The 42403-nt window shown below is 38.1% G+C and carries 41 protein-coding genes, 2 tRNA genes, 1 rRNA gene, 2 pseudogenes and 2 riboswitches; of the genes and pseudogenes, 6 read left to right on the top strand and 40 right to left on the bottom strand.

Annotation, left to right across the window (positions count from 1 at the left end):
• Positions 1-355: 355 nt before the first annotated feature.
• The 26 genes and pseudogenes from ACFFIX_RS24940 to ACFFIX_RS24815 form a co-directional block, all read right to left on the bottom strand.
• Positions 356-1681 carry an NCS2 family permease gene (locus ACFFIX_RS24940; RefSeq protein WP_378938930.1) on the bottom strand — a complete coding sequence of 442 codons (1326 nt, stop codon included), beginning with the start codon at positions 1679-1681 and terminating at the stop codon, positions 356-358.
• A 155-nt stretch (positions 1682-1836) separates the two neighbouring features.
• A riboswitch (purine riboswitch) is annotated at positions 1837-1938 on the bottom strand.
• An 81-nt stretch (positions 1939-2019) separates the two neighbouring features.
• The gene (guaA, locus tag ACFFIX_RS24935; protein ID WP_378938928.1) at positions 2020-3567 is read right to left on the bottom strand and encodes a glutamine-hydrolyzing GMP synthase; all 1548 of its coding nucleotides are present in this window, start codon (positions 3565-3567) and stop codon (positions 2020-2022) included.
• Positions 3568-3690: 123 nt separating this feature from the next.
• Positions 3691-3792, bottom strand: a riboswitch (purine riboswitch).
• Positions 3793-3835: 43 nt separating this feature from the next.
• On the bottom strand, positions 3836-6025 hold the full coding sequence (locus tag ACFFIX_RS24930) for a DUF4129 domain-containing transglutaminase family protein (protein ID WP_378938926.1): 2190 nt from the start codon (positions 6023-6025) through the stop codon (positions 3836-3838).
• The gene (locus ACFFIX_RS24925; protein WP_378938924.1) at positions 6022-7242 is read right to left on the bottom strand and encodes a DUF58 domain-containing protein; all 1221 of its coding nucleotides are present in this window, start codon (positions 7240-7242) and stop codon (positions 6022-6024) included. Before ACFFIX_RS24925 ends, ACFFIX_RS24930 begins: the two co-directional genes overlap by 4 nt.
• Positions 7242-8204, bottom strand: coding sequence for an AAA family ATPase (locus tag ACFFIX_RS24920; RefSeq protein WP_378938921.1), 963 nt, complete (start codon positions 8202-8204; stop codon positions 7242-7244). Before ACFFIX_RS24920 ends, ACFFIX_RS24925 begins: the two co-directional genes overlap by 1 nt.
• Before the next feature lie 356 nt (positions 8205-8560).
• A complete protein-coding gene (locus tag ACFFIX_RS24915; RefSeq protein WP_378938919.1) occupies positions 8561-9181 on the bottom strand; it encodes a bifunctional 2-keto-4-hydroxyglutarate aldolase/2-keto-3-deoxy-6-phosphogluconate aldolase in 621 nt (206 codons plus the stop codon).
• Between the two features lie 18 nt (positions 9182-9199).
• Positions 9200-10156 carry a sugar kinase gene (locus ACFFIX_RS24910; protein ID WP_378938917.1) on the bottom strand — a complete coding sequence of 319 codons (957 nt, stop codon included), beginning with the start codon at positions 10154-10156 and terminating at the stop codon, positions 9200-9202.
• A gap of 62 nt (positions 10157-10218) precedes the next feature.
• A complete protein-coding gene (locus ACFFIX_RS24905; RefSeq protein WP_378938915.1) occupies positions 10219-11184 on the bottom strand; it encodes a sugar kinase in 966 nt (321 codons plus the stop codon).
• On the bottom strand, positions 11177-11872 hold the full coding sequence (gene rpiA, locus ACFFIX_RS24900) for a ribose-5-phosphate isomerase RpiA (RefSeq protein ID WP_378938913.1): 696 nt from the start codon (positions 11870-11872) through the stop codon (positions 11177-11179). The genes ACFFIX_RS24905 and rpiA overlap by 8 nt, the downstream gene beginning before the upstream one ends.
• 47 nt (positions 11873-11919) lie before the next feature.
• Positions 11920-12063 (bottom strand): annotated as a pseudogene (locus ACFFIX_RS24895) (NADP-dependent phosphogluconate dehydrogenase); the annotation flags it as partial.
• 101 nt (positions 12064-12164) lie between these two features.
• The gene (locus ACFFIX_RS24890) at positions 12165-12443 is read right to left on the bottom strand and encodes a cupin domain-containing protein (protein ID WP_378938911.1); all 279 of its coding nucleotides are present in this window, start codon (positions 12441-12443) and stop codon (positions 12165-12167) included.
• A gap of 30 nt (positions 12444-12473) precedes the next feature.
• Positions 12474-13766, bottom strand: coding sequence for a TRAP transporter large permease (locus ACFFIX_RS24885; protein WP_378938909.1), 1293 nt, complete (start codon positions 13764-13766; stop codon positions 12474-12476).
• Positions 13763-14224 (bottom strand): TRAP transporter small permease, encoded by a 462-nt coding sequence (locus ACFFIX_RS24880; RefSeq protein WP_378938907.1) that lies wholly within the window; start codon positions 14222-14224, stop codon positions 13763-13765. Before ACFFIX_RS24880 ends, ACFFIX_RS24885 begins: the two co-directional genes overlap by 4 nt.
• A gap of 86 nt (positions 14225-14310) precedes the next feature.
• The gene (locus tag ACFFIX_RS24875) at positions 14311-15342 is read right to left on the bottom strand and encodes a TRAP transporter substrate-binding protein (protein WP_378938905.1); all 1032 of its coding nucleotides are present in this window, start codon (positions 15340-15342) and stop codon (positions 14311-14313) included.
• A gap of 136 nt (positions 15343-15478) precedes the next feature.
• Positions 15479-16036 carry a 6-phospho-3-hexuloisomerase gene (gene hxlB, locus ACFFIX_RS24870; protein WP_378938903.1) on the bottom strand — a complete coding sequence of 186 codons (558 nt, stop codon included), beginning with the start codon at positions 16034-16036 and terminating at the stop codon, positions 15479-15481.
• Complete coding sequence (gene hxlA / locus ACFFIX_RS24865) at positions 16020-16658, bottom strand: 3-hexulose-6-phosphate synthase (RefSeq protein WP_378938901.1); 639 nt, start codon at positions 16656-16658, stop codon at positions 16020-16022. Before hxlA ends, hxlB begins: the two co-directional genes overlap by 17 nt.
• Before the next feature lie 37 nt (positions 16659-16695).
• Positions 16696-17730 (bottom strand): LacI family DNA-binding transcriptional regulator, encoded by a 1035-nt coding sequence (locus ACFFIX_RS24860; protein ID WP_378938899.1) that lies wholly within the window; start codon positions 17728-17730, stop codon positions 16696-16698.
• Between the two features lie 1071 nt (positions 17731-18801).
• Entirely contained in the window at positions 18802-19794 is a 993-nt protein-coding gene (mgrA, locus tag ACFFIX_RS24855) for an L-glyceraldehyde 3-phosphate reductase (RefSeq protein ID WP_378938897.1), read from the bottom strand.
• A 27-nt stretch (positions 19795-19821) separates the two neighbouring features.
• Complete coding sequence (locus tag ACFFIX_RS24850) at positions 19822-19971, bottom strand: hypothetical protein (protein WP_378938894.1); 150 nt, start codon at positions 19969-19971, stop codon at positions 19822-19824.
• A gap of 61 nt (positions 19972-20032) precedes the next feature.
• Positions 20033-22129: an SA1320 family protein gene (locus ACFFIX_RS24845; protein WP_378938892.1), complete on the bottom strand. Its 2097-nt coding sequence runs from the start codon at positions 22127-22129 to the stop codon at positions 20033-20035.
• Positions 22130-22142: 13 nt separating this feature from the next.
• The gene (locus ACFFIX_RS24840; RefSeq protein ID WP_378938890.1) at positions 22143-23081 is read right to left on the bottom strand and encodes a DUF1672 family protein; all 939 of its coding nucleotides are present in this window, start codon (positions 23079-23081) and stop codon (positions 22143-22145) included.
• Positions 23082-23326: 245 nt separating this feature from the next.
• Complete coding sequence (locus tag ACFFIX_RS24835) at positions 23327-23533, bottom strand: hypothetical protein (protein ID WP_378938888.1); 207 nt, start codon at positions 23531-23533, stop codon at positions 23327-23329.
• 315 nt (positions 23534-23848) lie between these two features.
• Entirely contained in the window at positions 23849-24199 is a 351-nt protein-coding gene (locus tag ACFFIX_RS24830) for a DUF6568 family protein (RefSeq protein WP_378938886.1), read from the bottom strand.
• Positions 24200-24284: 85 nt separating this feature from the next.
• Positions 24285-26609 (bottom strand): bifunctional glutamate--cysteine ligase GshA/glutathione synthetase GshB, encoded by a 2325-nt coding sequence (gene gshAB, locus ACFFIX_RS24825; protein WP_378938884.1) that lies wholly within the window; start codon positions 26607-26609, stop codon positions 24285-24287.
• Between the two features lie 135 nt (positions 26610-26744).
• Positions 26745-27578: an S-formylglutathione hydrolase gene (gene fghA, locus ACFFIX_RS24820; protein WP_378938882.1), complete on the bottom strand. Its 834-nt coding sequence runs from the start codon at positions 27576-27578 to the stop codon at positions 26745-26747.
• 4 nt (positions 27579-27582) lie between these two features.
• Positions 27583-28698: an S-(hydroxymethyl)glutathione dehydrogenase/class III alcohol dehydrogenase gene (locus ACFFIX_RS24815; RefSeq protein ID WP_378938880.1), complete on the bottom strand. Its 1116-nt coding sequence runs from the start codon at positions 28696-28698 to the stop codon at positions 27583-27585.
• 122 nt (positions 28699-28820) lie between these two features.
• Between ACFFIX_RS24815 and ACFFIX_RS24810 the strand changes: the two genes are divergently transcribed.
• The 3 genes from ACFFIX_RS24810 (at position 28821) to ACFFIX_RS24800 (ending at position 30218) form a co-directional block, all read left to right on the top strand.
• Positions 28821-29183, top strand: coding sequence for a winged helix-turn-helix transcriptional regulator (locus ACFFIX_RS24810; RefSeq protein WP_273848115.1), 363 nt, complete (start codon positions 28821-28823; stop codon positions 29181-29183).
• Between the two features lie 140 nt (positions 29184-29323).
• Positions 29324-29878: a tyrosine-type recombinase/integrase gene (locus tag ACFFIX_RS24805; protein ID WP_378938877.1), complete on the top strand. Its 555-nt coding sequence runs from the start codon at positions 29324-29326 to the stop codon at positions 29876-29878.
• A gap of 10 nt (positions 29879-29888) precedes the next feature.
• On the top strand, positions 29889-30218 hold the full coding sequence (locus tag ACFFIX_RS24800; RefSeq protein WP_378938932.1) for a tyrosine-type recombinase/integrase: 330 nt from the start codon (positions 29889-29891) through the stop codon (positions 30216-30218).
• A gap of 113 nt (positions 30219-30331) precedes the next feature.
• On the opposite strand, the gene groL is transcribed toward ACFFIX_RS24800, so the two are convergent.
• Both groL and groES read right to left on the bottom strand, forming a co-directional pair.
• Positions 30332-31966, bottom strand: a complete 1635-nt coding sequence (groL, locus tag ACFFIX_RS24795) for a chaperonin GroEL (RefSeq protein WP_378938875.1) — start codon at positions 31964-31966, stop codon at positions 30332-30334.
• Positions 31967-32050: 84 nt separating this feature from the next.
• Positions 32051-32338 carry a co-chaperone GroES gene (gene groES / locus ACFFIX_RS24790; RefSeq protein ID WP_378938873.1) on the bottom strand — a complete coding sequence of 96 codons (288 nt, stop codon included), beginning with the start codon at positions 32336-32338 and terminating at the stop codon, positions 32051-32053.
• A gap of 295 nt (positions 32339-32633) precedes the next feature.
• On the opposite strand from groES, the pseudogene ACFFIX_RS24785 reads away from it, so the two are divergent.
• Positions 32634-33354, top strand: a pseudogene (locus tag ACFFIX_RS24785) (CPBP family intramembrane glutamic endopeptidase).
• 2 nt (positions 33355-33356) lie between these two features.
• On the top strand, positions 33357-33560 hold the full coding sequence (locus ACFFIX_RS24780) for a YdiK family protein (protein WP_378938871.1): 204 nt from the start codon (positions 33357-33359) through the stop codon (positions 33558-33560).
• Positions 33561-33578: 18 nt separating this feature from the next.
• On the opposite strand, the gene tatC is transcribed toward ACFFIX_RS24780, so the two are convergent.
• The 4 genes from tatC to moaC all read right to left on the bottom strand — a co-directional run bounded on the left by tatC (position 33579) and on the right by moaC (position 35759).
• On the bottom strand, positions 33579-34334 hold the full coding sequence (gene tatC / locus ACFFIX_RS24775) for a twin-arginine translocase subunit TatC (protein WP_378938869.1): 756 nt from the start codon (positions 34332-34334) through the stop codon (positions 33579-33581).
• 17 nt (positions 34335-34351) lie between these two features.
• Positions 34352-34534, bottom strand: coding sequence for a sec-independent protein translocase protein TatAY (tatAY, locus tag ACFFIX_RS24770; protein WP_378938867.1), 183 nt, complete (start codon positions 34532-34534; stop codon positions 34352-34354).
• Between the two features lie 22 nt (positions 34535-34556).
• The gene (locus ACFFIX_RS24765) at positions 34557-35195 is read right to left on the bottom strand and encodes a redox-sensing transcriptional repressor Rex (RefSeq protein ID WP_378938865.1); all 639 of its coding nucleotides are present in this window, start codon (positions 35193-35195) and stop codon (positions 34557-34559) included.
• Between the two features lie 78 nt (positions 35196-35273).
• Positions 35274-35759 carry a cyclic pyranopterin monophosphate synthase MoaC gene (gene moaC, locus ACFFIX_RS24760; protein ID WP_378938863.1) on the bottom strand — a complete coding sequence of 162 codons (486 nt, stop codon included), beginning with the start codon at positions 35757-35759 and terminating at the stop codon, positions 35274-35276.
• Between the two features lie 136 nt (positions 35760-35895).
• Between moaC and ACFFIX_RS24755 the strand changes: the two genes are divergently transcribed.
• Complete coding sequence (locus ACFFIX_RS24755) at positions 35896-37818, top strand: ABC-F family ATP-binding cassette domain-containing protein (protein ID WP_378938861.1); 1923 nt, start codon at positions 35896-35898, stop codon at positions 37816-37818.
• Between the two features lie 240 nt (positions 37819-38058).
• On the opposite strand, the gene tsaD is transcribed toward ACFFIX_RS24755, so the two are convergent.
• The 8 genes from tsaD to rrf all read right to left on the bottom strand — a co-directional run.
• The gene (tsaD, locus tag ACFFIX_RS24750; protein ID WP_378938859.1) at positions 38059-39081 is read right to left on the bottom strand and encodes a tRNA (adenosine(37)-N6)-threonylcarbamoyltransferase complex transferase subunit TsaD; all 1023 of its coding nucleotides are present in this window, start codon (positions 39079-39081) and stop codon (positions 38059-38061) included.
• Positions 39078-39530, bottom strand: a complete 453-nt coding sequence (gene rimI / locus ACFFIX_RS24745; protein WP_378938858.1) for a ribosomal protein S18-alanine N-acetyltransferase — start codon at positions 39528-39530, stop codon at positions 39078-39080. Before rimI ends, tsaD begins: the two co-directional genes overlap by 4 nt.
• Positions 39531-39543: 13 nt before the next feature.
• A complete protein-coding gene (gene tsaB, locus ACFFIX_RS24740; RefSeq protein ID WP_378938856.1) occupies positions 39544-40233 on the bottom strand; it encodes a tRNA (adenosine(37)-N6)-threonylcarbamoyltransferase complex dimerization subunit type 1 TsaB in 690 nt (229 codons plus the stop codon).
• Positions 40214-40687 (bottom strand): tRNA (adenosine(37)-N6)-threonylcarbamoyltransferase complex ATPase subunit type 1 TsaE, encoded by a 474-nt coding sequence (gene tsaE, locus ACFFIX_RS24735; protein WP_378938854.1) that lies wholly within the window; start codon positions 40685-40687, stop codon positions 40214-40216. The genes tsaB and tsaE overlap by 20 nt, the downstream gene beginning before the upstream one ends.
• Positions 40688-40701: 14 nt before the next feature.
• The gene (thiL, locus tag ACFFIX_RS24730) at positions 40702-41688 is read right to left on the bottom strand and encodes a thiamine-phosphate kinase (protein WP_378938852.1); all 987 of its coding nucleotides are present in this window, start codon (positions 41686-41688) and stop codon (positions 40702-40704) included.
• Positions 41689-41900: 212 nt separating this feature from the next.
• A tRNA-Asp gene (locus tag ACFFIX_RS24725) sits at positions 41901-41976 on the bottom strand.
• A 53-nt stretch (positions 41977-42029) separates the two neighbouring features.
• A tRNA-Met gene (locus ACFFIX_RS24720) sits at positions 42030-42106 on the bottom strand.
• Between the two features lie 202 nt (positions 42107-42308).
• Positions 42309-42403 (bottom strand): 5S ribosomal RNA (rrf, locus tag ACFFIX_RS24715); the annotation flags it as partial.

Here is a 42403-nt window from a genome sequence, read left to right as displayed (position 1 = left end):
TATTAGGCACGCCGCCAGCGTTCGTCCTGAGCCAGGATCAAACTCTCCAATAAGATTGTTTGACTAGCTCTTTTTTGTACACGAATGTACGAAAAAACTTTGTTGCTTTGTTGATTAAATCAACGTTGGCACGCTTGGTTTTGTTCAGTTTTCAAAGATCATCTTCGCTCAGAGGCGACTTTACAAATATAACATCTTCGTGATGAAGTGTCAACAACTTTATAAAGTTTTATTTTCCTACTCGAGAACGTTTTGCCTTTCCTCGTGAGGGACAGTCATAACTATACCAAGTAATATACTTACCGTCAACATAAAAAAAGAAGGTAATGTTTGACATTACCTTCTCCTGAGACTATTAACCTGCTAAGAATATAAAGTACGCTAGGAATATAAAGAAGAGTCCATACATAATCGGATGAATTTCTTTCCTTCTACCTTTAAGTAACATTGTAATAGGATAAAAGATAAAGCCCACCGCTACTCCTGTTGCAATACTATAAGTTAATGGCATTGCAATGATTGTTAAGAAAGCCGGTACAGCAATCTCGAAACGATCCCAATCAATTTTTCCCAATGAAGAAACCATTAATATCCCTACTATAATAAGTGCAGGCGCTGTTACTGGTGCAGTGATAACTCCTAACAATGGGGAGAAAAACAATGCAAGTAAGAAAAACCCTGCTGTTACGACAGATGCAAATCCTGATCGCGCACCCGCTGCAACTCCTGCAGATGACTCAATATAAGAAGTTGTTGTTGACGTCCCAAAGATTGCTCCTACAATAGTAGCTGCTGAATCTGCAAACAATGCTTTTCCGGCACGGGGAAGTTTGTTTTCCTTCATTAGACCTGCTTGGTTTGCCACTGCAACTAAAGTTCCTGCGGTATCAAAGAAGTCAACGAACAAGAAAGTCATGATAACAACTAGCATTTGAATTGTGAATATCTGATCTAAATTGAAAAATGCTTGACCAAAGGTTGGAGCAACACTCGGAATAGAACCGACCACTTGCGTAGGAAGATCAATTAATCCAAAAATAACTCCTGCTACTGAAGTAATAAGCATTCCGAAGAAAATACCACCTTTAACTCCACGAACCATTAACATAATCGTTACGAAGATACCAAAGATAGCTAAAAGCGTTTGACCATCTCTTAAATTACCAAGGCCCACTAGAACTGCATCATTTTTCACAATGATGCCTGCATTTTGAAATCCAATGAACGTAATGAATAAACCAATACCTGCAGCAACAGCAAATTTTAACTCAGCTGGTATTGAGTTAATAATTGTTTCTCTTAACCCTGACAAAGTTAACAAGGCGAATATGATACCTGAAACTAAAACACCAGATAAAGCTGTTTGCCAAGGTACTCCCATTGTCAGGACAACAGTGAATGAGAAGAATGCGTTAAGTCCCATTCCTGGGGCAAGGGCTATCGGGTATTTCGCTATAATCCCCATAAATAATGAACCAACTGCTGCAGCAACGGCAGTCGCAGTGAACACAGCTCCTTGATCCATTCTCATTTCTGCAGGCAGGTCAGGTACCGCTCCTAATGAAAGAGTAAATGGATTTACGAACAAAATGTAAGCCATCGAAAGGAAAGTTGTTAATCCACCGATGAACTCACGAGAGTAGTTGGTGCCTAGCTTATCAAACTCAAAGTATTTTTTCATAAATGAAGCCTCCTCAGGTTATTTAACGTCAGTCATGTCAGGTATAAGGTAGTTAGAAAGATAAAGAATAATAAGTCCATAGAAAAACGCCCCAGGTTTTAGAACCGGAGCGCTCGACAGACAAAATATTAATAAATACACACGTATTTTCACATGTATAGCTACTAATACCTCGTAGTCAAGCCATTTACGGTAGCTCGGTAGAAACTTTTGGGCCATATCCCCAAAATTATACGACGTATTTAGACATATTCATTTCTTTCATTCTACACGCACAAAGACCTATTCGTCAATAAAAAACGAACATTATTAATAATAATGTTCGTTTCGTTCGTATTTTACTCCCACTCTATCGTTGCAGGCGGTTTACTTGTGATATCATACACGACTCTATTGATGTCTTTTACTTCATTGACGATTCTCGTTGATATGACTTCAAGAACATCCCATGGAATACGGGCCCAATCCGATGTCATACCATCTATTGAAGTAACCGCGCGGATGCCAATCGTATGATCGTATGTTCTAGCATCGCCCATTACACCTACACTGCGGATATCAGGTAAAACCGTAAAGTACTGCCAAATCTCTCGCTCAAGTCCAGCTTTCTTAATCTCATCTCGGAGAATAAAATCTGATTCACGGACGATTTCAAGTTTTTCTTCTGTAATTTCACCAAGTACTCTTATCCCTAATCCTGGACCTGGGAAAGGTTGTCTCCAAACGATTTCATCAGGAATTCCAAGCTCTGAACCTAATGCTCGCACTTCGTCTTTGAATAATGTATTTAATGGTTCAATTAGCTTAAATTGCATATCTTCAGGTAATCCACCCACATTGTGATGCGATTTAATTGTTTGTGCAGTTGCCGTACCACTTTCAATAATGTCGGTATAGAGAGTGCCTTGTGCTAAGAATTCAATCCCTTTAAGCTTAGTCGCTTCATCATCAAAAACATATATAAACTCATTACCAATGATTTTTCGTTTTTGTTCAGGATCTGAAACACCTTTTAATTTTGTAAGGAATCTTTCTTTGGCATCTACTTTAATAACATTCATATTAAATCCATCACTGAATGTTTTCATAACACTATCTGCTTCATCTTTACGTAATAAACCATGATCTACGAAAATACATGTTAACTGGTCACCAATTGCTTTGTGAATTAAAACCGCTACAACTGAGGAATCCACTCCACCACTTAAAGCGCAGAGTATTTTTTTATCTCCAACTAATTGTTGGATTTTTTCTATTTCAATTTGAATATAGTTTTCCATTGACCATTTTTCTGAACAACCACAGGTCGTGAAAACGAAATTCTTTAAGAGATCATTTCCGAATTCTGAATGACGGACTTCTGGGTGAAATTGTACGCCATAAAGTCGACGTTCTTCATTACTCATTGCAGAGTTTGGACATGACACACTTGTAGCATCTACTTTAAAACCATCTGGAACTTGAACAACAAGATCACCGTGACTCATCCAAACAACTTGTTGCTGCGGTAAATCTGCAAAAAGTGATGCATTATCAGTACTATTAATTGTCGCTTTTCCATACTCACGGTGGCTAGCTGGTTCAACTTTTCCACCTAAGAGATGTGTCATTAACTGCATTCCGTAGCAAATCCCTAAAACTGGAATGCCGAGGTCGAAGATTTGTTCATCACAACTGAACGCATTCTCACCGTAGACACTATTTGGTCCACCTGAAAGAATGATTCCTTTTGGATTAATCTTTTTAATTTCCTCTGCAGTCAAAGTGTGTGGATGTAATTCACTGTAAACGCCAAACTCGCGAATTCGACGGGTAATTAATTGATTGTACTGACTTCCGAAATCCAATACAATCACCATTTCTTGAACATCTGTCATCTTCGTCACCTCATTAGTTGATGGAATAAGAGCTGTATTACTTTAGTTTGTACTATAAAGATATAATAAACACAAAAAAAGCCAGATTCCTGTCCTCTTAATGAAAAAGAAGGCAGAATTCCAGCTTTATTAACACACTTATTCTGCCTTCATAGTCAGGTTATTTGTGGCAACCCGGTAGAGACTCTCGATCCGTATTATCGAGGATATATGAAGGTATCTAATATTAAGTTTATCACTACTAATTTTCTCATTCTAACAATCTCTTAATCTAAGGTCAAGATGATGTCCTTTTAATTAAATTTTCCCATAATTCAACCGAGTTAACCCATTCCTCTTTTGCGTTGTCGTTACGGTATAAGGCACGCTCATAATTTTTTGTTAAATACGTCATGTCACGAATATTGAAATACCGGTCTATATATAATGCATATTCTCTTAATGTTTGACCTTCTCTCCGCTTTAAACCAATTCGTTCAAACTGCTTAAGCAGCGCATCGTATGCTTTAAAGTAGGCATCTTCATCTTTTCGGTTTTTATAGCGATAGATGATTAGTTTAGGCAACCACTTCATTCGCGTTATATAGACTGCAAACGCAATAACCCCTACTATTAAAATGAATAAATAGACTCTAAAATCTCCCAAGCTAACGTTGAAAAGGGTAAATCCTTTACTTGCTGAATTTTGGTCCGTATCTTCTTCTTGCACAGGTCGTTCAGGTGTCGGAGTAGCGGCATCTTCCTCGTCTTCCTCTTCCTCTGCGCTTTCACTATCCTCGAAGTCGTATGTGAAATCATATGGATTTGAGAAGCTCTTTGTCGGTTCAAAAGGGACCCAGCCTATACCTTCAAAATAAACCTCAACCCATGAATGAGCATTATTATTTGTCACTTCGTACTCATTTACACCTGATTCAACAATTTCTTGAAATTCACCTTCTGTATACCCTTTTACCCACCTGGCAGGAATATCAATTGAGTGCAGTAGCACGATCATCGAGGTGGAAAAATTATCACAGTATCCTTTTAGCGTTTCAAACAAAAATTGATCAACATAATCTTCGTTTTCCCCTGGAATTGCTACATCTGTCGTTTCATAAGTGAACTCGATTGATCCTAAATGTCTTTCGATTGCTTTTGCTTTATCATATAGATTTTCTTCATCACTGGTAATCTCCGCCGCTAGTTCACCTACACGATCCGGAAGCGTATCAGGGAGTTGCGTATATCTTTCTAAAAAACCTTCGGGAAGCGTATCGTCTTTAATCGTGTTTTCTAGCTCGTTAATTTTATAGATAGGCATATCATAATTAACACTATAGCTTGAAGGAACCATTTCAATCGTTGTGTCATCTGCTTGACGACTGCTAATTAACTCAGTAACAGGATTCACAAACAGTTCAGAAGAGCTTCCCAAGTCTAACTCAGTCACTCCAAGTGGATACATAACATGATAATGCGGATACCCATTTGCAACTTCAATCTGTGAGCTTAGACTTTTTACTTCAATGTCTTCATCGAACCACGATACCTTATTTTCCGCTAATTTTACAGACTTAGCATTAGGATCTGAAACATCCCATCCTCTGCCCGTATAAACATCCTTGGTCTCAATGCGCCAATAATGGCGGTCAGCTGAAACGTGATTGAAAACCTCTGTATCGTCTGCTATGAACGGGCCACCTAGTTGCTGATCATTTGTTCCATATCCAATTTTTTTGACTCCTGCACCTTGACCCTCTTCCACTCGACCATAAGCCGTTAGATAGGGAACCGGATCTGGCCATTGCGGCGCTGCTTTTGGCGCCAATAATCCTAAAACAGTTGAAAGGGCGATAAAAGCGAACAACGGCAATATCCAACGCATTTTTGCAAACTTTTTCACATTTAGCTTTTCTACCGTTCTTAGACGTTCAAAATAGAGCAATCCTAGTAAAAAAAAGCCAACAATTACAGTTCGAACAACAGCAAATGTTGCATCATAGGTCGCAAACGTGTCAAGAACCGTGATATAAATCATCGTGATGATAAAGAAGAAGAGAATTCTTCTTTGAAAAAGGATCCAATAATGTATCAAATAAACGAGGAGCCAAAGTAAAATAAAAAATAGTAGTGTACGAAATGCCGATGTAATATCCATCCAGCGCGCCTCAGGTATCAGAGACAAATTATAGAATAGTTCATTCACTAATTCTCCAAACCAGCTAAAGCCAAAAAATACACCCTCAAAAAACAGGCCATGTAAAATGAACAGGATGATCATGATCTTGACAGGAAACGTGATAAACCATCGTGCTTTTAAAAATGTAAGAATAAAACTAACTCCTACGAAAAAAACAAAGATAAACGTATTGGCTGTATCGGTAAATTCCTGAAGAGGTCTTAGCCATTCCCAAAGTAAAAGAAAGGCAAAAAAGTAATAAATAAAGGCAGTTGATTTTTGATCGTATGAAGCTTTAATCCTCATGAACCGCTCACCTCATTAAATGCATTCGCATATTGACCCTCAAAAACAACTTTTATATAAACACGTTGTTTTCTTAAGCGATCAATCATTACTTTTTCTTCATTAGATACCTTACCATAGCGATCTTTCATTAGAAAAATGAGATTGGACTGCTGGTTACCCGAGCTTAGCTCAAGCCTTCTAACAAAATCAATCGGTAAATGTCCAGTTACAATCATCGTAGTCACTTGTCTTCCTTGCCAATTATGCTTTTCTTTATCAAGTACTTCTGAAAGTGATTTCTTGGTATCACAGGAAACTTTCGCAAGATGATAATAGATGCGTTGCAAATGCTGTTCATTTGAATGCAATGGAAAAACAGCTTTGTCCTCACCCACTGATACAAAACCAACTTGTGTACCTTTTTTTAGTACAGCTCGTACGAGTGAAGCGGTGAACGTGACAATTCCCTCGAATACGACTGTTTGCGCGCGGTCCATCACGATGACAACATCATGGCTTTGCATTTGCTCGAATTCCTTTGTCATGATTGAATCTCGTCTAGCTGTCGCTTTCCAATCAATCCAGGAGAAACGGTCACCGGGTTGATATTCCCTTATTCCTACCGCCATCGTTGTATCCTGAACGAACTTGGCTCTCGAAGAAGTGGATCCTTGTTCAAATTGTTTTTGATGTTGACGATATATTAGATCAACATATTTAGGGTAAACGAGAAAGTAATTTTCAACCTCATATATATGCTCTTTTTCAATGAGTCCAAAAAGGTCACCCGTCCTTACTCGAATTGATGAAAAACGGTGTTCACCTCGTGGTATATCGTTTAAAACATATTGAAAGGTAAACGTACGTTTAAACCAAGGAAACAATAATTTCTTCGGTTCTACTACCATTTCACTTTCCTTTAGCTTTTTAGGTACAACATCCTCGATGATTAGATAAAATAAGGGGAAAGGGATTGATCGTTGAATTGTGATGGTACCGACCAACTTTTCTCCAACCGAAAATTGTTCTTGGTTGATGGTTCTTTTCACAAGAAAGGAACGTATCGGATAAAAGGATAGAAGCAAAGAATAGCCTGCAAACGGACTGAAGCTATAAAATAAAAACCAGCTAACAAAGCCACCTTGAAACATTGCATAACTAAAGGTTACTGCCGTTAAAAATAAGAGGGTAAAAAGCTTCCATCCAAAGCGGAACTTCTTCAAATACTGTTTCATTAACGACTTATAGACCTTTGTACAGGGACTGGTGTTTTACTTATAATTTCTTTTACAATATCATCAGCTGTTTTCCCCTCAAATTTAGCCTCTGATCGTAAAATAATGCGATGTGGCAAAGTGAATGGAGCCAAGAACTGAATATCATCCGGAATGATATAGTCACGAGTGAATAAGAATGCATAGGCTTGAGCTGCTTTCATCAAAGCAATTGATCCTCGTGGGCTCGCACCTAAGTAAACGGAGGAATGTTTTCTCGTTTTCCCTACGATATCAACTATATAGTTTTTGATCGTCTCGTCCACATAGACGTTTTGAATTTCCTTTTGGAACTGAATAAGCTCTTCTTTTGTAATAACACTCTCCAATTGGTAAATTGGCTTTTCCTTTTCAGCTAGTGTGAGGACCTCAAACTCCTCACTTTTCGAAGGGTACCCCATTTTTAATTTAAATAAGAAGCGATCAAGCTGTGCTTCTGGTAAAGGATAGGTACCTTCATATTCAATTGGATTCTGTGTAGCCATTACAAAAAAAGGCTTAGCTAACGCTCTTGTGTTCCCATCTACGGTCACACTACCTTCTTCCATACCCTCTAATAAAGAAGATTGAGTTTTAGGAGAAGTACGATTAATTTCATCCGCTAACACGATATTTCCCATAATTGGCCCTGGACGATATTCAAATTCCAATGCTTTCGGATTATATATAGAAACTCCCGTTACATCTGAAGGTAATAAATCAGGAGTAAATTGAATTCGTTTAAAATCAGCACTAACTGACTTTGCCAACGCACGAACCATCATTGTCTTCCCTACGCCAGGTACATCTTCAAGTAATACATGACCATCAGCCAATAGAGCTACAAGACTTAGGATGGACACGTCTCGCTTTCCGACCATTACATTCTCTATATTCTCTATCACTCTACCAAGTGTTGGGTGCAACGTCTCTTTGTGAATCATTCTATTCCTCCTAGTACGAAGTATGGATTATCTATTAACTATTATAGTATTCTTACTAGATTGTGGAAACCCTTCTGCATTTGGGAATATGTTTTGGCTGGGAGTTTTTTTAATGTTTTTGTTAAACATTGCAAGTCTACCTATTTATCAATGAGGTGTTATCTGCTATTACGTCAATCATCGATTAAAACAAAGAACCAGCCCCGAAAATTTCGGGGCTGGTTTTCTGTTAATTAAAATAATGAATTCATTCATAAAATGATTTATATAATTGTTCGGGGAACTGTCCCCCAAACAAAAATCAACTCGCAATCTATATCCAAAAGGGAAGCTCGTCTAAAAAGAAGCTTTTCTTTTTACCATTCACTTTTCTGTATATATTTACGGCCAAGTTCGACTGCTGCCTCATAACCGCCTGTTGCATAAGCTTTATTTAAATCGCTACCGATACCAACTGCTACAGCCCCTGCTTTTAGCCAGTCCTGCAAGTTATCCAAATTGATCCCGCCCGTTGGCATGATGCGGACATTCGGAAGCGGTCCGTTGACCGACTTGATGAAAGACGGTTCAAAGCTATTGGCTGGGAACAACTTGATAATATCACTTCCGCCTTCTAACGCTTTTATCATTTCACTGATTGTCGTACATCCCGGTAAATACGGTAGGCTGTACCGATTACAAAGCCGTGCAATCTCTTCATTAAAATGAGGACTTACAATAAACTTTGCTCCTGCTAAAATAGCGTGACGTGCCGTTTCGGAATCAAGCACCGAGCCTGCGCCCAACAGCACGTCCTCATCTTTCAGCGATTCGAATACTTTTTGGACTTCGGGTGTCGTATACGTCAATTCAATGGCGCGGATTCCCGCTTCAATTGCCGCTTTTGACAATTCGACCGCTTCGACCGCACTGCGGCCTCGAATGACGGCCACCACTTTTGTCTCTGCCAATTTAAAAAGAATGCCCTGTTTTAACATTTTTCTCTCTCCTTTCGTTTACCGTTCAATAACTTTATCCTTGCGGAGCAGCGCCATGACTTCTTCTAAGTAAGGAAGACCTTCATTGTCCCCGGAAACGGTAGTCACAAGTGCCCCAACTGCATTGGCAAATTCCAGAGCTTCTTCAGGAGAGTATCCGTTTAATACCGAATAGACGTAACCGGCATCAAATCCATCACCCGCCCCCACGGTATCAATCGGTTTTACAGGAAAGGCTTCTTTTCGATACCATGTTTGTCCTTTAAACACTTTAGAGCCGTTCGCCCCGTCTTTCACCACCAGCTGCTCAATGGCATACTGGTTCGTACATTCTTCCAATGTTGGCTCTGAAGAGTCGCCCAGAATCAGTTCAATTTCATCCAAGCCAGTCAAAAGGATATCTACAGCCGGCAAAATTTCCAGATAGGCTACTCTTGCCTGTTCAACTGTCCATAACTTAAGACGAATATTCGGATCGAAGGAAACCGTAATATTTTTTTGCTTAGCTATCTCCAACACCCGTTTAGCAATGGCCAAGTTTTTCGAATCAATTGCCAAGAAGACACCCGTCAAATGGATCAGTTCAATACCGTTGAACATATTTTCCGTCATATCTTCAGGTTCCATCGTCAAAATCGGTGATTGGTACCTGTAATAAAAAGTCTTTCCCGAACCGTCTTCCCTGATTTCCTTGAAATTCAATGAGGTTGGATAGCCTTCCACAAACTTGACGTCTGTCATATCGACGCCTTCACCTCTCGCAAAGTTATAGATGACACGGCCGAATTCATCACTTCCCAAGCGGCTAGCCCACTTCGTATGCAAGCCCAAACGGGCACAGCCTATTGCAAAGTTCAGCTCTGCTCCGCCTACTTTTCGAGTGAAGCTGGGTACATAGCGCAACGGGCCAGTCTCTGCCGGATTGAACGTAATTAGAGCATCTCCCAATGTAAAGACATTAAAGGTGTTCAACAAAATTATTACCCTCTTTCAAGTGAATTAACTTTTCTTACCTGATTACTGGCACCAAGACAGTTCTACCTTTTTACATCTTGCACTTCAACAGCAGGCTTCATGAATTGCTCAACCGCTTTTAAATAAGGCAACCCTTCAAAGTCACCATGCGACATAACTACCATGGCCCCGATTGCATTTGCACGTTTGATTGCCTGGTGCAAGGGTTCCTGCTTCAAGATTCCACTGATTATCCCCGCAGCAAATCCATCCCCAGCACCTACTGGATCGACGACTTGCTGGACTGGAAATCCTTCGATATAAACCTTTTCCTCTTTCGTATGCAAATAAGCACCTTTGCTGCCGATCTTGATAATAATGGTTTTATCATATCCTGCCATCAATGACTCTGCAACGTCCTCTATCTCTGTTTTGCCCGTCATAAACCGGCCTTCGTCCAAGCCCGGCAAAATGACATCGGCATGCAAAGCTATTTCATTCAACACTTTTTTTGCGGTTTCCGCAGACCAAAGTTTCAACCGTAAATTCGGATCGAAAACAATCGTCATGCCGTTCTTTTTAGCTATTTCAATCGCCTTCATCACCGTCTTATAACAAGACTTGCTTAATGCCGGGGTAATTCCAGTGAGATGAAGAACTTTGGCCTGTGCCATATATGCTTCGTCCAAATCCTCAGGCTCCATCAAACTTGCAGCAGAACCTTTCCGGTAATAATAAACATTCATATCTTCCGGCGACAATTGCTCTTTAAAGAGAACTCCAGTCAGCGCCTGTTCTGTAAAAAGGCAGGATGAAGTGTCGACACCTTCTCCCCTGATATACTTGTAGACATATTGTCCAAATGAACCCTCACCCAACTTACTGAACCACCCTGCCCGATGCCCTAAGCGGGATAAACCAATTGCCACATTTGATTCAGCTCCGCCAATCCGCTTCGGGAATTGCTGAACATATTCAAGAGATTGCATCTGTTCGGGTTGGAAGACGACCATGGTCTCACCCAGTGTAAACACTTCTATATCATTCACTTTTGCCCTCCTTTTCTAACACTCTAACTCCATCTTCCTCCCCAACTAATACAAGATCCGCCATATCGATGAACAAGCCTGTTTCCACTACACCCAAAATCATCTTCAGGCTTTGATGGAGTCCAACTGGATCAGTTATCTCACTGAATTCACAATCTACGATATAATTCCCGTTATTTGTGACGAAGATCTCGTTATCTTTCTTTCTTAATTTTGGAAGGCATTGCAGCTTAGCTATTTTCGCAGCAGTATTCTCCCACCCAAAAGGGACAATTTCGACCGGCAACGGAAAGGCACCGAGCCGCTGGACCAATTTGCTTTCATCTACGACGATAATCAACCTATTTGCGGCATTGTTCACCAGCTTTTCACGAAGCAATGAACCTCCGCCGCCTTTTGTTAAATTAAAATCCGGATCCACTTCATCTGCACCATCGATCGCTAAGTCCAATCTCCGCGCCTCTGAAAGAGTCACCAAAGGAACTCCGAATTCATTCGCCCACCCTTCAGTTCTTAGGGATGATGGGACGCCTTTGATAGTCAAACCCTCGTTTACGCGTTCCCCTAATTTTTTCAACATCCAATATACCGTCGATCCCGACCCCAATCCGAGAACCATGCCGTCCTTCACGTATTCCACCGCTTTTTCCCCGACTGCTTTTTTCCTTAAATCAGCATTTCCTGACATTATATCCACCTCTTATCAGATTTACTTTGACTATTTTGCTGCTTTATTTACTTCGACCATTCCGTATGAAAAGCGCCTTCCTCGTCTTTCCGCTGATAAGTATGCGCTCCAAAATGATCCCTTTGGGCTTGCAGCAAATTTTCCGGCAGATTCTCGGTACGGTAACTATTAAAATATGCCAATGAACTGGACAAGGTTGCCCCGCCGAAAGATGTCCTACATTTTATCGTAAAAATTATAAAAAGGAGAGACACTAATTCTCTCCTTAGTTTTATCATATATTGCTCCTATGCTATGTTAATAAATCCCGACGAATTGGTGTAAAAACATCCAATATGACACATTCCTCTATCACCTTTACTTGGTGTTCAACGTTCGACGGAATGTATTGCGTATCACCTTCACGCAAGGTTCTTTTTTCGCCATTCACTTCGAACTCCACTGCCCCTTTTTCAATATAGCTGAGCTGTTCTTCCGGATGCTGATCCACATCCCCTTTAAAACCTGCAGCTAGTTGGACTCTTACTAGCATCACGGATCCTGTACTGGATAATATTTCTCTTGTTACCATAATAACTTCCTTTCTTTAAGGGTTGTGCTTTTACAAGAACAATCCTGGATTAATCAGTTTAGGTAAGAAAAACGCAATGTCCGGGAAGAAAGCAACGAATAACAGAACCACTAGAATAATGAGTATATATGGCAGTATCGCCACTAATGATTTTTCGATGCTCAAATCCCCGATTTTTGCGGCTAATAATAGACACAAACCATAAGGTGGAGTAACCAATCCTATTGCTAAAGTCATGACGACGATAAGCCCTAAATGGACAGGATCCATTTCGAATAAGACGGCCGTCGGTAAAATGATTGGAACAAAAAGGATCATTGCCGGAATGGCATCCATAAAGGTACCGATAAATAAGAAGAAAGCGATAACAATTAAAATGAATAGCCATTTCGTGCCAACATTTTCAACAAAGAATTGCTGTGCAACAACTGATAATTGGTAGTAACTCATCAGTTCCCCTAATGCACTTGCGGCGGCTAGTGCGAAGAGGGATAAAGAACTTAACGCCAGTGTATCCCGCAAAATTTGCGGTAAATCAGAAACTTTTAAAGTTTTATAATAAAACATACTGATCAATAATGTATAAAGCGAAGCGACTGCTGCTGCTTCCGTCGCTGTAAAAAAACCGGTAATAATTCCACCGATAATGATCACCGGCGTAAAAAGAGCCGGAAGCGTCTCAATAACCAATTTCAGAAACGTCCTAAACGAGGCACGTTCTGAACGAGGGTAGCCTTTTTTCAAGGCCATAACGTAAATAAACACCATCATACTTAACCCGATTAATATGCCCGGTACAATTCCTCCCAAGAACAAAGCGCCAATAGAAGCGTTTGTTAATCCCGCAAAAATGATCATCGGAATACTAGGTGGAATGATTACACCGATTGTAGAAGAAGCCGCTGTAACAGCTACTGCCGTTTCCGTATCGTACCCTTGCTTTTTCATATTCGGGATCAGTATTTTTCCGACTCCAGCTGTATCAGCTTGAGCTGCACCTGAAACACCTGCAAAAATCATGGATACTAAAATGTTGGAATGTGCCAATCCACCTCGTATGTGGCCTACAACGGTAAGAGAAAGATCAATAAGTTTTTGGGAAATTTTACCGTGATTCATTAAATTCGCTGCCAAAATAAACAGTGGAACAGCCAGCAATACGAATGAATCAATCCCATTAAGCATTTTAATCGGAACGGTAACTTCCGGAAGATTTTCAATGCTGAATACCCCGATAAAAGAAACAATCCCGATAACAAATGCGATTGGAACCCCTATCACCATAAGGACTAGAAATACAACGACCAGTAAGATGCCTATCATGCGCTAGGCCCCCTTTTAAGTTCTTTAAAGCTGTTAAACAAGTGGCTGATGGTATAGACAGCCATTGTGAATCCCATGATTGGAAGAGAAATCCATACATAACCCATTTTCATTTCGGGCAAAGCCACCCAATTGTAATTCCAGAATGTTTGTGTAGCTTCGGTTCCGTAATAAAGAATAGCTACCGAGAAAAGCAAAACAAAGGTATCAATAACAATCATTAATATGGCTCTTTTCTTGCCGGTCAATTTAATAGTCAAAAAATCAAAGCTAAAGTGTTCCCGTTGGTACACCATGACCGATGCGCCCATAAAGACTGACCAAATAAACGAGTAATTTGCCACTTCTTCGGTCCAAATAATAGCAATGCCCATGTGGCGAGATACGATTTGAATGATGATGGCAATTAAAAATATCGATAAGGTTATTACTCCGATAGTCATTTGCGTTTTCTCCATGATTCTTACCATGTTTATCGTCCTTTCGATAAAAGATTTAAGGGAAGAATAGGTAAGCCACATCTTCCCTTTAAACAATCGTTTATTTATTTAAGATCTTTAATTTTCTGTAATAATTCTTCTGCACCCATATCTTTAGCTGCTTGTTCTTGCAGCGGTTCGGCTAATTCTACAAATGGAGCCGTATCAATTTCTTTTATCTCAGCACCGTCAGTAATCGCGATTTCCTTATACTCATCTTCTTGAGCATATAGCGCTTCTCTTTCTGCTTGTACAGATGCATCAGCCGCTTCCATAATAATATCTTGTTGCTCTTGAGTATAAGAATCGAACTCATTGCCATTTACCAATAAAAACCTTGTCGTGTAATCATGACCTGTTTCTGTAATAAATTTACCGTTACCCGTTTTATGGTGATTTTGCTGAACGAAATATGGATAAGAGTTTTCAGATGAATCGACAACATTTTGCTGTAATGCTTGATACAATTCGCCCCAAGCTACAGAAGTAGGAATGGCTCCAGTTTGTTTCCAATAATCTGAAACGACTCCGGAAGTTTGTGTTCTAATTGTCATGCCTTTCAAGTCATCCATTGTCTCAATTTGGTTTTTCCCGTAGAAATGTCTTACACCAGCAGACCAGTATCCTACAATTTTAAAATCATTATTTGATTTTTCATTTACAATAGAAGCTACTTCTTCTCCGACTTCGCCATCAACCACTTGCTCCCAATGCTCGTAGTTGTCGAATAGATAGGGAAGTGCAAATAAGTCAACTTCTTTAACGCCAGTTTGAGTCATGAAACCAGGAGATACCAAAACAACATCCGCTGCTCCCAATTTAAGTTTTTCAACTAATTCTGATTCTTCTGTCCCAATTGTTCCTGCATGTACTTCCACTTCAATATTGCCGCCTGATTTGCTTTCGACAACTTCTTTAAATTTCAATAAACCGACTTGATATGGATTATCCGGTGAAGTCTGGTTATGCGCTGCAATCAGCTTAATCTTCCCGGGACTTTCACTGCCTTCTCCTGTTTCACCTTCGCTGCCGCACCCTGCTAAAACTACCGATAAAACTAAAAGTAATACAAAAGATAGTGACAATAACTTTTTCATCTTTTTTTCCCCCTTATTTTTAATTAATTGAATTCCCTATTAAATCGTCAAACGTTTTTCTGCTTTCTTCAAAACCCTTTTTATAAAGGACGATAATCATCCTTAATACCATGGATATCGTTAAAAAGAATTTCTTCTATTCAAAGTTTGTATGCCGCTTTGTCATTTCTTCGTATGCAGAATCATGATCATCCTTTTGAAGTGTCACAATGATAATAGCGTCCAAAACAAGGTGTACTGACTGGTCAAACTGGTTCCCAAGTGGCTGGATGGTTGAAGGTTCGTTCTTTCTTCGATATTTTGTTGCAGCAGGAATGATTAATACGCCATTGCATATCGAAGCAATTCCCGATTCTTTATTAGTCGTAACCAGAAAGACTTTCGCACCTGATTCTTTTGCTTTCGAAGAAAATTGTAAAATGGCTCCGGTGGATCCGGATCCTGAAATAGCTATTAGTAAATCATCTTCTTCTATACTTGGTGTAATCGTCTCCCCGATTACATAGACTTGAAACCCGCCATGCATTAAGCGCATTGCAAAAGCTTTCCCCATCAAGCCCGAGCGGCCTTCCCCATAGACGAATACTCGCTTCGCTTCTTTTATATGAGTTGAAAGGTTTAGCGCTTCATCTTCATCAATGTTCGATAGAACTGTTGAAATTTCTTCTGCAACTGTGTCAATGATTGATTTCATATTGTTTTACCACCTCTTTCATCTCTGATGCGGCTTTTCTGGGATTATCCGCTTTTGTGACAGCGCTCCCAATTATGAATATATCGAGCCGCTTTTCTAATAGCCCTGGAAGAGAATCTCTGCTAATTCCTCCTGCAATAGCCACTTCCATGCCAGTCAACCCCTGTGTTAACGAAAATAGATCCGCTCCCATTTCTCCTTCTTGCTGCATATCCTTCCCATAATGCAAACTGACAAGATCAACATCGAGTTTTTGCAGTTCAACAAGGCGATTAGGATCCGTAACACCAAGTAAATCAATCATAATTCGCTTACCGTAATGCTTTGCTACTTCAAGGGTGTCTGCAATCGTTTTGTTTGCGGAAAACGCCATAACGGTTGTTATATCTGCACCCGCTTCAAATGCTTGGATGGCTTCGTGCTTTCCGGCATCACAAGTTTTCATGTCAGCTACTAAAACTTTATTCGGGTAAGCTTCTTTGATTTCACGAACAATCGTCATGCCGTATTGTTTGATGACCCCGGTTCCTACTTCAATCCAATCAATAGATGAAGCAGTTTCGTTTAAGATTTCAAAACATTCATCTCTTGTTAACCTATCAAGGGCTATCTGAAACTTCATTTTGTCACCCTTTCTTTTGATCTATTAATGGAGTCGCTTATTCGATTGTGTGAACTGAATTTCCGATCCTTTTAGACGATTCTCTTACAACTAGTTTCGGTTCAAATTGGTATATTGCATTTTCTCCATGCAGTTCTTTCTTTTGAATTTCATACAACAAGAGTTCAGCAGCTTTCTTTCCTATCTCATAAGCAGGCTGTTCTACAATGGTTAGCGCCGGTTCATAAAAAGTCGAAAATGAAACATCATCAATTCCTATTACGGCTAAATCTGTTGGAATCCTTATATTTTTGCTTTTCACATACTTTAAAACTTCAATCAAGATTAGGTCATTTCCGGCTATAATGGCTTCTGGAGGTTCTTCAAGCGCAAGCAAGTCTTTCAGTCCCTCTTGAACTTTGCCTATTTCTAAATTTTTAATATACTGCTCGTTTATAGATATTTTGTTATTTTCCAAGGCTTTTTTATAGCCATTTACCCTACCTCTCCTTGGAGTGATATTACGGATCACATTTGTAATAATTCCGATTTTCTTATAACCGTTGTCGATAAAATGTTGTACACCAAGATCGGCAGCCATTTCATTATTCAATATTACAGATGGGATGGGTATTTCCCCCACTGTACGGTCCACGAAAACAATCGGGTATTTCTCATCGAACATTTCATTGTAAATATCTACATTGTCACCTGTCGGCAAAATGATCATTCCATCCACTTGTTTAGCACGAAGCATTTCGATATATTTTCTTTCTTTTACTGGATTATCATCTGCATTGCAGACAATAACATGAAAATCAGACTCATGGCATATGTCTTCAATTGCTCTAATTACTTGTGATGAGAAAGTATGCAAAATATTAGCAACAATAACCCCTATAGTCGTAGTTGATTTTTGCTTTAAACTTCTCGCCACTATGTTCGGGCGGTAATCCAGCTCTCTAATCGTTTCTTCAATTCTTTTTTTGGTATCTTCACCCATGTAATCAAATCTCTTATTTAAATATTGAGAAACAGTACTTTTTGAAACATTAGCCAGTCGAGCGACATCCGCCATAGTAACCGCTTTCATAACATCTTCTCCAAACATAAAATGATTTCTAGTTGTTATAAACCGGTTTAGTAAACCGATTTAGTTCAGTATAAAGAATTTGAAAGCGCTTTACAAGCTTTTTTATGAAAATAATCAGATTTTTTATTCTTAGCGAACTTACTACGTATTATTACTTCCATCTAAAAAAAATAAGCCATACCCTCCTTTTTCCAGGAAGGATATAGCGCTTAATAATTATTCTATTCAAAACGTTAAATTACAAAAAAAGACCTCTCATAAGTTCAATGAACTCACAAAAGGTCTTATCTATAAAGCATAATTAAGTTATTTCGAAGTCCGAAAGTTAGCAAAAGGATAGCATTTAACTCTCACCTTACACACAAACCCTTATATATCAAGGAGTTGAGGGGAAAGTTACATCATGCCGCCCGTAAGATGAGAGTGTGTAATATCTTTTACGGATGTGTACGAATAGGGCGGTATATCAAGGTTTTGGTAAATTCTGTCTGTAACATCTATAACGTTATTTTACTGTTTTTTATGAGATTGCGTTAGCAAAATGTTAGCAAGATTGGTCATGACAAAATTAGCATTAGGAATAAAAAATTTCTTTCTTACCCAATTAGTCAGCGTTTCTCACCAATGAAAACAGACTACCCGTAACAAAATGCTTTACAAAGGTAAAGCCGGTTCATACAAACGTTCTTTAGAATTCGTATTGTAACATAACCCTATGATAATTAATGGATTATCATAGGGTTATGTTACTCTTTTGTTACTCCAATTTATTCAAAGGTACATTGATATATATACTTATTCTTTACCGATATTATTCTGTTACTTGTTATGACTTAAACCAACTACATGTTAGTATCTAAAACTTTTAAGACCTTATTTCATACGCTCTTTTATTCCCGTACTTTCAATATGTTTCATGTATATAGAAGAAACTCAAACACCAAGGCTTTTGAAGCAATCTAACTTTACTTAACTTCTTATAATTTCACAAAAGGGTATTCAAAAACACGATACGCTGGCGGGCAATATCCTGTAAAACCATTATTGGACTGATAGCAATTATAAATTCATTTAACTTTTAAGAATATCTTCAATTCTATTAAGTTCTTCCTCAGAAAAATCGAGGTTATTCAATGCAGCTACATTTTCTTCTATTTGACTGACTTTACTTGCACCAATTAGAGCGGATGTTACGCGACCTTCTCTTAGGACCCAAGCTAATGCCATCTGTGCAAGATTTTGATCACGTTCTTTTGCGATTTCATTTAGACGATTTACTTTTGCGATCGTATCTTCTGTTATTCGATCTTCACTCAATGCTCCCGTTGATTTCGCTGCTCTGGAGTCTGTAGGAACACCAGATAAATATTTACTAGTCAGTAATCCTTGTTCTAATGGACAAAACGCAATAGACCCTACCCCATTATCACTAAGTACATCCTGTAAACCGTCTTCTATCCAACGATTTAACATCGAATAATTCGGTTGATGAATGACTAATGGTGTGCCTAATTCATTTAATATTTTTACAGCTTCTTCCGTTTGTTGAGCATTATAGCTAGAAATCCCCACGTATAACGCCTTCCCTTGACGTACAATTAGGTCAAGTGCCTGCATTGTTTCCTCAATTGGTGTATTTGGGTCTGGACGGTGAGAATAAAAGATATCTACATAATCAAGTCCCATTCTTTTTAAGCTTTGATCTAAGCTAGCAACTAAATATTTTTTAGAACCCCAGTCTCCGTAAGGTCCTTCCCACATTTTGTATCCAGCTTTTGTTGAAATAATAAGTTCGTCTCGATAAGGAGCAAAATCAGTTTTTAGTGATGAACCAAACATTTCTTCTGCAGAACCTGGAGGCGGACCATAATTGTTGGCAAGATCAAAGTGAGTAATTCCTAAATCAAATGCACGACGAAGCATTGCACGGCCATTTTCAAATGTGTCTACTCCACCAAAATTATGCCAAAGACCAAGTGAAATGGCAGGTAACAACAATCCAGAATTTCCACAGCGATTGTATTTCATACTTGAATATCGTTCTTTGCTTGCTTGGTACGTCATAAGAACACTCCTCATTTAATTGATTAGTTATTTTTGAACCGGAACACTCACATAATTTCTCCAGTGGTGAACGGGCTCCCAGTTTAATAGTTTCTTAGCTTTCTCATTGCTAAATAATGTTTCATACCCTTTAATTTCTGTTCGGAAATCGTTCACTTCAGGGAAAATAGTCTTCATTAATTTTTCGACATGATTTGTTTCATTTTACAAGAACTTAAAGCACCTCTCAGTTCCAAGTTTAGTTTATCGTCCCTCGATCCACTTGCTCTTCTAAAATGGCCATATTTAATGTGACTTTTTCAGATACTTCACAAAGGGCTTCAATCGCATGCGCTTTGTGACTACCTAGTTGATAGACCACATCTCCAAAGAGCATTTGCATTTCTTTTAAAATAGAGAATGCTGCTAAATTATAGAGTTGGACGTTATAAAAGTTAGATTGATTAAAGATTGCACTGTCCACATAAGGTCTGAAATTAGCTAGCAGTGCTGGATACTCCACCATGAGCCTTCCTAATCCTTTTCGAATACCTTCAATAGTAGTAGCCATGTCATCCAGTGGTTTAAGCGAGTCGTTTATATAGTTTGTTATTTTGTCATCAAAGTCAGTGAATAGACTGATTAACTTTCCTGGAAGCGTATTATTTAATGATACGCTCGTTGCACCTTTAATAGCAATCGATAACGCTTCCAATGTGCTTTCTATGGTAATTGTGAGGGCATGCAGACCTCCTAAAATTGGGATAAGAAGTGCATGGCTAGAACCCGTGAAAGTCCCAAAGGCGGTATCTAGCTGGAGTTCTTTAATTTGCATTCTAACTGCTAAATAAGGAGATTCGTCTAAATTGTATGGATTGGTCTGTTGAACCGGGCTTGTATTATCACTCACTGAAGTTTGATTTTTGATGCTTTGCCCTAATGAATGGTCTCTGCCCTCAAAAGCGCTCGCCGTCTCTGTAACTTGGTTCTTAAATTCAGTGATATGAGAGATGAGCTTATCCCTATTTCCATTCAAAATCCCATAGTGAGCCCTAAGTTCACCTACTACTGCATCGTACCAGTAATCCTTCCCGCCCTTGAACAGCTCAGGAATTTGCTCAGTAACAATGTGTGTCAGACTATCTGAAAGACCATCGATACCGCTTTTTAGCTCATTCAGCTGATTCTGTGCTTCTCCAAAAATACTTTCAACACTGATATCCACTCGAAATAAGTGTTCCACTAAATCAGCTGGCGGTGAATTCAGAATGGAGTTCAGGGAGCTACTGTGACTTTCAGCTATATTCAATAACGAAATCAGATGATCGACCTCTGCTTTTAGACGGCTGCCCGCAGATGTAATCCCCAGAAATAGAGGATCACCGATTAAATTCTCGAAAGACTCCTCAAAAATATGCTGAAGCCGGGTAATTCGTTCATACAACTTGCTTCCTTCATCTTCAACAATTTCAACTGATTTGCCCAGGTAACCGCTAGCTAGCTCTAACCGCTCGAGAACATGATCCTTTAATCTTAAAGCAAGCAGATCCAAGTTTTCTTTATTAATTTCAATGTAATCCGTGTTTCCTCCATAAAGAGGCTGCCCCGTCCAGATACTCGTCACAATATGTGAATCGGCATCAATGTATATCTCTCCATACCCAGGCTGACCCTCTTCACCAATCTGATAATATTGAACCCCTCCATCTACACGCAAGTACCCAGTATGATTGGTACCAAGCTTTGAGAACTCTGGAATACCATTATAAATCTCATGCTGATGTCCGGGAATCCGTGTATGAAGATCTAATGCAGATAATGTCTTAGTTAAAACATCATAGCTGCTGAAGTAATTGGTGATATTATCATAATTCTTGGTTGGTTCCATCATTCCTTCTGGAAGGAGTGCGGGGTTTAGGGTTACGGCTTTAACTTCTGGGTGTTGGATGGCAACTGCACCTACCAGGGCACCTGCGAGGGAATTTCCGGAGATGGAGGTAACTCCTCCGACTTTTTGGTATTTTTGATTCATTTCACTAAAGTAACCTCGTGCATCTTCGATTTGTGCTGGTGTAAGATCACTGAGTAATTGTGCATCGGTTATAAGATCTTGAGTTTCCTGTGGGTCTGTACCAACGTATACTATTGAAATTTCTTTGTTTGTCAGATTAATAACTGTTAGGGCATTCAGTCCCGTTTCATTATTATCCTTGTTATCTAATACACGGTATTCTACATCATTAACAAGTAACTCATGATCTCTATCAAACTGCATATACGCATGATAGCCAGCTAATTCAACTAGATCTTTATCGTTAGTGAAGTTAGCAGATATATTAGTAGGTACTGAGGTCATTCCACCTCCCTCCTTATTCTTTAATAATGTCGTCGGGGAAAGAACGCTCTAAAGAGTTATCTTTCACACCTCTTGAACTCGATTTATCCACTAAATTATCATTCAGAAAGACACTGTAAGTTCCTTTTGCCAAACCATCCATATTCTCTATATCTGACACAATTTTATTAAAAACTTCTTTATCAGGCTCTACCCCTTCTTCCTCCATATACAGATAGACGGTTGTGATAATTCCATCTGCAGGATAGTTATTTTTATCAAACTTCTTTTTCCACTCTTCTCTGCTCAATTCAGGATTTTTAATGTATAAATCAAATAATGAGTCTAATGAATCACCCATTGTATTTAGGTAATAATAAGGAGTACTATACCCACCTGCACGCACGTTTTCTAACGCTTCATTTGTAAACCCAACTACAGGATATTCATTAACTACACCCTCTATGTATTGATCAAGAGTTGCGATTTCCGCGTCAAAAATCATCGCAAATATACCTGTTTTAATTGAATTTTCGACTTGCCCTTCTTGAGACCAAACCTTATCCGTTAAAACCACTCCACGCTCAACATCAATTGGAATGATGGCATAGGTATAAAAATGAGGTTCTCCGACAGATTCAACGAAAACAGTTGCCCCATCTGCTGCACCGACAACATTATGAACCACTACCTCTGTTTTATATGAATCCCGGAAGAATGCTTTAACAGCCTTATCAATTTCTTCACGATTTTCTTCCGCAATTTTATCTGTCTTTTCTCCATTATCCAGCTCGTAGCCTTCCCCTGTATAATCTTGAACACTTACATATGTTTCTTTAGCGAGTTGCTCATCTTGAGTTTCCTGTTGCTTATCATTCTCTTTATCTACACCTGAACTATTCATATCAAGACATCCTCCAAGCATTAGTGATAATCCTATACTAGATACGATTAATTTATTTTTATGTTTCACTTATTAATCCCCCTACTGGATGTTATAACCATTTATCATCTTCTCTATTTTATAGGAAACAGGAAGCTTTTTACAGGAGTTTATTATCATTCCAACCTAATTTGCGTGAAATAGGAATATAGTAGTTAGAACAGATCGGTATCGATTATAATTCACCTTACCCAGTGATTCCTTTTCACTAGTAAATAATGAAACTTGGATATAAGATAATATTTCAAATGTCTACTATGCTTAAGTAACATTCATTACTCATGACACCTAATCCATAATTCATACTTTATAATGCTGTTCTGAAAAATGAATTTAAGTGAGGTTGGAATAAACTTTAAAATAAAAGATAATAAAAATAGTACAACTGATGCCACTACTCCAGCATCATAAGCAGCAATACCATCTATATATTCTGCTTTTTCATGTTTATCTTTAGTAAGTTTAATTCCCCAAATAATCAAGATAGCACCTACTATAAAAATAATTGCTACCCCTACCTACATCCAAATCATATTTCCACCTATCCTTTTAAAACCCTATATTTACAATACTTTTTCTCCATTGATAACAATAAATCCTTATTAAACAGTCCTGCCAAATAATTAAGTAAAAAGAGCTGATTCAACATTGGTCCTGTTGCTCAACTCTTACTCACTTGTTCAGTTTGCGCGCCCTTTAATTGAATAACACGATTGATCTATTTTCACATTAATATATGCCTTGGTCAAAAATGTTCCAAGCAGAATGTGGCAGACACTTGTGGCTTTGGAATTGAATTATTTATTCATAAAAGATTTGATTTCTTCTTCTGACATGGATGAATCGCATTTCACGGTTACTTTGTCGCTATTCGTATAGATGAAACCGGGAACCGTTGGAATATCATATTCATTACGGAAAGCCGTAATGCCTTCCATATCAGATTGTTCCACACTATTTACATAATAGATGTGAGTGTTCGTTTCTTCAGCAACCTTTTTTAATTTTTCGACGAATATTTGACAATAAGGACATACAGCCTTGCCAATATAGATAACGGCTTCACCTTCCCCTTTTATCAATTCCTGTGCTTTAGCCGAATCAATTTTATCAAAACCAACTACATTTTCTTCATAAGTGGCAATCATTACTCAATCCCCTCTCAATATTATTTTGACCATGCCCCTACTCAGAGCGAGGTTACCTCTGCTGAATAAATCACTTTATCGTCATTCAACAGCTTACCGTTGTGAACCCGCTTTTGACTACTGGTACTCGTTTGACTGACTTTGATTCCTGACTTTGTAATAGTTCAGGGAATAAATAATGGATGATATGCATTGTTAACCGTCGGGATTTTCCTTTATATGGATAAATGTGCATATACATGGATGGATTAAAGTTCGCTTCAATAATTCCATAAGCGTTTTCATGATCTGTAGGAACCTCTGTATTTTCAATAATCAAATCAATGCCACAAATTTTCACCCCGAGTGCAGATACCGCATCCACTGCTATTTTTTTATAATCATCAGGAATTTGATCAGTCACATCAATCGAATCTCCACCTGTACTAATATTAGAGTTTTCACGCAGATAGATGATTTCACCCTCTTGTGGGATCGAATCGATTCCATATCCTTGACCTTTAAGCATGAGGTTCTCTAATTCACCTAATTGGATATTTTCTAAAGGGGTTCGATGGTCTCTTCCTCTTAACGGGTCACGATTCTTTCGCATGACTAACTCTTCAATTGTATGTTTACCGTCACCTTTAACTTTCGCAGGAATTCGTAATAAAACAGCATACACTTTATCATTTAACACAAAAAATCGATATTCCGTTCCATTGATAAATTCTTCTATTAATACAGATGAATCTTCTTTAAATGCTAGCGTGAGTGCCCTTTGATAATCCTCGTCATTTGCGCCATCTTTGAAGATCGATATTCCTAATCCATAGTTTGTTGTTTTCGGTTTCACAACAAAAGGTTTAGCGGAAAATAAATGATAGGATCGCAAAGCTTGATCGATGGTTTGAAACTCCTCACCCGTAGGCACTCGAAATCCATGTTGGTGAAGAATTTTCTTTGTTACTGTTTTATTTTCCATAATTAAAGTTGAAACATAATTGTCTTTACTTGTCATATTCCCATTCTTCACATATTCAACATGATCTTTTAATTTCAGCTTCAAAAATTGATCTTGTCGATCCAAAATTTCTACTTGGATTCCTTGTTGAATTGCATCAAACATGAAAATCTGAGTGGACAACTCCATATCAGTAAAACCTGCTAATTGATATGGTTTATCCCATGATTTTTTATAATTTTGTTTTGCAATTGACGTAGCTACTTGACTTTGACTGCTTTTTTCACTTTCTATATAAAGTCTACCAGCTAAAGTCTTACTTGGATTCATTAGCATTTCTCTCAGATGAACAAATAATGTATCTGAAATAGGCAAATCTAAGAGGTTTACTAAATGTTCCATCTCATCAATCATCGTTTTAGCTTCTCTTTCAAATTGTGTGTGCGCTAACGGATGCTCAAGAGCCACTATTTCATTGTAAAAATCACCCATTTTCCCCCATTCATCATAATGTTCTTCATCTTTCCATAATAAATAAAGTAAGAAAAGATGGAGAAATTCTGCTTGTTCATAACTAATTCCATATGTTTCAAAGGGATTTAAATCGATATTGCGCACTTCAATATACTGAACACCGTGATCTTCTAAATCTGAAAAATGATGCCCACCTCTTAATCGAATAGGTGCATAAAGTTCCTTTTCTTCTGATAGAAGCCCTCTTTTAACCATCAAAGAAAGATCTGATAGATAGTTCTGGATACTACTATACGACACTTTAACCTCAGCAGAATTGACATAACCGTATTTACTGCCTCTAATGCTTCTTACGGCTCCATTCAAAGAATGATATTCAAAAAAATTCTTTTCACTAATAGGAGAAGCCCCATAAAAATAAGTTATTAACCATCGGTTGTGTAAATAATTTCTTGTTACCTTTAAATAAATCTCCGCTTTAAACTGTTGGTAATCTTTTATCTCCGATTGTAAGCTAAATAACGCTTGGATCAACTCTTCACCAAATTCAAAGTTGAAATGAATTCCGCTAACCATTTGTTTGCGACGGCCATAAGATTGCGATAAAGTTTGACGATATCGGAAATTCTTAACATTTTCCAGTTTTGCAATCGCAATATCTTCTTCTTTTTCTGGTAACTGTGGTGGCATGCTCAATGGCCATAGCATTTCATTCTCATCCATAGAACGATAAGCAACATCATGGATCGCTGCTAAGTAATGAAACAGATCCTCTAATGTCTCCATAACAGGTGTGATGAATTCCATTTGTGTTTCTGAAAAATCTCGTTGAATATATGGGTGATCATCTTTTAATGTAATGCTCTTAGGATGATCTGTTTTAGCTAAATTCCCCGACAAGTCCACTCGATGACTTTCTTTTTCAATCCCATAACGGGCTTTTAATAAATATGATTTTACACGATCATTAGCTAATATTTTTTTGAAATCCATAGTTGCTCTCCCCCCAATTAACCATTTATCGAATAAATTCCGGTTAAACACGACTAAATGAGTCATAAAACTATCCACATTGCAGCTCATGTGGATAGTTTTATTTTTCATTCTGTATTTTTCAAACTAATTGAATTATCTTAAGTGCTGCATATGAAATGAGAAATGGCCCTCTAAGAAAGTAGCAATAAAGAAATAGCTATGATCATAACCTTCAGCTTTCTTGTAATATACTTCTTGATTATTTTCCCGAGCATTCTTTAAAAAGCAAGTTTCGTCTAATTGATTTTGATAAAACTGATCTTCGGTTCCTTGCGTAATGAGAATAGGTGGAACGCTAGCTTCTTTGACCAGTTCTGAAGCATCCCATTCGTTCCAAGTAGCTTGATCTTCACCTAAATACGTTGAGAAAGCCTTTATTCCCCATGGAACTTGACTAGGACTCAAAATAGGAGAAAAAGCAGAAATCGCTTTAAACCTTGTTGCATTTTTCATGCCAATCACTAAAGCTCCATGACCACCCATTGAGTGGCCCATGATGCTTTCTTCTCCTGAAAAATGAGGCACCAAAGTTGACGCAATAGTTGTTAATTCATCTACGATATACGTATACATGTGATAATGCTTTGCCCACGGATCTTGTGTCGCATTTAAATAAAAACCTGCACCTTTTCCAAGATCCCATCCGTCATCATCCGCCACATGTTCTCCACGTGGTGAAGTATCTGGAATCATAACGGCCACTTGATATTTTTCTGCCAATCGTTGAAATCCACTTTTTTGACTAAAATTATCATCTGTACATGTTAAACCAGACAGCCACCAAATAAGAGGAATTTTTTTCTTTTCTTTATTTGATGGCAAGTAGATACTAAATGTCATCTCGCATTTTAAAACTTCTGAGTAATGAGTATATTTACATTGTTCTCCGCCGAAAGAGCGATGTTTTTCAATAAGTTTAAGACTCATTTTCTCACTCTCCATATGTTAACATTGTACGAATTGACTCACCTTTATGAAGCAAATCAAATGCCTCATTGATGTCTGTAAAGTTTAATTGGTGTGTGATAAACGAATCGATATCGATTTCACCATTCATATAATCTTTAACCATTCCTGGAAGCTCCGTTCTTCCTTTCACGCCGCCAAAGGCAGAACCACGCCATACTCGACCCGTTACTAATTGGAATGGACGAGTATGAATCTCTTTACCTGCGCCTGCTACACCGATAATCACACTTTCACCCCAACCTTTATGACAACATTCAAGAGCAGACCTCATTACTTCAACATTTCCAATACACTCGAAGCTATAATCGACTCCTCCATCTGTCATTTCAACAATGACTTCTTGAATTGGTTTATCAAATTTAGAAGGATTTATAAAATCAGTTGCGCCCATTTTTTTAGCCAATTCAAACTTATCTTCATTTAAGTCTATCGCAATAATTCGGCTTGCTTTTGCTTGAACCAATCCTTGAATCACAGCTAACCCGATCGCTCCTAGACCAAATACGGCTGTCACAGCTCCTTCTTCTACTTTGGCTGTTTTGTGTACAGCGCCAATTCCTGTAGTCACACCGCATCCAAATAGACCAACTTTATCAAGCGGCGCTTCTGGATCAATTTTTGCTAAAGAGACTTCAGAAACGACTGTATACTCACTAAATGTACTTGTTCCCATGTAATGATAAATCGGCTCTCCATTATAAGAGAAACGAGTCGTTCCATCAGGCATTAAACCTTTACCTTGAGTTTCTCGTACGGCACTACATAAGTTTGTTTTACCAGAACGACAAAATTTACATTCTCCACATTCAGCCGTGTATAGTGGAATCACATGGTCCCCCGGTTTTACTGAATTGACTTCATCTCCTACAGCAACGACTACCCCAGCACCTTCATGACCTAATACTGCAGGAAATACGCCTTCTGGGTCATCACCTGATAATGTAAAAGCATCGGTATGACAGACTGAAGTATAGAGAATTTTCACTAATACCTCTTTTGCTTGTGGCTCTTCTACATCGATTTCTACAATTTGAAGCGGTTCCCCTGGTTTAAATGCAACAGCAGCTCTACTTTTCAAATGAATCCCTTCCTTCTCTTGTTTTCTTATTTACATTTTCATAATCACACATTATAATTGTTCAGACAATACTGACATTTCTGTCACTATAAAAATAACAACAGAGAAAGGGGTAATAATATATGGAAATCTTCTATAAAGAAAAAACGTTTTTCACTAGCAAAGATTTGGCTTTATCGGTAATAGGCGGGCGCTGGAAAATAGCGATTATATGGTGTCTGCTCCAACAATCCCCATTAAGGTTAAGTGAAATACAAAAATACCTTCCCAATGTCAATCAACGTATGTTAATTAGACAATTAAGGGAATTAGAAGAAGATCAAATCATTACTAGAATTGTATACCCGGTTGTACCTCCTAAAGTGGAGTATCAACTAAGTGAAGTTGGTTTACTTCTAGAACCCGTTGTCACTTCCATCTGTGATTGGGGAGATCATTTCAAAACATTTTTGGAGGAAAATTCGGATAAAACATCAGTTGAATAACAAGCTGCACAAATAGTTCTGAAAATGAAAGCCACGAAATGCTAGTATGAAAGCGTTTCGTGGCTTCTTGAATGTTCCCAAACGATATTTGGAATCTGTCATTTGAGGAGTTATTTTGCACGATAACTCGAGAAAAGGAGATGAAGCATTTTACCTCTGTTTGGGGACCTTATCCAATCAGTCGCATTACTAAGAAAATGTATGAAGAAAGGATTCTGGAGTTAAACGAAAAATACAGCCAAAATTATATGGATGGTATTCATGCTTGTGGAAGGATGATTTTTCGGAAAGCATTGACTCAAGGGCTGATAAAAAATAATCCTACTGAGGAATTCAAAATGCCTAAAAAGCAGCAGAGTGTTGAAGAACTGGAGAAAGCAGAAGAGAATATTGTTTTTCTTGAAAAAGAAGAGCTTGCCCATTTTCTAAAATTAGCCTATACAGACGGGCTTGAAATGGATCATCTTGTCTTTACGTTACTTTCCTATACAGGATTGCGAATAGGTGAATTATTGGCCCTAAAATGGGGGGATTTTAACGAAAAGCAGGGTACTATCCGAGTTACTAAAACTCTTTATAACCCTACCAATCATTTTGAAAAATATCAGCTTTTAACACCAAAGACAAAGGGCTCTGTCCGTACAATCAGGGTTGATGAAATGATAATCAATATGTTAAAAGAAGCATCGGCTTAAACAATATGAGATTAAATTAAAGAACAGACTTGTTTACCATGTTTATGGATTTATTTTCGCTCGTGAAGATGGACATCCACAATTAAGAAAAGTTGTTGAGACCCGACTTAAGAGACTTCTGAAAAAAGCGGAACTAGAAAAGAACATTACTCCACACTCATTTAGACATACCCACACTTCATTATTAATTGAAGCTGGAGTAGGCATTAAAGAAATACAACAGAGGCTTGGACATACAGATATTAATACGACAATGAATATCTATGCTCACATGACAGCCAATATGGAAGAAAAGGCCTCCCAACAGTTTAGCAAACTGATGAAAGACCTTCTCCTATAGTTAGCTTTTTGTCATAGGTTGCCATGGTTTTTTATAAAACGAGGACAAATCCGAGGACAAGAAAAGCATATTATCATTTTAGACGTTGATATAACAAGGTTTTAAAACCCTTATTACATCATTCCGCCCATGCCACCCATGCCGCCCATATCAGGCATGCCCATGCCAGCGCCAGCAGCTTCAGGCTTGTCAGCTACAACAGCTTCTGTTGTCAAGAACATAGCCGCAACTGATGCTGCGTTTTGAAGTGCAGAACGTGTTACTTTAGTTGGGTCTACGATACCTTGTTCGATCATGTTTACCCATTGTCCGTTTGCAGCATTGAAACCAACGCCAATTTTTTCATGCTTTAAGCGTTCAACAATTACTGAACCTTCTAGGCCAGCGTTGTGAGCGATTTGACGAACTGGTTCTTCTAATGCACGTAGAACAATGTTGATACCTGTTTTAGTGTCGCCTTCAGCCTCAATTGCAGCTACTTTAGTGTATACGTTTACTAGAGCTGTACCACCACCAGAAACGATACCTTCTTCAACTGCAGCGCGAGTAGAGTTTAATGCGTCTTCGATACGTAGTTTACGCTCTTTTAATTCTGTTTCAGTAGCTGCTCCAACTTTGATAACTGCTACTCCACCAGCTAATTTAGCAAGGCGCTCTTGTAATTTTTCTTTATCAAATTCAGAAGTTGTTTCTTCTAATTGAGCACGGATTTGGTTTACACGTGCAGCGATTCCAGCAGATTCTCCAGATCCTTCTACGATTGTTGTGTTTTCTTTTGTTACAACGATCTTCGAAGCGCGACCAAGTTGACTGATGTTTGCAGATTTAAGTTCTAAGCCTAAATCTTCAGTGATCACTTCACCGCCAGTTAGAACAGCGATGTCTTCTAGCATTGCTTTACGACGATCTCCAAATCCTGGTGCTTTAACAGCAACAGCATTGAATGTTCCGCGCAGCTTGTTCACTACTAGAGTTGCTAATGCTTCACCTTCAACATCTTCAGCAATTAATAGTAATGATTTACCTTGTTGAACAACTTGCTCCAACACAGGAAGAATTTCTTGGATGCTTGTGATTTTTTTATCAGTGATTAAAACGTAAGGATTCTCAAGAACCGCTTCCATCTTATCTGAATCTGTTACCATGTATGGAGAAGCATAACCACGGTCGAATTGCATACCTTCTACAACTTCTAGTTCAGTTGTGAAGCCTTTAGACTCTTCAATTGTGATAACACCGTCGTTTCCAACTCGCTCCATTGCTTCTGCAATTAGTTGACCAATTTCTTCATCAGATGCGGAAATTGCAGCAACCTGAGCAATAGAAGCTTTGCCTTCAATTGGTTTAGAGATTGCCTGTAACTCTTGAATTGCTACAGTTACTGCTTTCTCGATCCCTTTACGAACGCCCATTGGATTAGCTCCAGCTGTTACGTTCTTTAAGCCTTCACGAATCATCGCTTGAGCTAAAACAGTTGCAGTTGTAGTACCGTCACCAGCAACATCGTTTGTTTTGCTTGCAACTTCAGCAACAAGTTTTGCACCCATGTTTTCAAATGCATCTTCTAATTCGATTTCTTTTGCAATTGTAACACCGTCATTTGTAATTAAAGGAGAACCAAACTTCTTCTCGAGTACTACGTTACGGCCTTTAGGTCCTAATGTAACTTTTACAGCATCTGCTAAAGCGTCAACACCGCGTAGCATCGAACGACGTGCTTCTTCGCTAAATTTAATTTCTTTTGCCATTTTTACAAGACCTCCTCAGGAATTTTAGGTTGATATTCTATGATATGGTTAGCTTGTTTCTTCAATCAACAAGCCTTAATTTTCTTATTTACCGATGACAGCTAAAATGTCGCTCTCACGTAAGATTAAGTATTCATTTCCTTCAAACTTTACTTCAGTACCAGCATATTTTGAGAAGATGATAGAATCGCCTTCTGCTACTTCAAGAGCTACTTTCTCTCCGCTATCTAATACACGACCTGTACCAACAGAAATAACTTTACCTTCTGAAGGTTTCTCTTTAGCAGAATCAGGAAGGACGATACCACTAGCAGTTTTTTCTTCTGATTGAACTAGTTCAATTACAACACGATCACCTAATGGCTTTAACAAGTGAAACAACCTCCTCAAGTTTTCTCAAGTTTATAGTATTTTCCTTTTTATTAGCACTCGGATGTCTTGAGTGCTAATACAGTTATTATATTATCTAATCTTTCTTGCAATTTCAAGTGTGAAGCAAAATTTTTTTCTAATTTTTAACCACCCTAATAGATTATGTCTAACTTGCGAAAACTTAAACCTTCTTTTTACTCATTTCAGCTTCTTATCGTTCATAAGGTTAGACGAGGATATGGTACAATTAGTTCTAGTTTATTATTGAAAGCCTATCAGCAAAGGAGACATTCGGATGAAAAAGCAATATTGGCTTGTCATATTGACATATATCTTAATGCAGGTTTCTGGTATTTTTGGTGTAATAATCATGAATTATCTAGGATTAGGAAATAATATAACCGAGCAAATAGGCTATTGGACAGTCTTTAGCTTTTCAGTAGCATTACTAATTATCTTGTTTTTTGCTAAGAAATGATTACAAACATGATGGTTTGATGAGAGGGGAACCATCTTCAGTCTTGCCCTCAGTTGGTTGGGCAGTTGGCGGTGTCTTCATGGCACTATTTGTACAAACAATTGCAGCTAATATTGAAGTGAACATCTTTGGTATTGAAGCTGGATCAGAAAACACTGAGATGATTGTGAATATCATTGAAGTATTACCTCTTGTCATTGTTGTCACATCAATTATCGGGCCAATTCTTGAAGAGATTATTTTTAGAAAAATCCTTTTTGGTGGCTTGTATAAGAAATTTAACTTTTTTATCTCTGCAGCTATTAGCTCTGTTATTTTTGCATTAGTTCATGGAGAGCCACAGCATCTTCTTCTGTATGCATCAATGGGCTTTACATTTGCATTTTTATATGTAAGAACCAAGCGAATTCTAGTACCGATTTTTGCTCACGTCGCGATGAATACGTTTGTAGTTGTCATTCAGCTTGTCTTTAAGGACGATATTGAACGTTTAATGAAACAAGCGGAACAATTGCAAGCTATTATTGGAGGATTATAACGATGAAAACAAACCCTATTACAATGGGCATCTTTTATTTAACAATGGGGTTATTGTTTACCTATTTAGCCATAAACAGCTCCGCAAAGGGTCTATTCACCTTTCCAACTATACTATTAATGTTAATTGCCACCTTTGATCTCGGTGTTGCATTTCGAATGTTTTCGTTGTCAGCAAAAAATAAAAAGAACAAGGAACTAAAATAACCTCTCGATTTTGAGAGGTTATTTTTTATCTTGCTTATTAGCTTCTTCAAAGGCTGCTTTTTGTGCTTTACGATAAGAAAACCTTGAAACAATGATACTAATCTCATATAAAATAAATAGCGGAACTGTCACCATTAAGTGAGATACAAGCTCAGGTGGTGTAATCAGTGCTGCAATCACGAGCAGGATAAAGTATGCATACCTACGAACTTCGACTAAGAACATCGGCGTGACGATACCTAATCTCGTTAGAAACATTATAATTACCGGTAATTGAAAAAGTAATCCGAATGGCAGGGTTAACTGTAATAAAAATGAAAAATATTCATTTATTCCAATGACTTGATTAACTCCTAAATCACTTGATATTCCCTCCATGAAATCGACAACGAATGGGAAAAGAATAAAATAAGAAAAGGCGATTCCAGAAAGAAACAATCCAATTGCCATTGGGATATAACTCAAGGTTACCCGTCTTTCTTTTTCATACAATCCAGGACTAACAAAAGACCACAATTGAAAGAGAATGATAGGTGAGGTAATAATTAGGGCAATAATAAAAGCAAATTTCATATAAACCATTAATGGATCTGTTAAATTAAAAGAATTCAGCGTTAAATTCTGTGCTTCTTCTGTATGTTGTAGATAGATAATTATCGGCCTTGAGAGCAAAAAACCAGCAATGATTGCTAAGACAAAGAAAACGACAACAAGTATAAGTCGTTTTCTTAGTTCTGTTATATGCTCTATGACCGACATTGCCTCAGGTTTCATATCGGATTCATCCTATCTTACTTCTTGTCTTCTTTCTTTTTTTCTTCATCATCATCATTTGCTAAACCTTTTGTTGCGTTCTTAAATTCACGTAAAGAACTACCTACCGCTTTTCCAAGCTCAGGTAATTTTTTTGGACCGAAAAATAATATAGCAATAAGAACTATTAAAATTAAACTTCCTGGACCGATCGGACCCATAGCTACACCTCCTTAAAAAGTATTATTCGTTTGGATAATGTTTTAGAAAATAAACCAGCGATTGTAGTTCAACCGCAAGATCAATGTGGTGTATTCTAATTTCATCCGGGACATTTAAACGAGCAGGGGTGAAATTTAATATTCCCTTTATTCCTTTAGCAATTAATCTGTCTGTAATTGATTGCGCTACATGTGCTGGAACTGTTAAGATTGCCACCGTAACATCTTCTGGTAAATGCTGTTCAAGCTCATCCAAGTGATAGACAACAACTCCACCAATTTCTGTTCCAATCTTGTTCTCATCAACATCAAACGCTATGGAAATGACCGTATTATTGTTTTTTGTAAAATTATAGTGTAAAAAAGCTGTTCCTAAATTCCCTACCCCTATTAATCCTACCTTTGTAATTTCATCTTGGTCTAGCGTTTTTCTAAAAAAGGATAACAAATAATTCACATTATAACCATACCCTTTTTTTCCCAACGCCCCAAAATATGAAAAATCTCTTCTGATCGTAGCCGAATCAACTTTCACCGCATCACTAAGCTCTGCAGAGGAAACCCGTTGCTTACCTGAAGAGTGTAGATTCTTTAAAAATCGGTAATACAGTGGCAAACGTTTCGCTGTTGCCTGCGGAATTTTAGATTGATCTATATTCACTCTTTTATCCCTCACGTTCTAAAGAAAACTCGGTCGTTTTTAAGGTAATGACCTAGCTGTACTGTTTAGGCATACATATTATTCAGTTATTTGATAGTGACCACTTTTGCCACCTGTTTTTTCTATTAAATAGGTTTGACCTATAATCATGCCTTTATCCACAGCTTTACACATGTCATAAACAGTAAGAGCGGTGACTGTTGCAGCAGTTAGCGCTTCCATTTCGACACCTGTACTCCCTTTTGTTTTAACTGTGACACGGATATTGAGGTGGTAGCTAGGCTTAGCTTCTTCCCAACTAAAGTGAATATCAACAGCTTTAAGTGAGAGCGGATGGCACATTGGAATGATGTTTGACGTATTCTTTGCTGCCATAATCCCAGCAACTTGGGCAACAGAAAGTACGTCACCTTTTCCTATTTGAAAATTTGTGATCAGATCATAAACTGTTTTAGGCATTTCTACGCTAGTTTTAGCGATGGCCGTTCTGACTGTTGTCTGCTTTTCAGAAATATCAACCATTTTCGCTCTACCTTGTCTATTAAAATGGGTAAATTGAGACATTAATTATTCCCCTAACTATACACTATTTTTTATATCCTGTCTGTTTACGTATTGTGACAATTGTATGTATACATCCCTTTAGTTGCCCCATTCGAAGTGATAGGCTACACTAATATCAATAGCAGAGGTGAATACAATGATTTTGTTACAAGTTAATCAGCTCAATAAATCCTTCGGTGCTGATCTTATTTTATCGAATATTAAGCTAGAAGTACAAACTAGAGACAAAATTGCACTAGTTGGTCGAAACGGCGCAGGAAAATCGACACTGTTAAAAGTAATTGCAGGTATTCTTTCCTATGATTCAGGAGATCTCATAAAACCAAAAGATGTCACAATAGGCTATCTTGCACAAGATACTGGCTTGGAATCTAGCTTAACAATTTGGGATGAAATGCTACAAGTCTTCAAGGAATTACGAAAAATGGAGCGGGACATGCGAGAAGTAGAGCAAAGCATGGCCACTCTTAACCCTTCGATAGAAGCTGCGAAATACGATCAAACATTGAAAGACTATGATCGTCTTCAGGTTCAATTCAAAGAAAAAGGCGGCTTTCAATATGAAGCAGATATACGGTCTGTTTTACACGGGCTAGGTTTTGCCTCATTTGATCATAGCACCCTTATCTCAACATTAAGTGGTGGTCAGAAAACACGTTTAGCGTTAGCAAAACTTCTTTTAACAAGCCCTGATCTGCTTGTTTTGGATGAACCAACTAACCATTTAGATATTGAAACGTTAACATGGCTCGAACAATATTTACAGAACTATTCGGGTGCTTTGCTTATCGTTTCTCATGACCGTTATTTCCTGGATAAAATAGTAAATGTGGTTTATGAGATTAGTCGGAGTACGAGCTTAAGGTATCCCGGTAATTACAGCTTTTACCTCGAAAAAAAAGCAGAGAATTACGAGAAAGAACTTAAACTATTCGAAAAACAGCAAGAGGAAGTTTCAAAGCTCCAGGACTTTATTCAGCGGAATTTAGCAAGAGCTTCCACTACAAAACAAGCACAAAGCAGACGAAAAAAGCTTGAGAAGATGGATCGACTTGATAAGCCTTTAGGCCATGAAAAGTCTGCATCCTTTCAGTTTAACATTGATCGTCAAAGTGGCAATGATGTTCTTAAAGCTCAAGATATCTCTGTGTCCTACGATTCCGTTACACCCATTATATCAAAAGTTGACTTTTCAATTTCCAGAGGTGACAGTATTGCGCTTGTAGGCCCAAACGGTATCGGCAAATCAACATTGTTGAAAACAATTGTGGACAAACTGCAGCTTTTAACAGGACATTATCAACTGGGCTCGAATGTTCAAATAGGATACTATGATCAGCAGCAAGCCGATTTAACTTCAACAAAACGAGTATTAGATGAATTATGGGATGGTTATCCACATATAACTGAGAAAGAAATCCGCACGGTATTAGGAAACTTCCTGTTCTCTGGTGATGATGTGCTGAAGTCGGTTGTGACATTAAGTGGAGGGGAAAAAGCACGGCTTGCCCTGTCAAAACTCATGTTGCAAAATGCTAACTTTCTTATTTTGGACGAGCCAACAAATCATTTAGACTTAGATAGTAAAGAGATACTAGAAAATGCTCTAATTGACTATCCTGGTACCATCCTTTTTGTCTCTCATGATCGATATTTTATTAATCGAATTTCAACGAAAGTATTTGAACTATCTAAAACAAATCTTAAGGAATACTTAGGTGATTACGATTACTTTTTAACAAAAAAGGAAGAAGCGATTGAGCTTAAGCGCCTAGAGTCACAAGACAGCATAAGTACGGTCATCACTCCTTCTGATAATAAAGTGAGTTATCAACAAGAAAAGGAACTAAAAAAGATTGAACGACAAAAACAACGAAGAATTGAAGAAATTGAAGAGGAAATCTCACGTTTAGAAGAAGGTATTGAAAGTAACGATGCGGAGCTTTGCGTTCCAGAAGTATATCAAGATCATGAAAAGGTACAAGTTTTAAATGAAGAAAATGAAAACTCTCAAAAACGAATTGAACAATTGATGAATGAATGGGAGCAATTACACTAAAACAGCGACATAATGTCGCTGTTTTTTTATCCACATGTTTCTCCTTGTCATATCAACATATTAACATACTTATACACATTATCCACAATTTTATGGCAACTTATCCACATGCCTTTACAAGCTTGAATGGTTACTCTATCAGTTTTTTAGACTACTTCTCGTACGACGAAAGGATAATGTGAATATCTTGTGTATAACTTTTATTTATAACTAAAAAAGCTTTCAAAGTTAATTGAAAGCTCAGTATGTTCTTAATTCTAATCCGGGATTCCCATTCATTTTTAAATCACTGAATATCTCTTTTTCATATAATACACTTCCTGCAGCTGCGATCATTGCTGCATTATCTGTGCACAATGAAATGGGAGGGATCACAAGTTGAATATCGCTTTTATCATCAAATTGTGCATGCAGCGCCTCTCTTAAGCCACGATTAGCAGCTACTCCGCCTGCTAACAGAACCTGTTTAACTTTATATTCCTCTGTAGCGCGTTTCGTTTTAGTTACTAACACATCAATAACACTTGCTTGAAAACTTGCGGCTAGGTCCTGCGGGTTTATTTCCTCACCCTTTTGTTTCGCATTATGAAGTGTGTTAATAACTGCAGATTTTAATCCACTAAAACTAAAATTATAAGATCCTTCTTCTAACCAAGCTCTTGGTAATTTTATTGTAGCTTTTCCTTCTTGGGCGAGTCGATCAATATGTGGTCCCCCTGGGTATGGAAGGTTTAATGTTCGCGCAACCTTATCATACGCTTCTCCTGCTGCATCATCTAACGTTTCACCGATCACTTCAAATGATCCATGATCCTTCATGTACACGAGCTCTGTATGACCTCCTGATACTACAAGTGTTATCAGAGGAAATTTGAGTTCTGTCACGATCGCATTCGCATAAATATGCCCTGCTATATGATGAACTCCGATTAAAGGGACGTTATGTGCAAATGCTAAAGCTTTTGCAGCATTGATACCAATTAATAATGCACCCACTAGCCCCGGACCTTCTGTAACCGCAATTGCATTTAGATCACTGAATGTTAGGTTTGCTTTTTTCATGGTTTCTTCTAAAACCAAAGTGATTTCTTCTACATGGTGTCTAGAGGCAATTTCAGGTACAACACCACCAAAACGTTTATGACTTTCAATCTGTGAAGCAACTACATTTGAAACAATTTCATGTCCATTTTTTATAATGGCAGCTGCTGTTTCATCACAACTTGTCTCTATTCCAAGAATATATTGATCTTTAACTGTCATTTTAAATTCACCCACATTAATAAAGCATCTTCTTGATTATCCGTATAATATCGTTTTCTAATTCCACCTTGTACGAATCCTAGCTTTTTATATAGTCCTTGTGCCACATGGTTGGACACTCTCACTTCTAAGGTTAGTCTAGAGGCACTTAGCTCTCTTGCTAGTTGCATAGAAAAGGTGAGTAAGGCTTCACCTATCTTTTTACCACGGTACTCAGGTAAAACAGCTATGTTCGTAATTTGAGCATCATCCATAATGACCCATAAGCCGCAATATCCAACAATTTTATCATGATGTTCAACTACTAGGTACCTCGCAAAAAGGTTTTGTTCGATTTCATGAAAAAAGGATTCCTTTGTCCATGCCGCTGCAAATGACTTTGTTTCGATCTCATATACTGAGTCAATGTCTTCCTTTGTCATTTTTCTAATTGTTAATGAGTTTTCCATGCATTTCACCATCTTACTTTTGCTGTTCTAACCATTTAGCTTCTGCTTCTGCTAAACGGATGTAATTAGGAACGAGTGAGTGGACATCACTGGCTTGTTTATTTAGCCCAAGGAAAGCAAGCTCACTCGGCCTTGGATTTTGTATGGGTTGCTGACCAATCACCGCATCTTCGATAAGCTTTTCTTTAATTGTATCTAAATGGATGTGAACATCATTTCCTAAGAATAAAACCGGCTTTCGCTTTTCTTTTAGAATCTCCGCCCAGTCTTCTAGTAACACATTCTGGTCTTCCTCAACTACAAGTAGCCCTTCAGCTGTGGATTGATATAACCCAGTGTATACCCGTCCTCTTCTCGCATCAAATAAAGGACAAATATATCCATCAAATAAACGCCCATTTGCAGCTAATGTTTCTAGACTAGATACCCCAACAATGGGAACATTGAGTGACCACGCTAGTGTTTTTGCAATGGACACACCTATCCTAACCCCTGTATATGAGCCTGGACCTACTGCCACAATAATTTTATCAAGATCTTGGGGTACTATGTCGCACTCCTTTAATAAAGAATCAATTGCTGGCATTGCTCGAGCCGAATGATTTTTTTTAAGATTTGTTATATATTCACCGATTACTTGTGTCTCGTCTATAAGTGCAATTCCAAGAACATAATTTGATGTATCAATTGCTAAAGCTTTCATTAGATAACTCCTTACACATTTCAACGTATTCAGAACCTTTAGGATGAAAGGTAATTTCTCGATGATCGTCTCCACTTCGAATGATCTTAATATCGAGTCGTTTTAAAGGTAGTTGATCCTCGATATGATGTGCCCATTCAACTACTGTAACACCGTTACCATTAAAATACTCATCAAACCCCAAATCCTCATCACTATCTTCTAAACGATAAACATCCATATGATAGAGAGGGAGAGATCCGTCCGTGTATTCTTTAATAATCGTAAAGGTTGGACTGTTAACATTTCGTTTTATTCCAAGTCCTTTGGCCAACCCTTTTGTAAAAGTGGTTTTTCCTGCCCCTAGGTCACCCTCAAGAGTTAAAACATACCCTGGCTTTAATAGAGCTGCTACTTTCATCGCTAGAGTGGATGTTTCTTCCGATTGCCCCGTCTTAAAAATAATTGGTTTCAAATGACTCACCTTACTTACCTTTTGAAATGGTTGTATCCTGATTTCTCTAACTTAATTGTTTCGTTTTGTCTTACTAAGTGAACACTTGCTGGTCCATCCGTTACTTGACCGATCTTAGTAATCTTAATTAATTCGCTTTCTAATTGCCTGCTTAATCTTTTAAAAGACTCAATGCTAGTTGTGCCTACTAATTCAAAGTCTTCACCACCATATAATGCCCAGTTAAATCTTTCTTCGCTATTTAAGGATAAAAGCTCAGGACTAAGGGGAAGAAGTTCTTCATAAATTGTTATCGACTTAGTGCTAGCTTCTGCTATTTCGTTAAGCTCACTAGCTAAACCATCGCTAATATCATTTAAAGATGCGCGCTCAAGTTTAGAGATAACACGACCTGCTTTCACCTGAGGTTTAGGTTTCTTATGACGCGATGTAAGAAAAAGTTTCACTTCGTCACTGGAGGCAGTACTTTTATTTAATAGAATAGACAAGCCTGCAGCAGAATCTCCAATAGTCCCTGTGACAAACACAACATCTCCTGCTCTAGCGTCACTTCTTAAACAATGTTTCTTCTTTTCTACTTCACCCATTACAGTTACTGTTAAAACTAACTGATTCTTTGAAGAAACGGTATCTCCACCAATTAAATCTATTTTAAATTGACTAGCCAGCTCCTTCATTCCCTCATAAATACCCAATAATTCTTGCTCATTCCAGTTAGGAGGGATGGCAATCGAAACTAAAAAGTATGTGGGAAACCCTCCCATCGCAGCAATATCACTTATATTAACTGCTAGAGCCTTATATCCAATTTCAAAAGGAGTAGATAAATTCTTTAAAAAGTGGACTTCTTCAACCATGGTATCCACACAAATTACTTGATTCATTTCATGTTCCGGTGAAAAAACCGCAGCATCATCACCAATACCAGTAACTATCTCTCGATGAATGTGTGACTGTGGTTTAATTTTTTGTATAAAGTCAAATTCATCATGTATTCTCATCTTTTCACCACAGATCTTTTTAGGTTTAGAGGAAAACTAAGTTTATGAAGAAAAAACCTTAGGAAATGTCTTCCTAAGGATATATGTATAGTAATAGTGTAGCGTATAAGAATAGTTTATCCAAGTTTTAGATTTATAAGGATAAATGATGAGTAAATTTCTAAAAATGAACATAAAAAAAACGAAACACATTGTTTCGTATCATTTAAAAATGGCGGTCCCGACGGGAATCGAACCCGCGATCTCCTGCGTGACAGGCAGGCATGTTAACCGCTACACCACGGAACCATAAATTTACGATAAGCTTCGATTCTCTTCGTTAGCTTATACTGTTTTAAAATTGGTTGCGGGGGCAGGATTTGAACCTGCGACCTTCGGGTTATGAGCCCGACGAGCTACCGAACTGCTCCACCCCGCGATAATAATAATTATTAAGTGATTCTATACTCTTTGTCTTTACTTGTGAAAAATCGTCCTGCTTTCAGGCAGATTATTCAAGAAGTGTCTCAAGCAGTACGCTGAAGATTCTCGAGGAGGTTTATTCGAGCGTGCTCCACCCCGCGATAACAATAAATAAATCTGTATTTCTAAAAGTTTAAGTTATTATAAAAATAACTCTTGCCCGGCAATGTCCTACTCTCACAGGGGGAGACCCCCAACTACCATCGGCGCTGAAGAGCTTAACTTCCGTGTTCGGTATGGGAACGGGTGTGAC

Origin of the sequence: Metabacillus herbersteinensis, assembly GCF_042433335.1 — a bacterium.
Taxonomy (GTDB): Bacteria; Bacillota; Bacilli; order Bacillales; family Bacillaceae; genus Metabacillus; species Metabacillus herbersteinensis.
This window is presented reverse-complemented; position numbering and strand designations above follow the sequence as displayed.

Bases quoted from the DNA above. Each gene is read 5' to 3' on its own strand.
- ACFFIX_RS24940 (WP_378938930.1), bottom strand. From the start codon at position 1,681: ATGAAAAAATACTTTGAGTTTGATAAGCTAGGCACCAACTACTCTCGT.
- ACFFIX_RS24930 (WP_378938926.1), bottom strand. From the start codon at position 6,025: ATGAGGATTAAAGCTTCATACGATCAAAAATCAACTGCCTTTATTTAT.
- ACFFIX_RS24925 (WP_378938924.1), bottom strand. From the start codon at position 7,242: ATGAAACAGTATTTGAAGAAGTTCCGCTTTGGATGGAAGCTTTTTACC.
- ACFFIX_RS24920 (WP_378938921.1), bottom strand. From the start codon at position 8,204: ATGATTCACAAAGAGACGTTGCACCCAACACTTGGTAGAGTGATAGAG.
- ACFFIX_RS24915 (WP_378938919.1), bottom strand. From the start codon at position 9,181: ATGTTAAAACAGGGCATTCTTTTTAAATTGGCAGAGACAAAAGTGGTG.
- rpiA (WP_378938913.1), bottom strand. From the start codon at position 11,872: ATGTCAGGAAATGCTGATTTAAGGAAAAAAGCAGTCGGGGAAAAAGCG.
- ACFFIX_RS24890 (WP_378938911.1), bottom strand. From the start codon at position 12,443: ATGGTAACAAGAGAAATATTATCCAGTACAGGATCCGTGATGCTAGTA.
- ACFFIX_RS24885 (WP_378938909.1), bottom strand. From the start codon at position 13,766: ATGATAGGCATCTTACTGGTCGTTGTATTTCTAGTCCTTATGGTGATA.
- ACFFIX_RS24880 (WP_378938907.1), bottom strand. From the start codon at position 14,224: ATGGAGAAAACGCAAATGACTATCGGAGTAATAACCTTATCGATATTT.
- ACFFIX_RS24875 (WP_378938905.1), bottom strand. From the start codon at position 15,342: ATGAAAAAGTTATTGTCACTATCTTTTGTATTACTTTTAGTTTTATCG.
- hxlB (WP_378938903.1), bottom strand. From the start codon at position 16,036: ATGAAATCAATCATTGACACAGTTGCAGAAGAAATTTCAACAGTTCTA.
- hxlA (WP_378938901.1), bottom strand. From the start codon at position 16,658: ATGAAGTTTCAGATAGCCCTTGATAGGTTAACAAGAGATGAATGTTTT.
- ACFFIX_RS24860 (WP_378938899.1), bottom strand. From the start codon at position 17,730: ATGAAAGCGGTTACTATGGCGGATGTCGCTCGACTGGCTAATGTTTCA.
- mgrA (WP_378938897.1), bottom strand. From the start codon at position 19,794: ATGACGTACCAAGCAAGCAAAGAACGATATTCAAGTATGAAATACAAT.
- ACFFIX_RS24850 (WP_378938894.1), bottom strand. From the start codon at position 19,971: ATGAAGACTATTTTCCCTGAAGTGAACGATTTCCGAACAGAAATTAAA.
- ACFFIX_RS24845 (WP_378938892.1), bottom strand. From the start codon at position 22,129: ATGACCTCAGTACCTACTAATATATCTGCTAACTTCACTAACGATAAA.
- ACFFIX_RS24830 (WP_378938886.1), bottom strand. From the start codon at position 24,199: ATGATTGCCACTTATGAAGAAAATGTAGTTGGTTTTGATAAAATTGAT.
- gshAB (WP_378938884.1), bottom strand. From the start codon at position 26,609: ATGGATTTCAAAAAAATATTAGCTAATGATCGTGTAAAATCATATTTA.
- fghA (WP_378938882.1), bottom strand. From the start codon at position 27,578: ATGAGTCTTAAACTTATTGAAAAACATCGCTCTTTCGGCGGAGAACAA.
- ACFFIX_RS24810 (WP_273848115.1), top strand. From the start codon at position 28,821: ATGGAAATCTTCTATAAAGAAAAAACGTTTTTCACTAGCAAAGATTTG.
- ACFFIX_RS24805 (WP_378938877.1), top strand. From the start codon at position 29,324: ATGAAGCATTTTACCTCTGTTTGGGGACCTTATCCAATCAGTCGCATT.
- groL (WP_378938875.1), bottom strand. From the start codon at position 31,966: ATGGCAAAAGAAATTAAATTTAGCGAAGAAGCACGTCGTTCGATGCTA.
- ACFFIX_RS24780 (WP_378938871.1), top strand. From the start codon at position 33,357: ATGAAAACAAACCCTATTACAATGGGCATCTTTTATTTAACAATGGGG.
- tatC (WP_378938869.1), bottom strand. From the start codon at position 34,334: ATGAAACCTGAGGCAATGTCGGTCATAGAGCATATAACAGAACTAAGA.
- tatAY (WP_378938867.1), bottom strand. From the start codon at position 34,534: ATGGGTCCGATCGGTCCAGGAAGTTTAATTTTAATAGTTCTTATTGCT.
- moaC (WP_378938863.1), bottom strand. From the start codon at position 35,759: ATGTCTCAATTTACCCATTTTAATAGACAAGGTAGAGCGAAAATGGTT.
- ACFFIX_RS24755 (WP_378938861.1), top strand. From the start codon at position 35,896: ATGATTTTGTTACAAGTTAATCAGCTCAATAAATCCTTCGGTGCTGAT.
- tsaD (WP_378938859.1), bottom strand. From the start codon at position 39,081: ATGACAGTTAAAGATCAATATATTCTTGGAATAGAGACAAGTTGTGAT.
- rimI (WP_378938858.1), bottom strand. From the start codon at position 39,530: ATGGAAAACTCATTAACAATTAGAAAAATGACAAAGGAAGACATTGAC.
- tsaB (WP_378938856.1), bottom strand. From the start codon at position 40,233: ATGAAAGCTTTAGCAATTGATACATCAAATTATGTTCTTGGAATTGCA.
- thiL (WP_378938852.1), bottom strand. From the start codon at position 41,688: ATGAGAATACATGATGAATTTGACTTTATACAAAAAATTAAACCACAG.